The organism is Massilia paldalensis, assembly GCF_044901715.1.
Lineage (GTDB): Bacteria > Pseudomonadota > Gammaproteobacteria > Burkholderiales > Burkholderiaceae_D > Telluria > Telluria paldalensis.
Map to the genome: position 1 here is coordinate 1 of NZ_JBJCIU010000007.1, position 54539 is coordinate 54539.

Consider the following 54539-nt stretch of genomic DNA (forward strand, 5'->3'; position numbering starts at 1 on the left):
TACTCGCTCGCGGCCTCGCTGACCATGCGCACGGCGCGCTCGATGACTTCGGGGGAATACTTGGGTTGCTTCTTCATAGCTCCATTTTCTCAAACAATGGAGCCTCTACAAAATCCGGGGCGGTTCATTCCGCTGAGTTGCATATAAATTTGTTGGATTTCTCCGATGAGGCGCTACGACAGAGGTTACCAGTGTGGGAAGCCCTTTCGGAATTCTGGCTCGACACAGAGTTAACAGACATCCAACTCGACTGGATCGCTCGCTCAATCGCCGACTCTCCGTACTCTTTTTCAGAGATTCGCTCAATACATAACTTTGAAGTGGCCCCAGCCTTATGTGTGAACGCCGCGAGTCTCGCTGGCGAATGGGCAGGTTTTGAATCAGAGTGGCTAAAGTCAAGATGCATCAGATTCGCGCTTCGGCGCGCGTCGTACGGACATCGAATCAACGTATTTATACAACGTCCATTTTTTTGGTTCTTTACTGCTAGTTACTGGCGAGTTGTCTTACCTCGTGTGAAAAGATTAAGAAACGAAGTCTGCGAGTAGTCATCACAAATGCCCGCAAGGGGTCGATTGCGGTCATTCAATAGAAACAGCCTTCGGACAGGAGTGGACGATTGGCGTTCAATACCCAGGGATCTGATTTTGATCGAAACTCAAGAAGGAGTGTCTTCAAGATTCGGCGTCGCGGGCAGTCCGCCCGTTGCTGGCCAAAAGCTTGGGGTTGCGCTTGCAACAGTCGGGAAGTTACCAATTAATGGATTACGCATTTGCCTTGACGGAACGTGCGGGTGGTTCATCTGGTGTGGCAAAGATGCTTCTACCGCTCCCAACTTTTATCAGCCGCTTCACGTCGAACACATCGCCGGCTATTTGCCGTCAGTCATACCTTACTTGTCACTGCCGCCGGGCTACAGATTTCATATCGCTGAAGGATACGAAGACGTCTGGTTCGACTCGACGCTGTTAGGGGACAAGTGACCGTCCGATTCAAGCCCACGGCTGCTTTCCAGAACCTTCTCAAATGGGCCAGAAGCGGCCGTTGATACGTTTGCACACTTAAAATCGTTGATTGCGGATGAGTATCCCTATAAATATCGAAGGTAAGCTGCTAAATAGCGAACACACCGACCATAGCGTAATCGTACGGAGCGATGCTGAGGCGACCGGAGGGTTCTTGATTTACGAATGGTGGATGGGTTCGACAGGACCGAACGAGCACGGTGCATTCGACAACTGGGTCGAGGACGAAACTGAGCTTGCAGCGTACTTTGACGAAGCCGGTTGGCAGGTTGATTGGGACAATCCCGGCTAGTACGCAGAGAACATCGTTATGCTCGCCATGTCTGCTCTGGGTCGCTTGCCGCCGGTCGTGACAGTACGCGACTTTTCCTCAGCAGCATCTTGCTATGCTGTTCCGACCGGCCGGGTTCGGCCATGAGCGGTCCTTCGCACACCAATTTCTTATAGCTATGAAACTACTTAAAGGCGAGTTCGTTCAACTCGATGGGTTGCCTGCAGTTGTTGTTGGATTACCCGGTGATCCGGGCGTCCCAAATGACCATGTAGCCCTTTGGTTTGGACATGCGGGGGCCGTACGAAAGTCACAAGGCGGGACGGGCGACATTGTTCCTGAGGTGTGGACGGTGCCAACGGATCTATGTGAATCCCGGATGGCTCCTAAGTTTAACCACTGAGATACGGTTATTTTTATTGTCCGCTCCGGGTCGGTTCCGGACGGCCGTAACCGTTCGTGACTTTTCCGGCATCGCAAACTGCTATGCTGAGTTGAACGGCTGGGTTCGGCCAAATGCGATCATTGATGGCCCGTGTCATCACCCGAACGGCAACAGAACATATGCGCGCAAAGATTTATGACCGGCATGGCATTCAGATCTTCGAAGAGGACTGCCGGTTCTTCGTCCGCTACGATGCTGGCGCCCACATGATAGCCCCACGATTGGACGAGATCTCTCAAGAAGAGGCTGGCCGAGCGATGACCAGGCCTACAGCCGCAGAGCATGTCCTGCTTACATTGCAAAAGCGTTTGCAAGCAGCCGGTATTGATCCTTACAAGGCGAATATTTAGGCGAGCGTCCGCAATGGGTCGGAAGCCGCCGTTCGAGCACCGTACAGCCCGAGGCATATCCGTGGAACGGTCGAAAGGCAGATTAAAAAACGCTAGCTGGCACCCGCAGTCCAGCCGGTGCCGACGCAAGGAAAAACGATGTTCCGAAATTTCAAGATACTGCGCAGCCTTCCATTGTCGGCTGCGGCAGCCCTCGCTTTACTCACCGTCGCCGGTACGGCAAGCGCTGCATCGATGCAGGAGGTGGATGCCGCTTTCAGAAAGTATGGCTTCGAATACCGCAAGGCCGAACGTCCGTACGGCTTGCCGATCAAGGCCACGCTGTCCCGAGTGAACATTGGCGACAAGACCTATGAACTGGACCTGGCAAGCCCTCTCACCAGGCAGGGCGTGGATGGCGCGATCCACGATTATTTGTTGCGGCACGCGGCCGATGAACTGCACGTGATCAGCATGCTCGTGGGTGTACCGATGGGAACGATCAAAGTCGATCCGGACCAGGCATCCGTGGAGGAACTGCACTCGGCCCTGATCAAGCCCCCCTTTGCATCATGGCGCGCCCGGCTCGCGCCCTTCGAGGACAACGGCGTCACCATCCAGGCGCACTGCGACTTCCACTTCGTGCAACTGGAGGGAAAGTACTACCAGCTGTACTTCGAGGATGGCGGTTCGTACAAAACAAGCCACGAGCCGGGTTGCGACATGCGTCGTAGCGACTATCGCCATACCAATTGAGACCTCTCGCCTGCGGGATCGACGGCACGCGGGGGTATGCGCTCAGCGGCTGAGCGGATGCGCTGGTCGACTCAAGGCAGTCGAACTCGACAGCATCCCGGGCATCAAGCAGCCGCCACGAACGACTCATGCGATGGAAAACCCGCGCGCATCCATGCCATGTCGATGCCGAGCCGGTCGACCACTTCTCCCGGCAGCGTGTCGATCACCGTGGGGGCGTCGTCCGGCGTGTCGGCCAGAAGACTGGCCAGGTGCACGACGCCAGCCAGGCGGGAGAAACGCGGTGCATCCATCGGCATCGATGCGCCCTCGACGGCGGTCACGATCCGATCCGGGAAATTCCAGCGCCGCGCCAACTCGGCCGTGATCGCGCTCTCGGACAGCCCCAGCAAACGTCGTTCTCGCTCCCAGCGCGCGCCAGGCAGGTGCGGCAGCTGTTCGATCTCCGCGAACGCCGACGGCGCCACTTGGTAGATCAACAGTTCGCCCAGTCGCAGGATCATGCCGGCCAGCCAGGCGTCGTTGCCATCCACGTTGGCGCCCCTGGAAAGCCAGCGGGCGTAGCCTGCGCACGTCATGCTGCTGTTCCAGAATTCCTTCGTATCCAGACCGGGCAATTGTGGGAATGACTCAGCGAAGCAGGCAGCCAGCGCGAGCGTGCGGATGTGGGCGATCCCCGTCAATGCGATGGCCTCGTCGAGCGAGCTGATGGTGCGGCTGGCGCCAAAGCGTGCACTATTGGCCAAGCGCATCAGCTTGGCCGTCAGGGCCGGATCACGTGCGATGATCGAGGCAATCTGTTTGGTGGAGATGTCCTCGTCGCCAAGACTGGCAATCAAGGCATGCGCCACGTCGGAAATCGTCGGCAGACGGACATGTTCAAAGAAGCTGGCAAGGGTAATCATGGCTCTACGTGGTATATCGTCCGGCGGACAACGTCAATACAATCTAGTGTAATGCCACTGCGCAATATTTTCGTGTTTTTCCGGATTTATCGTTTATATGTTGTCGAACCGCAACATCGCCCGAGGAGCACGTCGTTTCCCCGATGCTGACCGGAAGCGCGCAGGAGTGCTCGCCGTCGATACCATCATCTCTCCCCTTTTCCTCGCCTTCTCAAAAATCCAGTTTACAAGATTTACTTGTCCACTATACTGGATATCATGGACATAAACCTTCTCATTGCCGCCCGCATCCGCGCCCTGCGCGACGAGCGCGGCCTGTCGCTCGCAGCGCTGGCCGAGCGCAGCGGCGTCAGCCGCTCGAACATCTCGCTGATCGAACGGGGCGAGAGCAGCGCCACCGCCACCGTGCTCGACAAATTGAGCGCCGCGCTGGGCGTTACCGTCGCCTCGCTGTTCGAGCGCGATGCCGACGTTCCCTCGCCCGTCGCCCGCGCCGCCGATCAGCCGGTATGGACCGATCCCGGTTCCGGCTACGTGCGGCGCAACCTGTCGCCCTCGGTGCCGGCGCCGATCCAGCTGGTCGAGGTCAGCTTCCCGCCGGGCCAGCGCATCGCCTACGAGACGTCGGCGCGCGACGTCGACGTGCAGCAGCAGGTCTGGGTCATCGAAGGCACGATGGAAGTCGGTGTCGGCGACGAGCGCTGGCTGCTCGCCGCCGGCGACTGCCTGGCGATGCGCCTGGACCGGCCGATCACCTACCACAACCCGACCGCCGCGCCGGCGCGCTACCTGGTGGCGCTGGCGTCGCCGTCCCATCCACCCGCAAGGAGATCGACATGAATGGCCATCCAACGCTACGCACGCTCGGCGCCGACGAGGCAATCGTCCGCATTGGGGAACTGGCGCGGGTGCTGGTCGATTGCGTCGAGGATGGCGCGTCGGTCAGCTTCATGCTGCCGATGGCGCCGGACAAGGCCGAGCGTTTCTGGCGCGGCGTGGCGGCCGGCGTCGCGCGCGGCGAGCGCACGCTGCTCGTCGCCGAGGTGGACGAACGCATCGCCGGCACCGTGCAGCTGGTCACGGACCTGCCGGAGAACCAGCCGCACCGGGGCGAGGTCGCGAAGCTGCTGGTCCATCCGTCCGCGCGCCGCCTGGGCCTGGGACGGCTGCTGATGCAAGCCGTCGAGGACGCGGCACGCAGCCAGGGCCGCAGCGTGCTGGTGCTCGACACGTCGAACGCGGCCGCCGAACGCCTGTACGAAAGCCTCGGCTGGCAGCGCGTGGGCGCGGTGCCGGACTATGCCTGCCTGCCGGACGGGCCGCTGTGCGCGACCACCTTCTTCTACAAGCGCGTCGAGCGCGCCGCGGCGGGCATCGCCGAATTCGCTTGACCGGCTGCGCCGCCCTGCTCGATCATCGTCGCTCCAAAACTCATCGGGAGACGAACATGAAGCGACTGATCCTGGCCGGCATGCTGGCCCTCGGCACCGTGCACGCGGCCCAGGCCGACGACGCCCTCAAGGCGGCCATCGCGAGCAAGGACCGCACGCTCGCCAACGTGGCGCGCGACGCGGCGCGCCATCCGTACGAGACGCTGACCTTCTTCGGCATCCGGCCCGACATGACCGTGGTCGAGCTGGCGCCGGGCGGCGGCTGGTACACGGAGATCCTGGCGCCCTACCTGCGCGACAAGGGCAAGCTGATCGTCGCCGGCGAATCGCCGTCCTCGACCGATGCGGGCGCGCGCCGCTATGCCGACAACCTGGGCAAGAAACTGGCCGCGAACCCGGCCATGTACGGCAAGGTGCAGCGCGCCGTGTTCGAGCCGCCGCGCGCCTACGACATCGCCCCGGCCAACAGCGTCGACATGGTGCTCACCTTCCGCAACCTGCACAACTGGATGGGCGAAGGCGACGAGGGCCTGAAGAAGACGCTGGCGGAGGTCTACAAGGTCGTCAAGCCGGGCGGCATCCTCGGCATCGAGGACCATCGCCTGCCGGCGTCGCGCAAGGCCGGTTCCACCGGCGGCTACGTGCACCAGGACTACGTGATCAAGATGGCCGAGAGCGTCGGCTTCAAGTTCGTCGACAAGTCCGAGGTCAATGCCAACCCGAAGGACACGGCCGATTACGCGAAGGGCGTCTGGTCGCTGCCGCCGACGCTGGCCAACAAGGACGTCGACCGCGACAAGTACCTGGCGATCGGCGAGAGCGACCGCATGACGCTCAAGTTCGTCAAGCCGAAGTAAGCACCTTCCATTTTTCCAATACCGGGCCGGCCGGCGATGGCATCATGGCGTTTTCACAGGAGAACGCCATGATCAAAGGATTGCGCACCGTGAAGTACCCCGTCGCCGACCTGGCCCGGGCCAAGGACTGGTTCGCCGAAGCGTTCGGTACGGCGCCGTACTTCGACCAGCCGTTCTACGTCGGTTTCAATATCGGCGGCTTCGAGCTGGGCCTCGTCCCGGACGGCACGCCCGGCACCGCCGGCTCCGTCGTCTACTGGGGCGTGGACGACGTCGCTGCGGAAGCCGAGCGCCTGGTCCGGCTGGGCGCCACCGAGCACGAACCCGTGCAGGACGTGGGCGACGGCATCCGCGTGGCCGAATTGAAGGACCCGTTCGGCAACGTCATCGGCCTGATCGAGAACCCGCATTTCGACGCCGCCGCCGTGCGCTAGGAGCCTGTCCGGGCAGGCGCCAAGCGGCGACATCTGCATTTCATTCCGCGAAACCTGCCGCCTGTCGCAATGCGGGGTGCGTTGCCGCGCGCGGGGCCGTACAGTACGGTATCGCCACCGTACGGAGCTTCGCCATGCTGGAACTGCAGAACGTCACCAAAACCTTCGGCAAGCAGGTCACGGCCGTCGACGACCTGTCGCTGCGCCTGGACGCGGGCGTCGTCGGGCTGATCGGCCACAATGGCGCCGGCAAGACGACGCTGATGCAGATGATCGCCACGCTGGCGCGGCCCACCTCCGGCCGCATCCTGTTCGATGGCAGCGACATCGTGGCGAAGCCGGAGGCGATCCGCGCGCGCCTGGGCTACCTGCCGCAGGACTTCGGCGTCTACCGCAACGTGTCGGCGCTGGAATTCATGCAGTACTTCGCGGCGCTCAAGGGCGTACGCGACCCGGCGCGCATCCGCCGCCTGCTGGAACTCGTCAACCTGCACGAGCAGGCGAACCGCATGGCCAGCACCTTCTCGGGCGGCATGCTGCGCCGCCTCGGCATCGCCCAGGCGCTGCTGAACGACCCGGACATCCTCGTCGTCGACGAGCCGACGGCCGGCCTGGACCCGGAAGAGCGGCTGCGCTTTCGCAACCTGCTGGCCGAACTGGGCTTCCATAAACTCGTCATCATCTCGACGCACATCGTGTCCGACGTCGAGACCATCGCCGGCCATCTTGCCATCATGAGGAGCGGCCGGCTGGTCGCCTTCGACACGCCGGATGACATCCTCGGCCGCGCGCGCGGCCAGGTCTGGACGGCCAGCGTCGACGCGGCCGAATACGACAGCCTGCGCGCCTCCACCCACGTGCTGCAGGCCCTGCGCCAGGGCAGCCGCTTCGCGCTGCGCATCGCCCATCCGGGACCTCCCTGCCTGGGCGCGCAGCCGGCCGAGCCGAGCCTGGAAGAAGCGCTGATGGCGCAGCGCTACGCGGTGAAGGAAGCGGCATGAATGCCTACCTGATCCGCACGTTGGCCCTGCTGGAAGCCAGGACGCGGCTGCGCCGGCTGTCGACGCTGGCGACGCTGCTGGCGATCGTCGCGCTCACCTGGCTGATGATCTCCGACCCGTCCACCGGCCGCACGCTGATCGCCATGGGCGGCGCGCGCGTGCGCTACACCAGTTCGGCGCTGGCGCTGGGCAGCGCCGCCCAGGCCTCGCTGCTGTTCGCGCTGGCCGGCTTCTACCTGCTGCGCGGACGCATGGCCGAGGACCTGCGCAGCGGCCTCGCGGGCGTCATCGGCGCCAGCCCGGCCGGCAATGCGTCCTTCCTGCTGGCGCGCTGGTGCGGCGGCGTGCTGTACCTGTTGGCGCTCGTGGCCGCCTTCATGGCCACGATCCTCGCCTGCCACCTGCTGCGCGGAGAAGGCCCGCTCGAACCGCTCGTCTACCTGCAGACCTATGCGCTGGTCATGGGGCCCATGATCCTGTTCGCCGCCAGCTGCGCGCTGCTGTTCGACAGCTGGGCGCCGCTGATGGGCAAGGCCGGCGACCTGCTGTACTTCGTCATCTGGATGAGCCAGGTCGGCATGATGGCCGGCGTGGTCGAAGGCGCGGGACCCACCGCCATCCCCGTCGACTTCACGGGCATGAGCGCCGTGATCGCCACGCTGGCCGCCTATGGCGACTTCCGCGACACGATGGTCGGCATCGCCAGCTTCGACCCGCACCTGGCCCCGCTGACGCTCCCGGCCTGGACGTGGACGGCCCGGGTAGCCGGCGTGCGCTGCGTCGCCGCCGTGCTGGCCCTGGTCCCGCTGCTGCTCGCGATGCGCCTGTTCCACCGCTTTTCGCCGGACCGCGTGAAGCCGGCCCGCGCCCGTGCGCGCCGCTCGCCGCTGGCGCTGCTCAACAGCTGGCTGCGTCCGCTGGCGCGGCTGGCGCAACCGCTGTTCGCCCTGTCCGCGCGCCTGCACGGCATGGCGGGACAGGTGCTGGCCGACGTCGCCCTGACCCTGGCGGGGGCGCCGGCCGCCATCGCCGCGCTGCTGGCGGCCCAGGTGCTCGCGCTGGCGCTCGATGCGCGCATGCTGCCGGGCCTTGCGGTCGCCTGCGTCGCCTTCTGGGGCATCCTCGCGAGCGAGCTGTCCACGCGCGACGGCGACGCCGCCCTGGACGGCATGGGTGCCGCCGTCGCGGGCGGCGCCGCGCGGCGCTACTGGCGCCAGCTGGCGGCCGCCCTGGTGCTGGGCCTGATGTTCACGGGGGTGGCCGCGCTGCGGCTGGCCGTTGCGGCACCGCTGCGCGCCGGCGCCCTGGTGGCAGGGATGTTCGCACTGGCGGCGCTGGCCACGCTGCTGGGACGCGCGAGCGGCACGGCGCGCACCTTCCTGGCGCTGTTCCTGTTCGGGCTGTACGTCAGCATCAGCGCCGCCGACGTGCCGGCGCTGGACGTGGTCGGCTTCCACGGCACGGCCACGCTCCCCTCCGTGCTGGCCTGGCTGGGCGTGGGCGGGCTCGCCGCCCTGGCCGGCTACCTGTGGAACCGCCACGCCCTGGCGCACGGCTGACCGGTTCGCCGCAGGCCGCGCACGGCTGGTCGCAGCATGCTGGACCCGCGCATGCGCGAGCGCTAGCGTGGGGACTTTCATCACACCGGGAGTCCTCATGCACGCCAGCCGCCTGTTCTCGACCTTCGCCCTCCTCGCCGCCTGCTGCCTCGCGCCGGCGCGCGCAGCCGACGATGCGCATGCCGCCGACCGCGCCGCGATCCAGCAGGTCGTGCAACAGTTCCAGGACGCCATCAAGGCCCACGACGGCAAGAAGCTGGGCTCCCTGTTCCTGCAGGACCACGACAGCTGGATCTCGGTTCTCGACGACCGCACCTGGAAGGCTGCCAAGGCACGCTTCCCGGATGCGGAGAAGTACCGGAGATCGAGTTGGAAAAGGTTCGCGGCCATGATCCAGGACGACAAGGGTGGGCCCGTCGAGGAGCGCTTCTACAACGTGCGCATCGAGACCAACGGCACGGTGGGCTCAGTCTACTTCGACTTCGACTTCCTCGACGACGGCAAGGTCACCAACCGCGGCGCCGAATCCTGGCAGATGGTGCATGCGGAGGACGGCTGGAAAATCAGCTCCATGCTGTTCTCCATCGATCGATAAGCCGCTAGAATTGCAGCGCCAACATCGTTCCGGACCCATCGCGTGAAACAAGCGACGCCCCTGCTCGTCCCCGTCCTCGCCGCCCTGCCGGTCTGCGCCTGCATGGCGATCCTGGGCCTGCCAGCGCTCGGCCACGGCCACGCGATCTGGTTCCGTGCCATGTACATCGCGGCCTGCATGGCGTGGATCGTGCTGCTGGCGGCGCTGCAAAGGACCATGTGGCGGCGCGACGTGCACTGGCTGCCCACGGGCCTCGTGCTGGTGAGCGCCAGCTACGCCATGTCGGTGCTGAACAACCTGCTGGGCCAGCGCCTGGAGATCGGGCTGGGCCTGATGGACCGCTACCACTGGGACGAGCTGACGCGGGGCCTGGACGGCTGCTGGCTGGCGCTGCTCGTGTTCTGCGCCGTGCATGCGCTGGCCGTCTACTACCTGTCGCTGCAGGGCGCCCAGCTGCGCCTGGCCCAGGCCCAGGCGGCCGCGCGCGACGCCGAGCTGCGCGCGCTGCGCCTGCAGGTCAATCCCCACTTCCTGTTCAATACGCTGAACGCCATTTCCGCCCTGGTCGCGGCCGAGGCGAACGGCGATGCCAACCGCATGATCGGGCGCGTGGCCGACTTCCTGCGCGCCACGCTGGCCCACGACGGCCGCCACGAACACGCGCTGGCCGAGGAACTGGCGCTCACCGAGGCCTACCTCGACATCGAAAAGGCGCGCCTGGGCACGCGCCTGCAGCTGACCATGAAGGCGGGCCCGGACCTGCTCGACGCCGCCGTGCCCTACCTGATGCTGCAGCCGCTGGTGGAGAACGCGATCCGCCACGGCATCGCACCGCTGGCCGCGCCGGGACGCCTCGACATCCGCATCGGTCGCGAGGGCGGCCGGCTGCTGGTCGACGTGAGCAACGACGGCCGTCGCGGCGCGGACGCGGACGGAGCGACTGGCGCGGGCGGCGGCATCGGCCTGGCCAACGTCGCCGAGCGCCTGCGCCACCTGTACGGGGACGACCAGCAGGTCGATGCCGGCTGGCGCGCCGACGGCCGCTTCGGGGTGCGCATCGCGCTGCCGCTGCAGCGCACCGGCCGCGCGGCGGCGAACGACGCCAGGGTGGCGGCATGAACGTAATGAGCAGAATGAACGTCAGGCTGCGCGTCGCAATCGTCGACGACGAGCCGCTGGCCCGCCTGGCCGTGCGCACGCGCCTGGCCAGGCATCCCGGCATCGAACTGGTGGCGGAATACGGCGACGGCGACACGGCTGCCGCCGGCCTCGCCGACGTCTGCCCCGACCTCGTGTTCATGGACGTCGAGATGCCCGGCCGCAGCGGCCTCGAGGTGCTGGCGAGCCTGCCGCGCCAGACCAGGCCGATGGCGATCCTGCTGACGGCTTACGACGGCTTCGCGCTGCAGGCCTTCGAGCTGGCCGCCATCGACTACCTGCTCAAGCCGATCGACGACGAGCGCCTGGACGAGGCGCTGGAGCGCGCGCTGGCCGCCTGGCCCTGGCGGCGCGCGCCGCTGCCCGCCCAGGCCCCCTGGACGCGCACCTTCAGCGTGCGCGCCGGCAGCCGCACCGTCCTCGTCGACGTCGCCGACGTCGAGCATATCGAGGCCGACGGCGACTACGCCACGCTGCACGTCCAGGGCAAGGAATACCTGGTGCGCGAACGCCTGCACGCGCTGGCGCTGCGCCTCGATCCGCAGCAGTTCCAGCGCGTGCACCGCTCCAGCATCGTGCGCCTGGACATGGTGGCCGAGCTGCGCGCGCTGACCAACCGCGACGCCGTGCTGCGCCTGCGCGACGGCACGCTGCTGCGCGCCAGCCGCACCTACATGCCGGCGCTTGCCGACGCGCTGGCACGGCGCGCCCGCGCCGCCGATACCGATACCGACACCGTTTCCCTCCTGGCCCCGAAAGTCGCCTGATGCCCCCTTCCACCATCCGCCTGCAGGGCCTGGATACCCTGCGCGCCTGCGCCATCGTGCTCGTGCTGATGTCCCACTATGCCGGCTTCGTCAGCCACGCGCCGACCTTCGGCATCCTCGGCGAGGTGGGCTGGTCCGGCGTCGACCTGTTCTTCGTGCTGAGCGGCTACCTGATCGGCAACCAGCTGCTCGCGCCCGTCGCGCGCGGCGAAACCTGGTCGACCGGGAGCTTCTTCGCGCGCCGCCTGCTGCGCACGCTGCCCAACTACTACGCCATGCTGGCGATCTACCTGCTGCTGCCGCACGGCCCGATCGCCGGCTCCGGCATGCCGCCGCTGTGGCAGATGCTGACCTTCACGCAGAACATGGGACTGGCCTACGGACAGACCTTCACCCACTCCTGGTCGCTGTGCATCGAGGAACAGTTCTACGTCGTGCTGCCGCTGGCCGTGCTGGCACTGGCACGCGTGCGCCGGCCGGCGCGCCTGGCCTGGTGCGTGCTGCTCGGCGCGGCAGCGCTGGGCGTGGCGGCCCGTGCCGCCGCCATGCTGCACGGCGGCCACGACGCATTCGCGGCCGAGGTCTACTACTCGACCCTGTGCCGCTTCGGCGGACTGCTGCCCGGCGTCGCCATCGCCATGCTGAAGAACTTCCATCCCGCCCTCTTCGCGCGGCTGCAAGCGCATGCGAACGCCATCTTCGCGGCCGGCCTGGCGACGACGGCGTCCGTGCTGTACGCCATCGCCGAGGAAAACATCAGTCCTTTCGCCGCGACGACGTTCGGCTTTCCGCTGGTGGCGGCCGGCTTCGGCCTGCTGGTACTGTCCGCGCTCGGCCCGCGCTGCATCCTGAACCGGGTGCGCGTTCCCGGCGCCGCCAGCCTCGCGCTCTGGTCCTACGCCGTCTACCTGGCGCACAAGCCGATCTTCATGGCGATCCGCCCGCAGGCCGGGCGCCTGGGCATCGATACCGGCGCGCCATGGTGGATCGCCGCCATCATGGCAGCGGGCATCGGGGGCGGCTGGCTGCTCTACCGGGTGGTGGAAACCCCGTTCATGCGCCTGCGCGAACGCTGGTATCCGGCCCGGCCGGCGCCTGCCGTGGCGGCCGCCCAGGCGCCGGGCGGCACGGCCGTGCAACCCTGAAACCTCGGCACGGCGTGGCCGCTTTCACTTAGAATCGAGGTTTTGGGCTCTCCGACGGAGCAGTTTTGCATCACCCGAACGTCCTTCCCTCTTCCGGCGCGCCGATCCGCGTCCTGGTCGCCGACGACCACCCCCTCATGCTCGACGGGATCGCGACCGCCCTCGAACGCCAGGGCGGCTTCGAGATCGTGACGCGCCTCCACGATGGCGAGGCGGCCATCGAGGCATGGGAGCGCGCACGCCCCGACGTCGGTTTGATCGACCTGCAGATGCCCATCAAGGACGGCATCGAGACGATCCGCACGATCCGTTCGCTCGACCCCGGCGCGCGCCTGGTCGTGCTGACGACCTACCGGGGCGACGCCCGCATCGCGATGGCGCTCAAGGCCGGCGCCCGCGCCTACCTCGGCAAGAACGCCGGCGGCGACGAGCTGGCCCGCACCGTGCGCGACGTGCACGAGGGCCGCTACGTGCTGCCGCAGGCACTGCGCCAGGAAGTGACGCGCCATTACGCGGGCGACGCACTGTCGCCGCGCGAACTGGACGTGCTGCGCCTGGCCGCGCGCGGCCGCTCGAACCGCGAGATCGCCGCGCTGCTGGGCATCGGCGAAGCCACGGTCAAGACCCACATGAGCACCATGCTCGTCAAGCTTGGCGCCAGCGACCGCACCCATGCGGTCACGCTGGCGGCGCAGCGCGGGTTCATCGACTTCTGAACGTGCCCCCCGGACCGGCGACCATGAAGGTTTTCCTGACCTCCCTCCGCCAAGCGCTGCACGGGCTGGCCGGCCTGCTGGCCGCCGCCGCGATGCAGGCCGCGGCGGCCGGCCCCGCGCTGTCGAACTACCAGCACACGCGCTGGACGCAGGAAAACGGCGGCCCGCCCCAGGTGAGCGCCATGGTGCAGACGAGCGACGGCTGGCTGTGGCTGAACACCATCGACGGCCTGTACCGCTTCGACGGCCTGCGTTTCGAACGCTACGCGCTGCCCGGCGGGACGGCGCCGAAGCGCATCTTCAATATCGAGGCGCACGGCCGCGACCTCTATCTCACCTATCTGGGACGTGGCCTCGCGGTACTGCACCCGGACGGGCGCCTTGAGGAACTCTCGGCCGGCGCAGGCAGCCCGGAACGGCCTATTTTCGCCGTTGCCGTCGACGCCGAGGGCAGCATCTGGACCGCCGGCGTCGAGGGACTCCACCGTTTGCACAAGGGACGCTGGACCCTCGTACAGGAAGGACCAGAATGGCGCACGTCGGAATTCGGTAGCCTGCTGCGCGACGGCGACGGTACGATCTGGGCCGCGAACGCCTACGGCACGTGGCGCCTGGACCGGACGCGTGGGCGCTTCGACAAGTTGTCCGGGCGTGGAGGACGGCTCGCGCTGGCGCCTGACGGGGGCGTATGGCTGCTGGGAGACCGGGCGGAATACGCCCTGCGACTGGGAGGATCGGCCAGCGCCGGCGCGACCGCGGCCGATGTCGATGCGGGCTACGCGCATAATACGGGCCTGTTCGATGCCGACGGCACGCTATGGTCGCTCGAGTGCCCGGAACGGCTGTGCCTCGTGCCGGATGCGGCCAAGCGCTCGGCGCTGGCGCCCCGGCGCGACGCCAGCGTGCGCATGCCACCCTCCTTCCCCTTGTCCGGCAACGATGCCGCGCTCGTCATGCGCGACCGCGAGGGCGACCTGTGGATCTCGACCGAGGCGGGCCTGGACCGCTTCCGCGCAAAGCGCGTGCTGCCGTCCGGCTTGGCCAAATCGGGCGACCGCTACACGATCGCCGCCGACGACACGGGCCAGGTCTGGGCAGCGGAGAAAGGCACGGGTACGCTGTGGCGCCTGGCGCCGGGCCAGGCGCCCCGCGCAGAACCGGGCGCGTGGGCCAACGTGGTGGCGAACAGTCCCGACGACACCCTGCTCGTCGCGGGCAAGCGCAGCATCCAGCGCCGCTCGCGCACCGGCCGCGAGGACATCTCGCTGCCGCCCGGGCCGGACGGCAAACCGACCGACATGCACGTCATAGGCATCCTCGACGACGGCAAGATCATGTGGGTGGCGGCGCCGGAAGCGGGCCTGATCGGCTGGAATGGCAAGGCGTGGCTGCCGCGCAGCGCCTTCAACCTGCCGCGCGACATTTACCTGGCGGTGCGCGACGAAGACGGACGCCTGTGGCTGGCGACGTCGGAGGGCAAACTGGTGCGCTACCAGGACGGCCGGCTGACGAGCTACGACATGCGCATGCTGGGGATGGGGTCCGGCATCTTTCCCGGCGAACCGCTGGTCGTCTCCGGCGACAAAGGCTCGGCGGTGTTCGAGAACGGCACGTTACGCCTTCTGCGCGCCGCCGATCCAGACGTCCTGCGCAATGTTTCGGGTCTGGTCGTGGGTGCCGATGGCGACCGCTGGCTGAACGGCACCGCCGGCCTGGTCCACGTGCAAGCCGCCGACTGGCAGCGCGCGATGCGCGATCCCACTACTTCCTTGCGCTACGAATTGTTCGACGCGCCCGAAGGCTTCCCCGGGCAGTCCACGGTGGGCACGCGCATGCCCACGGCACTCACCGCCGATGGCCGTCACCTGTGGTTCGTGGCAGGAGGCGGCGTCGTTACCGTCGACACGGCGAGCCTGCGCCGCAACACGGTGGCGCCGCAGCCGCTCATCCTCGACCTGGCCACCGACCAGCAACGCTTCGACGCCGCCGCGCCGCTGCGCCTGCCGCCGGGATCGAACAACTTCCGCATCCGCTACACGGCGCCGGCGCTGCGCGCGCCGGAGCGCCTGCAGTTCCAGTACCGCCTGGACGGCGTCGACGCCCTCTGGCAGGACGCCGGCACGCGGCGCATGACGGCCTATACGAACGTGGCGCCGGGCGACTACGTGTTCCGCGTGCGCGCCGTGAACGAGGACGGCGTCGCCAGCGCGCAGGATGCGGCCTTGCGCCTGACCGTGGAACCGACGCTGGCGCAAAGCCTGCCTTTCCGGATCGCCTGCGGCGTCCTGCTGGCGGCGCTGGCGTATGCGCTGCACCGCTACCGCGTGCGCCAGCTGACGCGCCGGCTGACGGAGCGCCTGCAGGTGCGCAACGACGAGCGCGAACGCATCGCCCGCACGCTGCACGACACCATCCTGCAGGCCGTGCAGGTGCTGATGCTCAGGCTCGACGGCCTGGCCGCGTCGCTGCCGGACGGCGACCGCGCGCGCGACGAGCTGCGTCGCGCGCTGGGCGACGCGGCCGGCGCGATCGACGCGGGCCGCGACCAGGTGCACGCGCTGCGCGGCGGCGCGCCGCGCCTGGAAGACGCGATCGAGGATTGCGCCGCCACGCTGCGCGGCATCCATCCGGGCGTCGCCTTCGCCTTGCGCATCGAGGGACGCGAGCGGCGGCTGGACGACGCGGTGGCCGACGAGGCGGCACACATCGTGTGCGAGGCGCTGCGCAACGCCTTTGCCCACGCCGGCGCGCGCCGCATCGAGGTGGTGCTCGGCTATGGCCGGCGCGCGTTCGATGCCAGCGTGCGCGACGACGGCCGCGGCCTCGATGCCGAGGTGGCCCGTACCGGCTACCGCAGCGGCCACTGGGGCCTGATCGGCATGCGCGAACGGGCCGAACGCATCGGCGCGCGGCTGGCGCTGGAGAGCCGGCCGGGCGGCGGCACCGCCGTCGTGCTGGCCGTGCCGGCCGCGCGTGCCTACGCCGGGGCCTGAAGCTCCCTATCCCCTGGCAGGGGACTTTTTGTGCACGCGCCGTGGCCGGACCGGTTGGAACCTGGGTGCCATTTTCGTCCATGAACATGGATAGTCATTCTACAAAATGCGGATTTCAACACCCATGTGGAAGGACTAGACTTCCTCCATCGATCAACGACGGAGGACACCATGAACAAATTCGCAGGAAAAATCGCACTCGTCACCGGCGGCTCGTCGGGCATCGGCCTGGCCACCGCCAAGCTGTTCGCGCAGGAAGGCGCACGGGTCTTCATCACCGGCCGCCGCCAGGCGGAGCTGGACGCGGCCGTCGAGGCCATCGGCCATGGCGCCATCGGGGTGCGCGCCGACTCGGCCAGCAACGCCGACCTGGACCGCCTGGTCGACACCATCCGCGAGCGCGCCGGCCGCATCGACGCGCTGTACGTGAACGCGGGCGGCGGCGGCATGCAGCCCCTCGGGCAAATCACCGAAGAGCAGTTCACCGACACCTTCGACCGCAACGTGAAAGGCCTGCTGTTCACCGTGCAGAAAGCGCTGCCGCTGCTGTCCGACGGCGCCGCCGTCGTGCTGACCGGTTCGACGGTGGGCATCATGGGCACGGCCGCGTTCAGCGTCTACAGCGCCAGCAAGGCCGCCGTGCGCAACCTGGCGCGCAGCTGGATCCTGGACCTGAAGGAGCGCAAGATCCGCGTCAACGTTGTCAGTCCCGGCCCCGTGCACACGCCGGGCCTGGTCGACCTGGCCGGCGACGACAAGGCCGCCCAACAGGGCCTGCTCGACTACCTGGCCAGCCAGGTACCGCTGGGGCGCGTGGCGCAGCCGGAAGAAATCGCCAAGGCCGTGCTGTTCCTGGCATCCGACGACGCCAGCTTCATCAACGGCGCCGAGCTGTTCGTCGACGGCGGCATGGCCCAAGTCTAATCTAACAGGAGCGAAACCATGACCGACAACGAACGCATCATCCGCCATCTCTACGAAGTCGCCGAAGTGCAGGACAGCGCCGCCTTCGTGAAGCTGTTCGCCGACGACGGCTACTTCTACGACGTCTCCGCGGGCGCGAAATACTATGGCCAGGACATCGGCAAGACGGTCGACATCTATGCGACCGCCTTCCCGGACATGCACCGCGAGCTGGGCAACTTCTACGTGACGGACGACACCATCATCGTCGAGCTATCGCTGAACGGCACGCACAAAGGCCCGCTGGTGATCCCGGCCGGGACGATCGCCCCGACCAACCAGCGCATCCAGGCACCCTGCTGCGACGTGTTCAAGCTGAAGGACGGCAAAGTCGAATTCTTCCACTGCTACACGGCGGCGACGATCCTGTTTGCCCAGCTGGGCATCCTGGGCAATATCGGGGCGGTGCTGCAGCCGCACGACGGGGCAGGGAACGCATCATGACTGCACACGACAAGACCCAGGCGACGGAATACGTCGTCAGCGCCTACTACCGCGTCCATCCGGAAGACCGCCAGACCTTCATCGACGCCGTCATCCCCGACATGACGGCGGCCGCAAAGATGCATGGTTGCGTGTACTACGCCTTCGCCCAGGACCTGACGGACCCGGACCTGTTCCACCTGACCGAAGGCTGGGCCGACGAAGCATCCTACGAGGCGCACGAGAACGCGCCGACCTTCCTGACGGCCTTGCGTACCGTCGTGGAGAATGTGCGCATCCTGGACCGCCAGGGCGTGCGCTACCAGGTGGCGAAGATCGTACTGGACGACCCGCGCGGACGCGTGGCCGACTAGCAGCGCGCGCCGTCGCCCTGTGCAGGCGTGATGGTGCCATTGGCACTGTCACCCTGATTGTTCATGCATCGTAGCTGCGCCGGCAAGATTGGGCGCCTGCCTGCGCAGGGGCGACGTGGCTTCAGATCCCCCCGCCCTTCTGCTTGACGATCGGATCCTTCGTATGGGTCCAGCCGCTCAGCAGCGAATACCCCACCGCCAGCAGCGTCGGCCCGATGAACAGGCCGACGAAGCCGAAGGCGATCACGCCGCCCAGCACGCCCAGCAAGGTCAGAAGGAACGGCAGGCTGGAGCCGCGGCTGATCAGGACGGGACGCACGATGTTGTCGACGCCGCTGATGGCGAAGAAGCCCCACACCAGCATGAAGATGCCCCATCCCGTTTCTCCCTGGGAGAACAGCCAGACGGACGCGCCGCCCCAGATGACGGGCGGACCGACGGGGATCAGGGACGACACGAACACCAGCACCGAGAGCAGCAGCACGGCCGGCACGCCGGCCAGGGCGAAGCCGACGGCCGCCACCAGCGCCTGGGCCAGCGCCGTGCCGAGCAGGCCGTACATCACGCCGCGCACGGTCTGGCTGACGATGTCCATCACCGGCGCCGCTTCCTCGTCCATGATGCGCCGCATGGCCGCGCCGATGGCCGTCATCAGGGTGTCGCCGTCGCGGTAGAAGAAAAAGCTGACGAAGGCCGCGAGGCTCATCTGCACGACGCCGGTGCCGAGCATGATGCCGCCCGCCAGCAGCCAGCGGCGCGCCGGTTCGACCATGCGCTGCGCGAGTTCCAGCATCTGCTCGCGGCTGGCGACGAGCTGGCGCAGGTAGAGGTCGACCTGTTCGCCGACGAGGGGAATGTCGCGGATCCACGCCGGCGGCAGCAGTTCGCCGTGCGCCAGCGCGTACCGGAGCTGGTCGAAGGCGTTGCCGATGTTGTCGGCCAGGTTCCAGGCGACGAGGGCCAGCGGGATGATGACGAGCAGCGTCAGGGACAACGTCATGGTCAGCGCCGCGATGGTGCGGCGGCCGCGCATGTGGCGCAGCAGGCGCTGGTACAGGGGCCAGGAGGAGATGACGACGGCGGCGGCGAACAGGATCGCGGCCAGGAAGGGCCGCAGCACGTACAGGCAGCCGAGGCCCAGCAGGATGACGGCGGCGTAGCGGGTATAGTTTTTACCGAGTCGCCGCTCCATGCCACCTCCGCCGTCGTGTTATCGAGGCCTCAGGATAACAGCTGTCGGATGTCGTGGACGATGGCGTCGGCGCCCTGGCCGTGGCGGATGAACAGGCGCAGCCTGCCCTCGCGGTCGAACACGTAGCTGCCGGCCGTGTGGTCGATGGTATAGCTGCCCGGTTCGGTGCCCGGCACCTTCGAGTAGAACACCTTGAATTCCTTGGCGACGCGGGCGGTCTGCTCGGGCGAGCCGCGCAGGCCGACGAAGCGCTTGTCGAAGGCCGGCGCATAGGAGGCCAGCAGTTCCTGGGTGTCGCGCTCCGGGTCCAGCGTGATGAAGGCGACCTGCACCTGGTCCGCCTGCGGTCCCAGCTTCTGCATCACGGTGGCCATTTCCGCCATCGTGGTCGGGCACACGTCCGGGCACTGCGTATAGCCGAAGAACACGACGACGACCTTGCCCTTGTAGTCGGCCAGCGTGCGCGGCTTGCCCGTGTGGTCGGTCAGCGAGAAGTCCTTGGCGTAGTCCAGGCCCGTGACGTCGGTGTTCTGGAAGCTGGCCTGCTTGCCCGGCAGCTTGTCGCAGGCGGCGAGCGAAGCGGTCAGCAGCATGGCGGCGACGAGGGCGGGCAGCAGTCTTTTCATGGGCTCAGAAATTCAGGTAGTGCTTCACATAATGGTCGACCAGCAGCGCCGCGAACAGCAGCGCCAGGTAGACGATGGACCAGGCGAAGGCCTTGCGCGCGACCTGGTCGCTGTAGTGCTTGTGGATCAGCCAGCCGTAGCGCAGGAACACGGCGTTCAATGCGACGGCGGCGGCCAGGTAGACGACGCCGCTCATGCCCACGGCGTACGGGAACAGCGTGCAGGCGGCCAGCGCGATCGAGTACAGCCAGACCTGCAGGCCCGTGTACTGCATCCCGTGCGTCACGGGCAGCATCGGCAGGCCGGAACGGACGTAGTCGTCGCGCCGGTACATGGCCAGCGCCCAGAAGTGCGGCGGGGTCCAGACGAAGATTATCAAGACGAGCAGCCAGGCTTCCATCGGCACCGTGCCGGCGACGGCGGCCCAGCCCAGGGCCGGCGGCATCGCGCCGGACAGCCCGCCGATGACGATGTTCTGCGGCGTGTTCGGCTTGAGCAGCACCGTGTAGATCAGCGCATAGCCGACGAAGGTGACGAAGGTCAGCCACATCGTCAGGGGATTGACCATCGTGTACAGCACGCCCATGCCGGCGCCGCCGATGGCGCCGGAAAAGACCAGCGTCTGCATCGTGGACAGCTCGCCCATGGCGGTGGCGCGGCGCGCGGTGCGGGCCATGCGCGCGTCGATCTCGGCTTCGATCAGGCAGTTGACGGCGAACGCGGCGCCGGCCAGCAGCCAGATGCCGAGCGTGCCCCAGAACAAGACGTGCCAGCCGGGGAAGCCGTCGGTGGCGAGGAACATGCCGATGACGGCGCAGAACACGGCCAGCTGGGTGACGCGCGGCTTGGTGAGCGCCCAGTATTGCGCGATCCGGTTGGGCGGTTTGTGGGTGGCGGTGTGGGTGATCATGGATGGCTCGCGGGTGCCGGGGAGCGCCGTGCGCCCTGCGGGACCGGGTCGAGTTGGTACTGTACCTTGTAGTTTAACATGGTCACCAGCAGGACGAGGGCGGCCGCCCCGGCGTTGTGCAATACCGCCAGCGCCAGCGGGAAGCTGAAGAACACGGTGGCGATGCCCGTCAGGGCCTGGGCCGCCAGCACCAGCACGAGGTTGCGCGCCGTCGCATGCAGGCCCGGCACGCGCCACGCGCGCCACGCCGTATAGCCCAGCACCAGCACGACGACGGCGGCGAAGTTGCGGTGCACCCAGTGGATCGCCGTCAGCGCGGAAAACGGCAGGTAGTGGCCGGCCGCCGTCTTGCCCAGTTCGCGCCACAGCGTGAAGCCGTGTTCGAAGTCCATCTCGGGGAAGACTTGCCCGTTACACAAGGGGAAGTCGCTGCACGCGAGCGTCGCATAGTTGGTGCTCACCCACCCGCCCAGCGCCAGCTGCAGCAGCAGGACGGCGCCCGACAGCCAGGCCAGCGGGCGCAGGCGGCGCAGCACGGCCGTATCGCCCAGCGGCGGCCGCGGTTTCAGCAGGTTGTCTTCGCGCCCGCCCAGCCAGACGACCAGGGCCAGCAGCGTCACGCCGAACAGCAGGTGCAGCGTGACGATCACGGGCTGCAGCTTCAGGGTCACGGTCCAGGCGCCGAACGCGCCCTGCACGCACACCCACAGGAACAGCACGGTGGGCAGCAGCGGGTGGAAGGCGCGCGCGCCGGTGCGGCGCCACTGGATCCAGGACGTGATCATGAGGGCCATGATCAGGACGCCGATGCCCATTGCCAGGTAGCGGTGGATCATCTCGATCCAGGCCTTGGCCACGGTGACGGGGCCGGTGGGCATCAGTTCCTCGGCGGCGGCGATGTGCTCGTGCGCCAGGAACGGGTTGGCCAGGCCGTAGCAGCCCGGCCAGTCCGGGCAGCCCAGGCCCGAGTCGGTCAGGCGGGTGAAGCCGCCGAACACGATCAGGTCGAAGGTGAAGAAGGCGATGATCCAGACCAGCTTGCGGTACTTGAACGGGTCGGCCGACATCCAGACCATCGAGAGGGGAATGCAGGCCACGAGCAGGCCGTGGATCAACAGTTGTGCGAGGTGCGATGCTTGCATATGAATCAGGGTTCAGCCGATGGACGAGGCCTTCAGCAGTTTGTAGATGTCCTTGTAGACCTTGCGCGGTTCCGGGTCCTTTGGAAAGCGCATCATGAGGTGGCCCAGCGGGTCGATCATGTAGAGATGGTCGCCGGCCGTGGTCCCGGCGTCCGCAGGAAGCCATTGTCGCACCGCCGCCGGATCGGCGCGCAGCATGTGGGTGCCGTCGTATTCGCGGATGACGATCGTGTCCAGCGGCTCGCGGTCCGTGATCAGCCAGACGCGCTCGATGCGGTCCATCTCCTTGCCCTGCATCAGGCGCAGCTGGCGCATGGCGAACAGCTGCTTCTGGCAGGCGTCGGCGCAGGCCGCCGGCGCCGCCATCAGCAGCACCCACTTGCCCTTGAAGCTGGCAAGCGGCTGCCGGCGGCCGTCGAGCGTGGTCGTGGCCAGGCCGGCCGGGACCGGATGGGCGCGCTGGTCGACCAGGGCGCCGTAGTTGTTGCGCTGCTCGGGCTTGATCACGTAGTAGGTGAAATAGGACGCGATCAGCGGCGACGCGCACACGAGCAGCACCAGCCACAGCATGCGGCGGCCGCGTCGCTTTGCTTTCTCGCCGCCCTGCTCCGGTGCGACGATCGATGCCTCAACCGGCAGTTTGTCTTCCACGTCGAAATCCTGTCATCACAAAAAACACGCACGCCATCGCCGCCAGCGCATACCACTGGAAGGCATAGCCGCGGTGGCGGTCCACGTCCAGCGCGGGGGCGGGCCAGTCACGTACCAGGCCGTCCGGTGCATACGCAGGATTCCCCGTCTGCTCGACGAGGAACGGCAGCAGGGCCAGGCCGCTTGCGCGGGCGACGTCGGCCACTTCCAGGTTCTGCACGATGGCATGCGGCGCCAGCGCCGGCGGCGTCCCGATCTGCATCACGCGCGCCGGACGCGGCACGGCGATGCCTTCGATGGTCTGCTCCCCTTCCGGCACGGGCAGCGCCGGGATGCGGTCGTGCGCGCCCGGGTCGCGGGGAAACCAGCCGCGCGCCACCAGCACATGGCGATCGCCCGCAGCCGTTATTTTAAACGGCATCAGCAAAACGAACCCGCTGCGGCCCTTGAGGGGCCGGTTGTCGAGGTAGATGGGCCAGCCGCGCACGAAGCGGCCGGTGGCGACGACGCGGCGGTATGCGGTGGCGGCCGGATCGATGGCCTCCCGGCCCAGCCGCAGCGGCGGCGCGGCGGCGCGCTGCACGAGGCGCACCTGCAGCGCCGTCTTTTCCTCGGCGCGCCGGGCCTGCCAGTTGCCGAGGACGATGCCCAGGACCACCAGCGCCGCCGTCGCCATGAAGGGAATGATGCTAAAACGGAAGCGCAATCGCATTACAATGGGATCCTGATCGTTGCATTTTCCTCACGCTTCCTTTGCCAGGGTCCGCCATGAAAATCGTCGTCGCCATCGCCTTCGTCCTCATCCTCGGCAGCCTGGCGTCGGCCTTGTTCTTCCTGATGCGCGACAAGGGACGCAGCAACCGCACCGTGCAGGCGCTGGCGCTGCGGGTCGGCTTGTCGATCACGCTGTTCCTGCTGGTACTGTTTTCGTACAAGATGGGGTGGATACAGCCGACGGGGTTGCACTAGCAACCCCGTCGCCCCTGCGAAGGCAGGGGCCCGATATTGCGTGAGCGGCCGCGCAAGCGACATTGGGTCCCTGCCTTCGCAGGGACGACGGTCTTGACGCCGCGATGCTTGTCAAAGCCAGTACACCACCACGTACAACCCCAGCCACACCACGTCCACGAAGTGCCAGTACCACGCCGCCCCTTCGAAGGCGAAATGGTGCTCGGGCGTGAAGTGCCCTTTCAGCACCCGGTACAGCACCACGGACAGCATGATCGCCCCCATCGTCACGTGGAAGCCGTGGAAGCCCGTCAGCATGAAGAAGGTCGAGCCGTAGATGCCCGAGGTCAGCTTGAGATTCAGTTCCGAATAGGCGTGGTGGTATTCGTAGGCCTGGAATCCCATGAAGACGGCGCCCAGCAGGATTGTCAGGAACAGCCAGAACGCCGTCTTCGACCGGTGGCCGGCGCGCAGCGCGTGGTGGGCGATGGTCAGCGTCACGCCCGAGGTCAGCAGCAGCGCCGTGTTGATGGTCGGGATCGGGAACGGCCCCATCGTATTGAACTGCTCGACGGTGCCGGCCGGCCCCGCATTGCCCCAGTGGCCGGCGAAGTCGGGCCAGATCACCTTGTGGTCGAGGTCCGCCAGCCAGGGCATCGAGATCGCGCGGGCATAGAACAGCGCGCCGAAGAAGGCGCCGAAGAACATCACTTCCGAGAAGATGAACCAGCTCATCGACCAGCGGTAGGACGCGTCGATGCGCGGGCCGTACACGCCCGATTCCGATTCGCGGATGGCGTCGCCGAACCAGCCATACAGCACGACCAGCATCGCCACGATGCCGGCCAGGCACACGCCCATGCCCCAGCCGGCGCCGTTGACCCAGCCGGAGGCGCCCGCCATGGTGACCAGCATCGAGATGCCGGCGGCCAGCGGCCAGCGCGACGGCCCGGGAATGAAGTAATACGGTGCGGTGTGTGGCGTAGCCATTCTCTTTGTCTCCTCTCTTCGTTCAACCATGCGTGACGGCGAACCGCACCAGCAACAGCAGTACGCCAATGAAGATCGCGACGCCGAGCAACGCCCCGGCGATGACGTACAGCGGGTTCAGGCTGGCCGCGTCGCGCTCGTAGTCCTTCCCCTTGCGGATCCCGAAGAAGGACCAGAACACGGCCTTCATCGTGGCGCCGAACGAGGCCGGGCGATCCTGGGGCCGTTCGTGCTGCTCCATCAGATCCCCTTGGCGGCAACGGCGCCGCCGATCTCGAAGAAGGTGTACGACAGCGTGATGTTCTTCACCTCGCGCGGCAGCGCCGGGTCGATGAAGAACACGACGGGCATCTGGCGCGCCTCGTTCGGTTTCAGTACCTGCTCCTGGAAGCAGAAGCATTCCACCTTCTTGAAATGCGGCATGGCCGATTGCGGCGCATAGCTGGGAATCGCCTGCGCCTTCACCGTCCTGGCCTGGGTGTTCACGACTTCGTAGACCACGGTCGCCATCTCGCCCGGATGCACGTCGATGCTGCGCTGGGTCGGGCGGAAGCGCCACGGTCCCTGGGCGTTGCCGTCCAGTTCGATGGTGACGGTGCGGGCCAGGTCGACCTGCGTATTGGCGGGGCGCTCCACCGTGCCGTCCTTCTGCGTCAGCACGTTGATGCCCAGGACTTCGCAGACCTGGCGGTAGACGGGCACCAGCGCATAGCCGAAGCCGAACATCACGCAGGCCACGACCACCAGCTTGGCCAGCGTGACGCGGTTCAGCCGCAGGCGGCCGCTCTGTTCGACACGGGGCGCGTCGGCGTGCATGTCAGCTCATCCAGAGGCGCTTGACGAACAGCGCCACGAAGAAGAACAGCGCCAGCGCACCGACCCACAGGGCCGTGCGCAGGTTGTTCGGTTTGTGCGGTGCCATGACATCCCCTCACTTCACCAGCGGCGGATTCTCGAAGGTGTGGAACGGCGCCGGGCTCGGCACGGTCCACTCCAGTCCTTCCGCCCCTTCCCACGGCTTGGCCTCGGCCTGGACGCCGCCGCGAATGGTCGGCAGCACGACGAAGAACAGGAAGTACACCTGGGACAGACCGAAGCCGAAGGCGCCGATCGACACGATCATGTTGAAGTCGGTGAACTGCACGGCATAGTCGGCGTAGCGGCGCGGCATGCCGGCCAGGCCCAGGAAGTGCATCGGGAAGAAGGTGACGTTGAAGGTGATGAGCGACAGCCAGAAGTGGATCTTGCCGCGCAGTTCCGGGTACATATGGCCCGTCCACTTCGGTCCCCAGTAGTAGAAGCCGGCGAACAGCGCGAACAGCGAACCTGCCACCAGCACGTAGTGGAAGTGGGCGACGACGTAATAGGTGTCCTGCACCTGGATGTCGATCGGGGTCACGGCCAGGATCAGGCCCGTGAAGCCGCCCATCGTGAACACGAAGATGAAGCCGACGGCGAACAGCATCGGGGTCTCGAAGGTCATCGAGCCCTTCCACATCGTCGCGACCCAGTTGAACACCTTCACGCCGGTGGGCACGGCGATCAGCATCGTGGCGTACATGAAGAACAGCTGGCTCGTCACGGGCATGCCGGTGGTGAACATGTGGTGGGCCCAGACGATGAAGGACAGGATCGCGATGGAGGCCGTCGCGTACACCATCGAGGCATAGCCGAACAGGGGTTTGCGGGCGAAGGCCGGGATGATCTGCGAGATGATGCCGAAGGCCGGCAGGATCATGATGTAGACCTCGGGGTGGCCGAAGAACCAGAAGATGTGCTGGTACATGACGGGGTCGCCGCCGCCGGCCGCGTTGAAGAACGAGGTGCCGAAGTGGCGGTCGGTGAGGGTCATCGTGATGGCGCCGGCCAGCACCGGCATCACGGCGATCAGGAGGTAGGCCGTGATCAGCCAGGTCCAGCAGAACATCGGCATCTTCATGAGCGTCAGGCCCGGCGCGCGCATGTTCAGGATGGTGACGATGATGTTGATCGAACCCATGATCGACGAGGCGCCCATGATGTGCAGCGCGAAGATGGCCATGTCCATGCCCGGTCCCATCTGCGTGGACAGGGGCGCGTACAGCGTCCACCCCGCCGCGGTGGCGCCGCCCGGCACGAAGAAGGAGCCGGCCAGCAGGAGCGCGGCCGGCGGCAGCAGCCAGAACGAGAAGTTGTTCATGCGCGCGAACGCCATGTCGGACGCGCCGATCTGCAGCGGGATCATCCAGTTGGCGAAGCCGACGAAGGCCGGCATGATCGCGCCGAACACCATCACCACGCCGTGCATCGTGGTCAGCTGATTGAAGAACTCGGGACGGAAGAACTGCAGGCCGGGCTGGAACAGCTCGGTGCGGATCATCAGCGCCAGCACGCCGCCCGAGAGCAGCATGGTGAAGGCGAACCACAGGTACAGCGTGCCGATGTCCTTGTGGTTGGTGGCGAACAGCCAGCGGCGCCACCCGTGCGGGTGGTCGTGGGCGTGGTCGTCGTGGGCGTGGCCGTGTTCGTGAGCCTGGTCGATGGTGCTGGAAGTCATGGCGGTTTCCTGTTCGAGCTGGACTGCTTCGTGGGCCGCCGATGCGGCTGTCGGCCCCGTCTCCGTGAATCCGTTGTACTTGGGTTCCCGCCTGCGCGGGAACGACGTTACGTTATCTCGTGGCTGCTTATTTTCCGCGCGCGGCGAGGACGTCGGCCGGTTGTACGATATTCTCCTCGGCCTTGTTCGTCCAGTTGTTGCGTGTGTAGGTGATCACCGAGGCGATGTCGGTGTCCGACAGCTGCGGCCACGGCGGCATCGCGCTCGGGTACTTGCCGCTGTGCTTGCCGTGCAGGAGGACGGCGATCTGTTCCGCCTTCGGCCCCGTCACGACGGGCGAGCCGACCAGCGAGGCGAAGGCGTTCGGCACGCCCTGGCCGCTGGCCTGGTGGCAGGCCACGCAATTGGTCGTGTAGACCTTCTCGCCCCTGGTCTTGAGTTCGTCGATGGTCCAGACCTTGTTCGGGTCGTCGGCCAGCGCCGCCATCTTCTTCTTCTCGCCGGCGACCCAGGTCGAGTACTCCTCGGCCGAGACGACCTTCACGACGATTGGCATGAAGGCGTGCTCCTTGCCGCACAGCTCGACGCAGTTGCCGCGGTAGGTACCGATCTGCTCGGCGCGGAACCAGGTGTCGCGCACGAAGCCGGGAATCGCATCCTGCTTGACGGCGAAGGCGGGGATGGTCCAGGAGTGGATCACGTCGTTGGCCGTCAGCACCAGGCGCACCTTCTTGTTGACGGGGACGACAACGGGATTGTCGACTTCGAGGAGGTAGTTCTCGGTACGGGCGACGGTCGGCGCGATGCCGGGCTCGCCGACCTGGGTGCGCGGGGTGGCCAGGTTCGACAGGAAGGAAATGCCCTCTCCCTCCCCCTTCAGGTAGTCGTAGCCCCATTTCCACTGCATGCCCGTGACCTTGATGGTGAGGTCGGGATTCGACGTGTCCTTCATCGCCACCACGGCGTGGGTGGCGGGCAGCGCCATGCCGATCACGATCAGGAACGGGACGACGGTCCAGGCGATTTCGACGGCGGTGGATTCGTGGAAGGTGGCGGGCTTGTGGCCCAGGGATTTGCGGTGCTTGAACACCGAGTAGAACATGACCCCGAACACGCCGATGAAGATGACCAGGCAGACGATCATCATCCAGTTATGCAGGCTGTAGATGTAGGCGCCGATGCCCGTGACGGGCGCCTGCATGTTCAGCTGGTGCTCCAGCGGCCGTCCGGTGACGACGGGATCCGCCGCCAGCACCGGCACCGCGACCGAGGACGCGAGCACTGCCACCGACGCTTTCAATCGCTTTGCATAAGTCATGTTGTCCCCAACCACCCAAAAAAAGTGAATTTTCTTAAACGGTCGGCAATTCCATGAACGAACTGCTGCCGCTCCGAAATCCTTATCTCCTTCGCCATCCGGTTCTCACGTGCGACCGGGGGCTGGCGACGGCTTTTTTGCTGACTTGATGTTGCTGCAATAGGTTGACTGCAAGCTGCTGGAGCTGCCTATTTTTTGTGCTTTTTTACGACTCCGCGTGAAAAAAGTGTCATTGATTATACTGAAATGGCTAATTTTTATTCAAGGAAAATCTCCGCGGCATCACGGCGCTTTTGGGGGGGTACGCGGCTGGAAGCGTACGATGGCCTCTCCCGCCGCCGTTGTCTTGGGCGCGGGCCGGAACGCGTGGCCGTAGATCACCTCGAAGGTCAGGCCGAGCTTGCCGTCCGGACGGCGCTGCGCTTCCAGCGCGTCCAGCATCCGCTGCCAGGCCGCCCGTCCGGCCAGGCCGCGGCCGCGCGTGTCGAGCGGATTGCCGCCGAAGGCGCGCACGTCGGCCAGCAGCGCCGCCGCCGTGTCGTAGGTGACGGTGATCTGTTCCATGTCCATGACGGGCGTAGTGAAACCGACCTCGACCAGCTGGTCGCCGAAATCGTGCATGTCGACGAAGGGCAGCGTGTGCGGCGCCGCATCCATCGCCGCGAACGCGCTGCGCAGCTCGCGGAAGGTGTCTGGCCCGAAGGTCGAGAACATCAGCAGGCCCTCCACGCGCAGCGCGCGGCGCCATTCGGCGAACACGCGGTCCGGCTGCGGATGCCAGTGCAGCGCCAGGTTCGACCAGACCAGGTCGAGCGAATTCGTCGCGAACGGCAGCTGGCCGAAGTCGCCGCAGACGAAGTCGATGCCGGCCTTGGCCGGCAGCAGGCGGCTGAGCAGCGAACGGGGCGCCTGGGTGGCGCGCGCCGCTTCCGCCAGCACGGCCGGCGCCGAGTCGAGCCCCAGCACCTGGGCCGCCGGATACATCTTCTGCAGCTGGGCGATGTCGGCGCCGCTGCCGCAGCCGGCGTCGAGCACCTGGCGCGGCGCCGTCTTCACGAGCGCGAGCCGGTCGAACATGCGGCTGGCGACCTCGCGGCGCAGGAAGTCCGAGCGGGCGGTCCGGGCCGGATCGTTAAACATCTGGCGCACGCGCATCAGGTCGATGGGCGCGCTCAATTTGGAAGAGGCTTGGGGCGAAACCATGGTCAACTGCTGTCAAATGGGATAATGGCGGCAGTGTACATGGTTGTCAGTAATTAAGCCGACGGGCCGACCAATGAGCCAGCCGATGAGCGACCGATCGTCCCTGCCCGCCTCCGTGCACCGGCGCCGCTGGCCGCGGGCGCTGCTGAACGCGCTGCTGCCGTCGGTGTGCGCCTTGTGCGGAGGCGGCTGCGACGGGGTCGTGTGCGCGGGATGCCAGGCGGCGTACGTGTTGCCGCGGGTACGCTGCGCGCGCTGTGCGAATCCGCTGCCGGAACCGGACGCGGAAAACAAGCGCCTCATCGTCGTTCCCGGCATTGCCGGAAACGACTCCCGGCGCGGGCCGGGATCGAATCCGGCGTTGCCGGTGGCGCATGCAGCATTGGGTCCTGGCCTGCGCCGGGACGACGTGGTGTGTGGGGCGTGTTTGTCGGACGCCCCCGCCTTCGACGCCACCGTGGCCGCCGCCGACTATGCGCCCCCGCTCGACCAGCTCGTGCTGCAGCTGAAATTCGGCGCCCGCCTCGCGCTCGCGCCGTGGTTCGCGCGCATGCTGAGGGATGCCGTGCTGGCCCGTCCGGACCTGGCCCTGCCGGACCTGCTGTGTCCCGTGCCGCTGGGCGCGGGCCGGCTGGCCGAGCGCGGCTTCAACCAGGCGCTGGAAATCGCGCGTCCGCTGGCCGGCGCGCTCGGGGTAGCATTGCATCCGCGGCTGGCGGCGCGCACGCTGGAAACGGTCGCGCAGTCCGGCGTCGCGCCGGCCCAGCGCGGACGCAACGTGCGCGGCGCGTTCGCCGTGACGGACCCGGACCTTGTGGCGGGCCGGCACGTCGCGCTCGTCGACGACGTCATGACGAGCGGCCATACGCTGGGCGAACTGGCGGCGACGCTCAAGCGCTTCGGCGCGGCGCGCGTGACGAACCTGGTCGTCGCCCGCACGCCACCTCATTTGTAGGGTGGGCATCCCATGCCCGCCATCACGCGGCATCAAAGGAGAATGTTTTGTTTCACGTAGTCCTGGTCGAACCAGAAATCCCGCCCAACACGGGCAACGTCATCCGCCTGTGCGCCAACACGGGCGCCCAGCTGCACCTGATCGAACCGCTCGGCTTTCCGCTCGACGATGCGAAGATGCGCCGCGCCGGCCTCGATTACCACGATTACGCGACCATGAAGGTGCACAAGAACTGGGAGGCGTTCCTGGCCGACGCCAAGCCGGACACGCGCCGCATGTTCGCGATGACGACGCACGGCTCGGCCCCGTTCGCCGACGTCGCCTTCCAGCCGGGCGACGTGTTCGTGTTCGGCGCCGAATCGCGCGGGCTCGACCCGGCGCTGCGCGAATCGTTCCCGCCGGCGCAGCGCATCCGCCTGCCGATGATGCCGGGGAACCGCAGCCTGAACCTGTCGAACACGGTCGCCGTGGTCGTCTACGAAGCGTGGCGCCAGAACGGCTACGCGGGCGGCGGCTGACGCCCGCTCATTGGCACTCGCGCTGCATCATCAGGAGGTGCTGCTCGCGCTCTTCCGGCAGCATGCCCGGCATGGCCTCGGCCAGGATGCTCTGGCGTTCTTCCGGCGTGCGCGCACGCTCGAGCCGCTGGTTGAGCGTGCACATCGGGTGGTGGTCGCCCATGGCGGCTGGCTCCCCGTCGCCGGACGCCGTCGCCGATCCGGCCGTGCCGCTCGATCCGGCACTGGCGCCGGCGCCGCGGTGCGGCGGCGGATGCTGTTGCGCGGGCGCGCTCGCCTGCCATGACTGGCAGGCAGCCAGGGCGGCGGCAAGGAATGCGGCGAACGGCACGGGCAGCAGCTTCATGCGGCATCCTTTCGCCCCTGTTCGACGGGGCGCCCCCGTTCGACCTTGCTTGCGCCGCGCGGTTCCGCGGCGCTCAGCCGCCGAACTGGCGGATCTTGGCGACCAGCCTGGTGGTCGAGCGGTCGTGCTCGAAATCGATCGCGACGGCCTTGCCGCCCTGGGCGATCACTTCCTTCCCTTCCGGGATCTGGTCCATGACGTAGTCGCCGCCCTTGGCGTAGATGCCGGGGCGCGCTTCGCGCACCACTTCCAACGCCGTGTCCTCGTCGAACTCGACGACCAGGCTCACCGACTCCAGCGCGGCCAGCACGGCCATGCGGTCCGCCAGCGTGTTCAGCGGGCGGTCGTCGCCCTTGCCCAGGCGTTTCACGGACGCGTCCGTGTTGACGGCGACGACGAGCGAGGCGCCCAGTGCGCGCGCCTGCGCGAGGTAGGTGACGTGGCCGCGGTGCAGGATGTCGAACACGCCGTTGGTCAGCACGACGGGTTGCGGGAGTTGGGCGATGCGGGCCGGGAGGTCGGCGCGGGTGGTGATTTTTTGTTCGAAAGTGGGCATGGTTGGTGTCGTGGCGGCTCGCGCGGCGTGGCTTCGGCGCGCTGAAATTGGGTCCCTGCCTTCGCAGGGACGACGGTGGCTTTTATACGGTCAACTTGCTTTCGGTGCGTCGTCGTCCGATTCGTCCATCAGCATCGACAGCTCGGCCGGCTTGGCGGCGCCTTCGCCGGGTGCCTGGCGTTCGCCCGACAGCTTGATCTGCAGGCGCAGGCCGTTGGCGGAATCGGCGTTGCGGATCGCCTCGTCGTAGCTGATGAAGCCCGCGTTGTAGAGGTCGTACAGAGCCTGGTCGAACGTGCACATGCCGAGTTCGCGCGACTTCTGCATGATCTCCTTGATGCTGTGGAAGTTCCCTTTCAGGATCATCTCGCCGATGGTCGGCGTGTTCAGCAGGATCTCGATGGCCGCCTTGCGGCCCTTGCCGTCCTCGGTGCGCACCAGGCGCTGCGAGACGATGGCGCGCAGGTTCGAGGACAGGTCCATCAGCAGCTGCGGGCGGCGCTCCTCGGGGAAGAAGTTGACGATGCGGTCCATCGTCTGGTTGGCATTGTTCGCGTGCAGCGTGCCCAGGCACAGGTGGCCCGTCTCGGCGAACGCGATCGCGTGTTCCATCGTCTCCGTGTCGCGGATCTCGCCGATCAGGATCACGTCCGGCGCCTGGCGCAGCGTGTTCTTCAGCGCGTTGTGCCAGGACAGCGTGTCGACGCCGACCTCGCGGTGCGTGACGAGGCAATGCTTGTTCTTGTGGACGTATTCGACCGGGTCCTCGACCGTGATGATGTGGCCGGCGGAATGGCTGTTGCGGTAGTCGATCATCGCCGCCAGCGTGGTCGACTTGCCGGAGCCGGTGCCGCCCACAACCAGCACGAGGCCGCGCTTAGTCATCACGACGTCCTTCAATACCTCGGGCAGGTCGAGCTTCTCGAAGGTCGGGATCTCGGAGGCGATCGTGCGCACCACCATGCCCACGCTCTGCTGCTGCACGAAGACGTTGACGCGGAAGCGGCACACGCCCGGCAGCGAGATGGCGAAATTGCATTCCATCTCGGTCTCGAACTCGGTGCGCTGGCGTTCGTTCATCAGGGCCAGCGCCAAGGCGCGCGTGACCTCGCCCGTGAGGCGCTGGTTACTCAATGGCTTCATCGCGCCCTGGTGCTTCATGCTGGGCGGGAAGTCGGCCGAGATGAACAGGTCGGAGCCGCCCTGCTGGTGCATGACGGCCAGCAGCTTGTGCATGTAAGCCTGGGCTTGTTCCGGGCCGAAGGTCGAGGACATCGTGGATTCTCTGTTAACACATGGCAATATTGCCAGGCCAGTCCATTATATCGGCAGCTTTGACGGTAAAATAGTATGCATCTGCCTAAATCTGCGGCAAACGTGTTCATCGAGACACGGCTCGCATCCCTGATTCGACCATGACCCTGACCGAACTGAAGTACATCGTCGCCGTCGCCCGCGCACGCCATTTCGGGCACGCGGCGGAGGCCTGTTTCGTTGCCCAGCCCACGCTGTCCGTCGCTATCAAGAAGCTGGAGGACGAGCTGGGCGTGACCCTGTTCGAGCGCGGCGGCTCGGAAGTCTCCGTGACGCCGCTGGGCGCCCAGATCGTGGCCCAGGCCGAGCGCGTGCTGGAACAGACGGCCGCCATCAAGGAGCTGGCCAAGCAGAACAAGGACCCGCTGTCCGGCCCCCTGCGCCTGGGCGTCATCTATACCGTCGGCCCCTACCTGCTGCCGCCGCTCGTGAAGAACCTGATCGAGAACGTGCCGCAGATGCCGCTCGTGCTGCAGGAGAATTTCACGGTCAAGCTGCTGGACCTGCTGCGCCAGGGCGAGCTGGACGCCGCCATCATGGCCCTGCCGCTGCCGGAACACGGCATGGCCGTGCAGGCCCTGTACGACGAGCCCTTCGTCGTGGCCATGCCCAAGGACCACGCCTGGGCCAAGCGCAAGGACATCTCGGCCGAGGACCTCAAGAGCGAAACCATGCTGCTGCTGGGCACGGGCCACTGCTTCCGCGACCAGGTGCTGGAAGTGTGCCCGGAAATGGCACGCTTCTCGTCGAACCCCGGCAACGGCATGCAGCGCACCTTCGAAGGCTCGTCGCTCGAGACGATCCGCCACATGGTCGCGAGCGGCATCGGCCTGACGGTCCTGCCGCGCGCCTCGGTGCCGGACATGAAGGACCCGAACGGCATGCTGACCTTCGTCCCCTTCCAGGAACCGGCGCCGTCGCGCCGCGTGGTGATCGTCTGGCGCAAGAGCTTCACGCGGCGCGCGGCCATCGATGCGGTGGTCAATGCGGTAGCGGAGTGCCATCTGCCCGGGGTGGAGATGGTGCAGCTGCAAGCTGCGGCCTGAGTAAACCCCCGTCGCCCCTGCGCAGGCAGGGGCCTAATTTGCCGTCGTGGCCGTGCTGGCGAAATTGGGCCCCTGCCTGCGCAGGGGCGACGTATCGGCTGAGTTACGCCCGGCACACGCTACAATTCGGATTTGCAGATTCTCAATCCGAATTCCTCCATGAACAAGCTGGCGCTGTACTTCCGCCTCGTCCGGGCCGACAAGCCCATCGGCATCCTGCTGCTGTTGTGGCCCACGCTGTGGGCCTTGTGGATGGCGTCAGGCGGCCATCCCGATCCCCTGATCCTCGCCATCTTCGTGCTCGGCACGGCGCTGATGCGCTCGGCCGGCTGCGCGATCAACGACTACGCCGACCGCGACTTCGACCGCCACGTCAAGCGCACCGTCGACCGCCCGCTCACCAGCGGCAAGATCAAGGGCTGGGAAGCGCTGATGGTGGCGGCCGTGCTGGCCATCGTCTCCTTCCTGCTGATCCTGCCGCTGAACGCGCTGACCAAGCAGCTGTCCGTGGTGGCCGTGATCGTCGCCGGCAGCTACCCCTACTTCAAGCGCTTCTTCGCGATTCCCCAGGCCTACCTCGGCATCGCGTTCGGCTTCGGCATCCCGATGGCCTTCGCGGCCGTGCAAGGCCACGTTCCCGCAGTCGCCTGGTGGCTGCTGGTGGCGAACGTGTTCTGGTCGGTCGCCTACGACACGGAATATGCGATGGTCGACCGCGACGACGACCTCAAGATCGGCATCCGCACGTCCGCCATCACGTTCGGTCGCTACGACGTGGCCGCCATCATGCTGTGCTACGCGGCGGCGCTGGGCATCGACCTCGCCTGCGGCTGGATGCTGGGCCTGCGCTGGTGGTTCGTGGCCGGCGTGGCCGTGGCGGCGGCGATGGCGCTCTACCACTACACGCTGATCCGCGGCCGTGACCGCATGCTGTGCTTCAAGGCCTTCCGCCATAACAATTGGTTGGGTGCCGCACTATTCTTCGGTGTCGCGCTAGACTATGCTTTAGGATAATATTGTCCAATAAACCATAGCCAACAGAGAGGCCCACCCATGATGGAAAAAATCCCGACCCAGACCGGCGCGCGCGACCAGCTGCTGTCCGACCTGAAGAACGTCGTCCAGGACGCCGAAGCCTGGCTGCGCCACAGCGGCCACCTGACGGGCGAGGAGTTCAAGGCGGCCAAGGCCAAGTTCGAGCGTACCCTGGTCTCCGCCAAGGAAAACATCATCCACCTGGAAGAAGCCGTGGTCGAGAAGACCAAGGTCGCCGCCAAGGCCACCGACGAATACGTCAAGGAAAATCCGTGGAAAGCGGTCGGCCTGGGCACCGCGATCGGTGTCGTGCTCGGCATGCTGATCGCCCGTAAATAATGGCGATCTTCGCGGCCGCAGGCCGCGCCGCCTCGACGCTGGCCACCATGGTCGGCACGCGCCTCGAACTGGCCGCGGTCGAGTTCCAGGAAGACGCGCGCCGCATGCTGGGCCACGTCGCCCTGGCCATCCTCGCCGTGTTCCTGCTGGCCGCCGGCTTCATGCTGGGCGCCTTCTTCGTGATCCTGCTGTTCTGGGATACGTACCCGCTGCAGGCCACGGCCGGCATGGCGATCCTGTTCGTCGTCATCGCCCTGCTGATGCTGCTGAAGGTGCGCTCGTCCCTGAACGCGAAGCCGCCGCTGCTGGCAGCCACGCTGGCCGAACTGCGCAAGGACGTCGACTACGTGCGCCAGGCCGCGGCCATCCGCGATGCCGAGGCGCATGCCGAAGCCAACGCCGCAGTCAATGCCGCCTCCGTGCCGGGAGCCGCCCATGAATAAGCCATCGCTCGCCGAACGCCGCCTGGAACTGATCTCCCGCTGCGCCGAGGAGCGCGCCGAACTGGCCGATGCCGTGCTGGCGCTGCGCCCGTCGAACGCCCTTGGCCATCCGGTGGCCGGCTTCGTCGTCGGCCACAAGAAGGCGGTGCTGGCCTCGGCCGCCGCCATGCTGGGCGTGATGCTCGCGCGCCGCAAGACCATCGCCGCGCTCGCCGGCACCGTCATGACGGGCATGAGCATGGCGCGCAACGTGCTGGGTGTCGTGCGGCAGTTCCGGCGCTAGACGCAAACGCGCGGTCCCAAACGACGTCGTCCCTGCGCAGGCAGGGACCCAGTTTCAAGTAGCGTCAGCGCTACATTGGGTCCCTGCCTGCGCAGGGACGACGGTCTTAAAGCCAACGCTTCAGTTGGCCTTACCCAATTCCTCGCCCAACTCCTTCCCCCGCGCCGCCGCCGCCTTCATGGCCGCGACGATCGCCTCCTTGACGCCCGCCCCTTCCATGCTCGTGATGGCGGCATGCGTCGTCCCGCCCTTCGACGTGACGCGCTGGCGCAGCACTTCCACGCTGTCGTCGGACTGCGCCGCCAGCTGGGCCGCGCCCGTGAACGTGGCGAGCGCCAGCGCCTTGCCCTGCTCGGCCGACAGGCCCATCTCGACGGCCGCCTGCTGCATCGCCTCGAGGAAGTAGAACACGTAGGCCGGGCCGCTGCCCGACACCGCCGTCACCGGATCGATCAGGCTTTCCTCGTCCAGCCACACGGTCTGGCCGACGGCGCGCATGACGCTGTCGGCGGCTTCCTTCTGGGCCGCGCTCACGCCGGCCATCGCGACCATGCCCGTGATGCCCTGGCCGATCAGCGCCGGCGTGTTCGGCATCGTGCGCACGATGGCGCCGTAGCCGTTCAGCCAGCGCGACAGGTCGGCGCCGCGGATGCCGGCGGCGATCGACAGCAGCAGCGGGCGGTTGCCGAGCTGCGACTGCAAGTGGAGCGCGACGTCGCGCATCTGCTGCGGCTTCACCGCGAGCACGATCACGTCGCTCGCCGCGACCCCGGCGCCGATGTCCGGCGCCGTCGTCACGCCATAGCCCGCGCGCAAGCGCTCCAGCGCTTCCGGGTCCGGATCGACCACGTGGATGTCCTGTGCCTGCGCGACGGCGCCGACGAGGCCCGCGATGAGGGCGGTGGCCATGTTGCCGCCGCCGATGAAACTGATCTTCATGCTGCTCCTGTTCGCTGATGTCATTCCGCTGATGTCATTCGTAATGGCGCGCGCCGAAGATGGCGCTGCCCACGCGCACGATGGTCGCGCCTTCCATGATGGCCGCGCCCATGTCGCCCGACATGCCCATCGACAGCGTGTCGACGGGAATGCCGGCGGCCGCGAGTTCACCGGCCAGCGCGCGCAGGCGCGCGAACGGCGCGCGCTGCAGCGCCGGGTCGGCCTGCGGCTCCGGGATCGCCATCAGGCCGCGCAGGCGCAGGTTGGGCAGCGCGACCACGTCCCGCGCCAGCGCGAGGAGTTCGTCGGCACGCACGCCGCTCTTGCTCGCCTCGCCGCTGATATTCACCTGCAGGCAGATATCGAGCGGGCCGCGCTCGGGCGGGCGCTGTTCCGACAGGCGCTGGGCGATCTTGAGGCGGTCGACCGTGTGCACCCAGTCGAAGTTCGCGGCGATGGGGCGCGTCTTGTTGCTCTGGATCGGACCGATGAAATGCCATTCGAGCACCAGGTCCGGTCGCGCTTTTGCGACAGCGGCGATCTTGTCGACGCCTTCCTGCACATAGTTTTCGCCGAAGGCGCGCTGGCCCGTGGCGAGCGCCTCGAGTACCGCTTCCGCTGGGAAGGTCTTCGAGACGGCCAGCAGCCGCACCGTCGAACGCGCCCTGCCGGCGGCCTGGCAGGCGGCCTCGATTGTCGCTTCGACAGCTTGCAAGTTGGCGGCGATTGTGGACATAATGGTTTTCTGTAGGAAATATTTTTCGGTTACACGCACTCTCGCCGGACAGGCCACGCAAGGGCACAAGGATTATAGGCTAATGGACATTTCGGAACTCCTCGCTTTCTCGGTCAAGAACAAGGCCTCGGACCTGCACCTGTCGGCCGGCCTGCCGCCGATGATCCGCGTGCATGGCGACGTGCGCCGCATCAACCTGCCGCCGCTGGAGCACAAGGACGTGCACGGCATGATCTATGACATCATGAACGACGGCCAGCGCAAGCAGTACGAGGAGATGCTGGAGTGCGACTTCTCGTTCGCGATCCCCGGCCTGGCCCGCTTCCGCGTCAACGCCTACAACCAGGAACGGGGCGCGTCCGCCGTCATGCGCACGATCCCGTCCAAGATCCTGTCGCTGGAAGAACTGAACGCGCCGAAGATCTTCGGCGAGCTGGCGCTCAAGCCGCGCGGCCTCGTGCTGGTGACGGGCCCCACCGGCTCCGGCAAGTCGACGACGCTGGCCGCGATGGTCAACCACCTGAACGAGAACGAGTACGGCCACATCCTCACCATCGAGGACCCGATCGAGTTCGTGCACGAATCGAAGAAGTGCCTGATCAACCAGCGCGAGGTGGGCCCGCACACGCTGTCGTTCAACAACGCGCTGCGCTCGGCCCTGCGCGAGGACCCGGACGCGATCCTGGTCGGCGAGCTGCGCGACCTGGAGACGATCCGCCTGGCGCTGTCCGCGGCCGAGACGGGCCACCTGGTGTTCGGCACGCTGCACACCTCGTCCGCCGCCAAGACCATCGACCGCATCGTCGACGTGTTCCCGGCCGAGGAAAAGGAAATGGTGCGCGCGATGCTGTCGGAGTCGCTGCAGGCCGTGATCTCGCAGACGCTGCTCAAGACCAAGGACGGCTCCGGCCGCGTGGCCGCCCACGAGATCATGATCGGCACCCCGGCGATCCGCAACCTGATCCGCGAAGCGAAGATCGCGCAGATGTATTCGGCGATCCAGACCGGCTCCAACGTGGGCATGCAGACGCTGGACCAGAACCTGACGGACCTCGTGCGCCGCAACGTGATCTCCTCGGCGGCCGCACGCGCCGCCGCCAAGATCCCCGAGAACTTCCCGGGTTAAGGACTGCCATGGAACGCGACCAGGCCGCCAAATTCATGTTCGACCTGCTGCGCCTGATGGTGGCGAAGGGCGGCTCGGACCTGTTCATCACGTCCGGCTTCCCGCCCGCGATCAAGATCGACGGCCGCATGACGCCCGTGTCGAGCCAGGCGCTGTCCGCCTCGCACACTGCCGACCTGGCGCGCGCCATCATGAACGACAAGCAGGCGGCCGGCTTCGAGCTGACCAAGGAAGCCAACTTCGCCATCAGCCCCGGCGACCTGGGACGCTTCCGCGTCTCCGCCTTCATGCAGATGGGCGCCGTGGGCATGGTGCTGCGCGTGATCACCACCACGATCCCGAAGTTCGAGGACCTGGAATTGCCGGACGTGCTGAAGGACGTCGTCATGACCAAGCGCGGCCTCGTCATCATGGTCGGCGCCACGGGCTCGGGCAAGTCGACGACGCTGGCCGCGATGGTCGGCTACCGCAACGACAACAGCTACGGCCACATCATCACGATCGAGGACCCCGTCGAATTCGTGCACCCGCACCGCAACTGCGTGATCACGCAGCGCGAGGTGGGCGTCGACACGGACAGCTTCGAGGCCGCGCTGAAGAACTCCCTGCGCCAGGCGCCGGACGTGATCCAGATCGGCGAGATCCGCGACCGCGAGACGATGGAACACGCGATCGCCTTCGCCGAGACGGGCCACCTGTGCCTGGCCACGCTTCACGCCAACAGCGCCAACCAGGCGCTGGACCGCATCATCAACTTCTTCCCGGAAGAGCGGCGCCAGCAGCTGTTGATGGACCTGTCGCTGAACCTGAAGGGCCTCGTGTCGCAGCGCCTGATCCCCAGGAAGGAAGCCAAGGGCCGCGTCGTCGCCATCGAGATCCTGCTGAACTCCCCGCTCATCTCCGACCTGATCTTCAAGGGCGAAGTCCACGAGATCAAGGAGATCATGAAGAAGTCGCGCGAACTCGGCATGCAGACCTTCGACCAGGCGCTGTTCGACCTGTACGAGGCGGACAAGATCAGCTACGAGGACGCGCTGCGCAACGCCGACTCCGTCAACGACCTGCGCCTGAACATCAAGCTCAACAGCAAGCACGCGAAGAACCGCGATTTCTCGGCCGGCACCGAGCACCTGGGTATCGTTTGATGGGATGGCGGGAGGGGTCAGAGCCCGGTGTTGCTTTCGAAGGGCTCTGACCCCGGTGTTCAGCCGCGAACCTTTGCCGTACACTCTTGCCTTTGAATCAACTCGAAGCAGGAGACGACGATGAACGTATTCGATTTCCAGGCCACCTCCCTCGACCGCAAGCCGGTGGACCTGGCCCAGTACCGCGGCAAGGTGCTGCTGGTCGTGAACACGGCCAGCAAATGCGGCTTCACGCCGCAATACGAGGGCCTGGAAAAGGTCTACCGCGAACTGCACGCGCGCGGCCTGGAAATCCTGGGCTTCCCCTGCAACCAGTTCGGCCACCAGGAACCGGGCGACGAAGCCCAGATCGGCGCCTTCTGCGAAAAGAACTACGGGGTGAGCTTCCCCATGTTCGCCAAGGTCGACGTCAACGGCGACGCCGCGCATCCGCTGTGGAAGCACCTGAAGGAAAGCGCCCCGGGCGTGCTCGGCACCGAGGCCATCAAGTGGAACTTCACCAAGTTTCTCGTCGGGCGCGACGGGCGCGTGCTGCACCGCTATGCGCCGACCACGAAGCCGGAAGAGATCGCGGACGATATCGAGAAGGCGCTGTAATCACAGCGGCTCGCCCAGCAGGTCGCGCAGGTACAGAAACGTCGTTCCCCCTTCCCTGCGCACGGTCCCCGTCCAGTGCGAAGCGGGATTCCGGGCGCACAGCCACTCGCGCTGCAAGGCCGACAGGGCCTTGAAGCGCACCGGGAAGCCGGACTTGCCGGCCTCGGACTCCAGCATTCCCGTCAAGTCGGACGAACGCGCGTCGCACGTGGTCAGGCGCATGTCTCCCCAGGCCGACACTTCCCTGTCCTCGTAGGCCCCGGCATGGGCCGCGAGATAGTCCGTATCCACATAGCGGTACTCTTCCGCCACCGCATCCAGCTTGCACGCGGCGCCGATCCGCCCCAGCTGCGCGATGCGCTCGTCCATGCGGTCCGCGGCGCAGCGGGCGACGGCCTGCGGATCGTCGTCGGACAGGAGATTGGAGCAGGCGTTACGGTCGCGCAGCCAGAACTTCTGGGTCTGGCGCAGTTGTTCGCGCTCGGACTCCGGACATTGTGCGAGGCGCTGCGCGAAGGCGGCAGCCATCTTGCGGTCGGCCGCGACGAGGGCGGGACTGGCGCACATCGCCTTTTCCACCGGCGTCGCGGCGGCCGCGCAGTGCATCGGGGCCGACGCCGCCGGTCCTGCCAGGCAGGCCAGCGCGCCGGCGAGAAAGATCGAAGAAAGACGTAACGGTGCCGATGCGATGCCGCCCATGGCTGCCCTCCCGGTAGCTGAAACCCGTGATGGTGCCATGGAACGGACAACGCAACACTATCGAATCGTCACCGCCATGCTCATTTCTTCGGCACGATCCGGATCGCCTGCCCGCCGCCCGGCGCCAGCTTCAGCTGCAGGGTGTCCTTGGCCGTCACGGTCTTCGTCTCGACGACGAGGTCGAAGCGGTGCGCGTTGCGGTAGTCGGCGGCATCGCCGTCGCGGTAGATCTCGGCCACGTACTGTTTATCCTTGTCGAGGAAGGACAGCGGCAGCGGCAGCGTGCGTGCGTTGCCGTCGGTGACGGCGCCCACGTACCAGCCGTCGGACTTGCGGTCCTTGCGCGCCATCGTCACGTACTCGCCCACGGCACCGTTGATCACGCGCGTGTCGGCCCAGTCGGTCGGCACGTCCTTGATGAACTTGAACGCCTTCGGGTACTTGGCGTAGTTTTCCGGGATGTCGGCCGCCATCACGATGGGCGAATAGATCACGACGAAGTTGGCGAGCTGCTTGGCCTGCGTCGAATTGAACACCTTGTTGTCCGCGCCGACGAGGCTCAGGACGCCTGGCGTGTAGTCCATCGGGCCGCTCAGCATGCGCGTGAACACCAGCTTGGCCTCGTGGTCGACGGGGTTCGGCGGATTGCCCCAGGCGTTGTATTCGACGCCGCGCGCGCCTTCGCGCGACAGCCAGTTCGGATACGTCCTGCGCAGGCCAGTGTCCTTGATGGGCTCGTGCGTGTCGACGGCGATCTTGTAGCGCGCCGCCTCCGTCACGGCCTTCAGGAAATGGCGCACGCCTTCCTGCGAATCGTAGTTGCCGTAGTGTGGCCTGCCGTCTGCACCAGGGAACAGCATCGTGCCCGCCTCGTGCACATAGCCCGACTTGACGCTGTCCACGCCGTACTTCGCATACAGTTTATACGCTGCGTCCATCTGCTTTTCGTAGGCAACCAGGTTGCCGCCCGTCTCGTGGTGGCCGATCAGGCGCACGCCCTTCTGCTGCGCATACGCGGACAAGGCCGGCAGGTCGAAGTCCGGATACGGCTTCGTGAAGCTGAAGTCGGCGCCGCCGTGGCCCCAGTCGCTTTCCCAGCCCTGGTTCCAGCCTTCGACCAGCACGCCGCGGAAACCGTTCTGGGCGGCGAAGTCGATGTATTTCTTCGTGTTGTCGGTGGTGGCGCCGTGCTTCGGTCCCGCGTTCCAGGTCGTCTGCTGCAGGTGCATGCCCCACCACACGCCGACGAACTTCGACGGCTTGACCCACGAGACGTCGCCCAGCTTGTTCGGCTCGTTCAGGTTGAGTTCCAGGTCCGACATGTACAGGCCGGCCGCGTCGTCGGCGATGCGCATCGTGCGCCATGGCGTCGTGAAGGCGCCGTGACGCACGACGGCGGGGCCGGTGGACGACGGCACCAGCTGGGCGCGCAGCTTCTGTCCTTCGACCTTGCGCAGCCACATCGACGCGTAGTCGACCAGCGCCGCTTCGTGGAAGGCGATATGGGTGCCGTCGTCCAGGCGCACGGTCAGCGGCGTATTGGCGGTACCGATTTCCTTCAGCGGGGCCTTCTGCACCAGCTCTTCCAGGCCGGGCAGTTCGCCGGCCGGGATCCACCAGGCCGTGGCCGGCTGGGCGACGACGAATTCGGTCAGCTCGTCGGTGATCTCGACGTCCTTCAGTTGCGGCTGCGACGGGAATTCGTAGCGGAAGCCGACGCCGTCGTCGTAGATGCGGAAGACGACGACGAGGCCGCGCTTGTCGCGGTTCTTCTGCTCGACCTCGACGCGCAGCTCGCGGTAGTGGTTGCGCACGTAGCGGCGCTCGCCCCACGGTTGTTCCCAGGTGTCGTCATGCTCGCTGGTGCGGCTGTCGCGCACGCTGAAGCCGCCGTCCAGTTTGTGGGCATTCGCGAGGTTGAAGCCCAGGCGCGACAGCCCGATGACTTCCTTGCCCTTGCGCTTGACGTCGTAACCGAGTTTGCCCATCGGGTCGAGTTGCACTTCCACGGCCAGGGCGCCGTTCGGGGACGTCGCGCTGGCGACCACCTGTTGTGCCCAGGCGGCGGAAGCTGCCATGTAACTTGTAAACACCGCAGCCACGGCAAGCAGTCGGATACGCATCTGTCTCACTCCTGTTTTGCCGGATTGCTGGAGATCCGGCCATGTTATGGGAGTGTAATATTACTACAGCGAACTCATCATGCGACGCGCTTCAGGCAACCTGCAGACCCAGCGTACGTACCAGCTCGGCGGCCTGGCGCGGCGAGATGGTCGCTCCCAGGAACTGCTTCGCGTTGGACAGCTTCAGGCCGCCGAGATCCGCCCCGCGCAGGTCGGCGCCGTCGAACCGCGTGTCCTTGATGTGGGCATCGCGCAGACTGGCATTCTCGAACACGGCGTCGCGGAAGTCGCAGCCGGACACATCCGCCTCCGAGAAATCCAGGCCGGTCAACGTCGCCTTGCGGAAGGACATGCGGCGCAAGTCGGCGCCGACGAGCAGGCAATCCTCGAACGTGAGGCCCAGCTGGCCGACTTCCTCGAATTGGGATCCCGTCAGCTTGCAGCCGCGGTAGGTCGCGGAAGCGAGCTTGGCGCGGCGCCAGCTGGCGTTGTTCAGGTCGCAGGCGTCGAAGCGGGCATCGACCAGGTCGGCCGATTCGAAATCGGCATGGCCGCCGCGGCAGCGCTGCCAGCGCGTGCGGCCCAGTTTCGCCGCATAGAACGACGCTTCGGCGAGCGCGCAGTTGCGGAAGCTGCAGTCCTGCAGGTCCAGGCGCGACAGGTCGGTGCCAGACAGGTCGCACTCCTCGAATACGATCAGTCGGTCGTCGGCCAGCAGTTGTTCGATGCGTGGACGCGAGACGGTTTCGCCGGTGAGGGTCGTGGTGGATTTACTCATGAAGCAGAAATGATCAGGTGACTTGACCGTCGCCCCCGCGAAGGCGGGGGTCCAATTTTGTCGAGGCCGTGGTAGCGCATGCAGAAATTGGGCGCCTGCCTTCGCAGGGCGACGGCGTATTGGCGACGGGGAGCGGGCTAGCGGGTCTCGACCCGCGCCGACGAGTGAATCGTGCACCCGCGGTGCACGTTCTCGAGGAAGCGAATGGCCTCCTCCAGCCTGCAGGAACGGGGCAGCAGCCGGCCCAGCGACTCGTCGTCGACCAGCTTGTCCACGCCGTAGGCGATCGCACGCGAAATCTCGCGCGCCTCGCGGCCGTCGCTGTTGTACAGCGCATCGTAGACCCCGACCTCTTCCCACAAGGGCACGTAGCCGGGGCTGATGCTGTCCTGGAACGCGACCGACGGCGCCGCATCCTCGTCCTGGGAAATCAGCCGAAACACGAAACTCACGGAAGCCTCCAATTGCAAAAATCCGGGCGCCGATGCTACCACGGTGCCGGTTTTCGCGCCGGTGCCGTCCTCAGGCCGGTACGCCCGCCATTGCCCTGTCCACCAGCTCGATCCAGTGCGACACGGGCGTCGCCGTTCCCGACTGCAGATGCCCGATGCACCCGACATTGGCCGACACGATTTCCCTCGCCCCCGTCGCTTCCAGGTTGGCCAGTTTGCGGTCGCGCAGCTGCTGCGCCAGTTCCGGATGCAGCACGGAATACGTGCCGGCCGAGCCGCAGCAGAGGTGGCTTTCCGCGCACAGCACGACGTCGACGCCGGCCGCGCGCAGCACGCCCTCGACCTTGCCGCGGATGCGCTGCCCGTGCTGCAGCGTGCACGGCGGGTGGAAGGCGACGCGCTCGTGGATGCGGCCGGCCAGGCGCGCGGCGATCTCGCCTTCGAAATCGCACACGATCTCGGACAGGTCCTTCGTCAGCGCGGCGATGCGCGCGGCCTTGTCCGCATAGGCCGGGTCGCGGGCCAGTAGGTGGCCGTAGTCCTTGACCGTGACGCCGCAGCCGGACGCCGTCATCACGATCGCCTCGATGCCCTGCTCCACGTACGGCCACCAGGCATCGACGTTGCGGCGCATGTCGGCCAGGCCGCCGTCCTGGTCGTTCATGTGGAAGCGCACGGCGCCGCAGCAGCCGGCACGCGGCGCCACCAGCAATTGCACGCCCAGCGCATCGAGCACGCGCGCCGTGGCGGCGTTCACGTTCGGTGCCATCGCCGGCTGCACGCAACCTTCCAGTACCAGCATCTTGCGCGGATGCGCGCGCGTGGGCCAGTGGCCGGCGGCGGGCGCCGGCTGCAGCTTGCCGCGCAAGGTTGCCGGCAGCACGGGCCGCGCCAGCTGACCGGCGCGGAACGCGGGCTTGAACAGGCTGGTGCGCGGCAGGAATTCCTTCAGCGTCGCGCGCTTGATGCGTTCGCCCGCGGGACGGGGCACGCGCGCCTCGACCACCTTGCGGCCGATGTCCACCAGGCGCCCGTAGCGCACGCCCGAAGGACACGTCGTTTCGCAATTGCGGCAGGTAAGGCAACGGTCCAGGTGCAGCTGGGTCTTGCGCGTGGGCGCCGCCCCTTCCAGCACCTGCTTGATCAGGTAGATCCTGCCGCGCGGCCCATCCAGCTCGTCGCCCAGCAGTTGGTAGGTCGGGCAGGTGGCGGTGCAGAAGCCGCAGTGCACGCAGGCGCGCAGGATCGCGTCCGCCTCGATGCCGTCGGGCGTGTTCTTGATGAAGTCGGCGAGATTGGTTTGCATGTCAGGCCATCCTTGCGCGATCGAAGATGCCGGCCGGGTCGAACCCGGCCTTCAGGCGTTCGTGGATGCGGGCGACGGCGGGCGCCAGCGGCTGGAACACGCCCACGGCCTTGTCGCCGCCGCGGAACAGCGTCGCATGGCCGCCCGCGGCAACGGCCGCGCTGCGGATCCGCCCTGCCGTGGCGGCGTCGCCCGGTGCGCGCAGCCAGCGCTGCGCCCCGCCCCACTCGATCAACTGGGGACCGAGGTCGAGCGCGGCGGCGGTGGACGGCAGCGACAGGCGCCACACGGGCAGGTCGCCGTCGAAGAAGGCGTGGCGCTGCTCGCGCAGGCTGGCCCAGAACGGCGCGCAATCCGGCACAACCTCGCCACCCAGCGTGCGCCGCGCATCGTCGACGGCGGCGCGCGCGCCGGACAGGCGCAGCGCCAGCCTGCCCTCGTGCCAGCAGCTGGCCGATATCGGCAAGGGCCGGCCGCCCCATTCGTTCAGCATGCGGAGAGCCCGGGCCTCGTCCATGGCGAAGCGCAGCGTGGTCTCGGCCACCGTGCGCGGCAAGACCTTTACCGACACTTCCAGCAGCACGCCCAGCGTGCCGAGCGAGCCCGCCAGCAGGCGCGCGACGTCGTAGCCGGCCACGTTCTTCATCACGCGGCCGCCGAAGTTCAATACGTCGCCCTTGCCATCCAGCAGCTGCGCGCCCAGCACGAAATCGCGCACGGCGCCCGCATTGGCGCGGCGCGGGCCGGACAGGCCGCTGGCCACGGCGCCGCCGATGGTCGCGTGCGCGCCGAAGTGCGGGGGCTCGAAGGCGAGCATCTGGCCGCGCTCGGCGAGCGCCGCCTCGACCTCGGCCAGGGGCGTGCCGCAGCGCGCCGTGATCACCAGTTCGGTGGGTTCGTAGTCGACGATGCCCGCATGCGCGCGCGTGTCGAGGATCTCGCCGTCGAGCGGGCCGCCGTACCAGTCCTTGCTGCCGCCGCCGCGGATGCGCAGCAGGCGGCGCTCCCGCACCGCCGCGAGCACCTGCTCCCGGAAGTGTTCAACCATGGTGTCTCCATCATTTTTATCTGTTCAGAAGCGCGGCAGGTGCGCGAACGGCAGCGCCCCGCCGTGGACGTGCATGCGTCCCAGTTCCGCGCAGCGGTGCGGCGTCGGAATCGCCTTGTTCGGGTTCAGCAGCATGGGCGGGTCGAAGGCGCGCTTGACGGCGAAGAAGGCTTCCAGTTCCTTGTGCGAGAACTGCACGCACATGGAGTCGATCTTTTCCACGCCCACACCATGTTCTCCGGTGATGGTGCCGCCCACTTCCACGCACAGCGCCAGGATGGCGGCGCCGAAGGCTTCCGCGCGGTCGAATTCGCCCGGCTGGTTGGCGTCGAACAGGATCAGGGGGTGCATATTGCCGTCGCCGGCGTGGAACACGTTGGCGCAGCGCAGGCCGTAGGTCGTCTCCATCTGCGCGATGCGCTCCAGCACGTGGGCCAGGTGCTTGCGCGGGATGGTGCCGTCCATGCAGTAGTAGTCCGGCGAGATGCGGCCGGCGGCCGGAAAGGCGTTCTTGCGGCCGGACCAGAAGCGCTGGCGCTCGCCCTCGTCCTGGGACACGGTGATGGCGCTGGCGCCAGCCGCGCGCAGCACGGTCGCCATGCGCTCGATTTCCTCGGCCACTTCCAGCGCCGTGCCGTCGGCCTCGCACAGCAGGATCGCCGCCGCCTCGAGGTCGTAACCGGCCTTCACGAACGGTTCCACCATGCGCGAGGACGTGCGGTCCATCATCTCCAGGCCGGCCGGGATGATGCCCGCCGCGATCACGCTGGCCACGGCGTCGCCGCCGGCCGCGACGTCGTCGAACGAGGCCATGATGACCTGGGCCAGCGCCGGCTTGGGCACCAGCCTGACGGTGACCTCGGTGACGATGCCGAGCATGCCTTCGGAGCCGATGAACACGGCCAGCAGGTCCAGGCCCGGCGCATCGAGCGCTTCGCCGCCCAGCTCGACGACGTCGCCGTCGATGGTGCACACGCGCACGCGCAGCACGTTGTGCACGGTGAGGCCGTATTTCAGGCAGTGCACGCCGCCTGAATTCTCGGCGACGTTGCCGCCGATCGTGCAGGCGATCTGGGACGAGGGATCGGGGGCGTAGTACAGGTCGAACGGCGCGGCCGCCTCGGAGATCGCGAGGTTGCGCACGCCCGGCTGCACGGTGGCCGTGCGGGCATACGGTTCCACGCGCACGATGCGGTTCAGGCGCGCGGTGGAGATCACGACGCCATCGGCCAGCGGCTGGGCGCCGCCGGACAGGCCCGTACCGGCGCCGCGCGGCACGATCGGCACCTGCAGCTCGCGGCATACGCGCAGGATCGCCAGCACCTGCGCCTCGCTGTCCGGCAGCGTGACGATCATCGGCATCTGGCGATAGGCGGCCAGGCCGTCGCATTCGTAGGGACGGGTGTCTTCCGGATCGAGCAGGATGGCCCGTTCGGGCAGCACGGCGCTCAAGGCATGGGCCACCTGGCGGCGGCGCGCGGGATCGACTGAAATCGAGGGAACCATGCGCCGATTGTAAGCACAATTGCATCGATTTGGCGTATCCTCCGCCTATCTTTTTTCGTAAGGCAGGTACAACCATGGGTAATCGACTCTCGAAGATCTCGACCCGCACGGGCGACGACGGCACCACCGGCCTGGGCGACGGCAGCCGCACCGGCAAGGACAGCCTGCGCATCCACGCCCTCGGCGACGTCGACGAGCTCAATTCCTTCGTCGGCCTGCTGCTGTGTGAGGACATGCCGGCGGCCATGCGCGAACAACTCGTCTCGATCCAGCACGACCTGTTCGACCTCGGTGGCGAGCTCTGCATTCCCGGCTACCAGATGATCAAGGACGACCACGTCGCGCGCCTGGACGGCCTCGTCGAGCACTACAACGCCGACCTGCCGGTGCTGAAGGAATTCATCCTGCCGGCCGGTTCGCGCGCCGCCTCGCTCGCCCACGTGTGCCGCACCGTGTGCCGGCGCGCCGAGCGCAGCATCGTCGCCCTCTCCGCCGGCGAGACGATCAACCCGCAGCCGCGCCAGTACGTGAACCGCCTGTCCGACCTGATGTTCGTGCTGGCGCGCGTGCTGAACCGCTTCGCGGGCGGCAGCGACGTGCTGTGGCAGCACGAGCGCAAGCGCGGCTGATGGGAGGGACGGACAGCGACGTCTTCGACGTCCGTTTCTACCGCGGCAGCCAGAACTGGCCCTCGAACCCCTTCCTGTTCCAGGGGCCGGGCCAGCTCGTCATCGAGCCCGACTTCCTCGTCCTGCGCGGCAGCAGCCACCGCTCGTTCCGTTTCCCGGCGCGCGCCGAGCAGCGCGTGCGCATGGTCGACGTCGTCAACGTGCGCACCGAAGGGCCGGACGTGCTGTTCGACATGCTCACGGTGGACGGCATGCGGGAAGTGGGCTTCAGCGCGGCCGATGCGGACACGGCGAAGGCCATCGCCAAGCGGCTGCCGGCACGCTGGACGCCGGAATTCGAGGTCGCCTACCAGGAGCGCGCCGTCTTCCACGACCGCATCGACTACTGGAGCCCGTCCACGCCCGTGATCTGGGGCCTGCTGGCGGCGAACATCGGCATCTTCTTCCTGATGTGGCTGCAGCGCCACGGTCCCGGCGCATTCAGCATGCGCACGGTGATGGGCTGGGGCTCGCAGGTGGACGCGATGCTGCGTTCGTTCCAGCTGGTCGAGTGGGGGTCGAACGTGGGCCGCCTGACGCTGCACGGCCAGCCCTGGCGCCTGTTCACGTCGATGTTCCTGCACGGCGGCCTGCTGCACCTGGCGTTCAACATGTTCGCGCTGTGGCAGGTCGGCCGCCTGGTCGAACGGATCTTCGGCAGCCTGCGCTTCGCCTGCCTCTACCTGCTGGCCGGCCTGGCGGGCAGCATGGCCAGCGTGCTGTGGAACCCGCACACCAACAGCGTGGGCGCCTCGGGCGCCATCTTCGGCATCATCGGCGGCCTGCTCGCCTTCATCCGGCGCGAGAACAGCGGCGTGCCGCCGACCGTCGTGGCCGACCTGCGCGGCTCGATCCTGCCCTTCCTGCTGTTCAACCTGACGGCGGGCTTCCTGTATCCGCACACGGACAACGCGGCCCACCTGGGCGGCCTGGCCGGCGGCTGGCTGGCGGGGCACCTGCTGGCGCGCTCGCTGCACGTGCCCGGACAGGCCCGCGCGTGACACGCAGGACGGGCACCATGTGCCACCCTACTTCTTCGCCAGCAGGCGGTACAGGACATCGAGGTCGACCGGCTTGACGAGGTAATGGTCGAAGCCGGCGTCCAGCGCACGCTGGCGGTCGCTGTCCTGGCCGTACCCGGTGATGGCGACCAGCATGGCGTCCTGCGTCGCGGGCTGGGCGCGCAGGCGCCGCGCCAGCTCGATGCCGTCCATGCCCGGCAGGCCGATGTCGAGCAGGCACACCGCGGGACGGTCGGCGCGCGCATGCTCCAGCGCGCGGTACGGGTCGTGCTCGATGCTGACCTCGTGGCCGGACGCTTCCAGCAGCATGGCCAGCGTGGCGGCCGCATCGACGTTGTCGTCGACCACCATGATGCGCGTGCCGCCGCCGTGCGCCGCGGCGCCGTCCGTGCCCGGCCCGCCCGTGTCCTGCGGCGCCGCCGGCAGGCACGGCAGGGTCACCGTGAAGCGGCTGCCCTTGCCGATGCCCGCGCTGTCGCACGCCACCCGGCCGCCATGCAGCTCGACCAGGCTACGGACCAGCGCCAGGCCCAGGCCCAGGCCGCCCGAGGTGCGGTCCGACGTGCGCTCGGCCTGCGCGAACAGGTCGAAGGCGCGCGCCACCAGCTCCGGCGCCATGCCGATGCCGTTGTCGCGCACCGCGATCGCCACCTCGCCGTCGTTCACGGCGGCGTAGAGGGCGATGTCACCGCCTTCCTGCGTGTACTTGGCGGCGTTGTTGAGGATGTTCGCGATGACCTGCACCAGGCGCTTGCCGTCGCCCTGCAGGAAGGCGGCCTGCTGCGGCACCTGCACCGACAGGCGCTGGCGCCGCGCCTGCACCAGCGGCGTCGCCTGCTCGACCGCGTCGGCGATGACGTCGCGCACGTCGAGCGTGTCGCATTCCAGCTCCACCAGGCCGCGCGTGACGCGCGACACGTCCAGCAGGTCGTCGATCAGGCCCGTCATGTGGGCCACCTGGCGGCCGACGATGCGGCTGGTCTTGCGCACCATCGCTTCGTCGAGCTGGGCGCGCTGCAGCAGCTGCGCCGCCGCGCCGATCGGCGCCAACGGGTTGCGCAGCTCGTGCGCGAGCATCGCCAGGAATTCGTCCTTGCGGCGGTCCGACTCCTTCAGCTTTTCCTCGGCCAGCTTGCGTTCCGTGATGTCGCTGGCGGTGCCGATCCACTCCTTGATCTCGCCGTCCTTGTCCAGCATGGGCACGGCGCGCGACAGCGTCCAGCCATGGCCGCCGTCGATGCGGCGCACGCGGTGCTCGAGCTCGAACATCGCTTTCTCGCGGATCGCCCTGGCGATGGCGGCGTGCAGCGCACCCTGGTCCTCGGCCGGGATGTAGTCGTCCAGCCAGAAATGGTTGGGGTCGAGGGTGTCGCGCAGGAAGCCGCGCCCTTCGAGCGCGCGCAGCTGGCTCCAGTCGGGGCTCATGCGGTAGATGACGTCGGTCGTGGCTTCCGTCAGCGCGCGCAAGCGGCCTTCGCTCTCGCGCAGCGCCCCGGTCGAGCGCACCTGCTCCGTGACGTCCTTGTTGGTGTGCAGGATGCATTCGATGCGGCCGTCGCTGCCGACGATCGGCGTGCTGGTCGCATCCCAGAAGCGCTCCTCGAAGACGACCTCGCCGCTGGGCAGCGTCACGGGAATGGGATAGCGGCAGGCCGGCAGCGTATGCGTCTCGCCGGTCGCGAGGACGTGCGCGAGCGAACGCCGCAGATCGGTTTCGCCCGTGTCCTCGGCATCGTCGGGATTGCCCGGGAAGGCCACGAACAGGCTGGTGCCGACCAGCTCCTCGCGGGTGCGGGCCGACGCCTTCAGGAAGGTGTCGTTGACCGCGAGGATGATCGCTTCCGGCGTCGGCGACAACAGGTAGTTGCCGCTCGGGGAGCTGTTGAAGACCGACTCGAACAGGGCTGGCGAGAGCATCGTTGGCGTCGACGTCCGGAAGGTTGCGCCTGGGTTTGCGTCAGGTATTGTTCACCACCAGCCGTGCACCCTTGATGCCGAAGCGCTCGCGGATCGACTTGGCGATGCCCGCCGCGTCCAGGCCCACGGAGGCCAGCAGCAGCGCCGGGTCGCCATGGTCGATGAAGCGGTCCGGCAGGCCCAAGATCAGCAGGGGCTTGGCGATGCCTTCCGCGGCCAGCGCCTCGGCCACGGCCGAACCGGCGCCGCCCATCGTGCAGCCCTCTTCCACCGTGACCAGGTAGTCGTGCTCCTGCGCCAGGCGCTTGACCAGTTCCACGTCCAGCGGCTTCACGAAACGCATGTCGGCCACGGTGGCGTCCAGCTCGCCGGCGGCGGCCAGGCTCGGCGCCACCATCGAACCGAAGGCGAGGATCGCGACGCCCTTGCCTTCGCGCTTGACGACGCCCTTGCCGATGTCCACGGTGTTCAGCGCCGTCTCCAGGGCCGCGCCGACGCCGGCGCCGCGCGGGTAGCGCACGGCGGCCGGGCCCGGGTAGTGGAAGGCCGTGGTCAGCATGGTGCGGCACTCGTTCTCGTCCGACGGCGCCATCACGACCATGTTCGGGATGCAGCGCAGGTAGGCCAGGTCGTAGTTGCCCGCATGGGTGGCGCCGTCGGCACCCACGATGCCGGCGCGGTCCAGCGCGAAGGTCACGTCCAGGTTCTGCAGGGCCACGTCGTGGATCAGCTGGTCGTAGCCGCGCTGCAGGAAAGTCGAATAGATCGCCACGACCGGCTTCATGCCCTCGGTGGCGAGGCCGGCGCCGAAGGTCACCGAGTGCTGCTCGGCGATGCCGACGTCGAAGTAGCGCTCCGGGTATTCCTGGTGGAAGCGCACCATGCCGGAACCCTCGCGCATCGCCGGCGTGATGCCGACCAGGCGCTTGTCGGCGGCGGCCATGTCGCACAGCCAGTTGCCGAACACCTCGGTGTAGGTGATCTTGGACGCCTTGGCCGGCTTGATGCCTTCGCTCGGGTTGAACTTGCCGGTGCCGTGGTACAGGATCGGCTCGGCCTCGGCCAGCTTGTAGCCCTGGCCCTTCTTGGTGACCACGTGCAGGAATTGCGGGCCCTTGAGCTTCTTGATGTTTTCCAGTGTCGGGATCAGCGAATCGAGGTCGTGGCCGTCGATCGGGCCGATGTAGTTGAAGCCGAATTCCTCGAACATCGTGGCCGGGACCACCATGCCCTTCGCGTGTTCTTCCAGCTTCTTCGCCAGTTCCAGCATCGGGGCCGGCAGCATCGACTTGCCGACGTTCTTGGCGGCCGCGTAGAACTGGCCCGACATCAGGCGCGCCAGGTAGCGGTTCAGCGCTCCCACTGGCGGCGAAATGGACATGTCGTTGTCGTTCAGGACCACGAGCAGGTCGCAATCCTCCTCGACGCCCGCATTGTTCAGGGCCTCGAAGGCCATGCCGGCGGTCATGGAGCCGTCGCCGATGACGGCGATGGCCTTGCGTTTCTCGCCCTTGATCCGGGCCGCCTGCGCCATGCCCAGCGCCGCCGAGATCGAGGTCGACGAGTGCGCGGTGCCGAAGGTGTCGTACTCGCTCTCGTCGCGCTTGGGGAAGCCCGACAGGCCGTTGTGCTGGCGCAGCGTGGGCATGCGCTCGCGCCGGCCCGTGAGGATCTTGTGCGAGTAGGTCTGGTGGCCGACGTCCCAGACGATGCGGTCGTACGGGGTGTCGAACACGTAGTGCAGCGCGATCGTCAGCTCGACGGTGCCGAGGTTGGACGACAGGTGGCCGCCGGTCTTGGATACCGAGTCGAGCAGGTAGCTGCGCAATTCGTGGGCCAGCGGGGTGAGCTGGGTACGCGGCAGCTTGCGCAGGTCGGCGGGGTCGTTGATGGTCTCTAGCAGGTTCATTTATGCCTTCCGCTGCACGATCAGGTCGGCCAGTTCGCGCAGCCGCAGTGCTTGTTCTCCGAACGGGGCCAGCGCTTCGTGCGCTTGCCGCCGCAGTTGTTCCGCCAGTG

Annotated in this window: 60 protein-coding genes (1 of these 60 running past the window's edge); 32 read left to right on the forward strand and 28 right to left on the reverse strand. The window is 67.1% G+C overall.

Going from position 1 to position 54539, the window contains the following annotated elements:
* The first annotated feature begins 191 nt into the window (after positions 1-191).
* The 4 genes from ACI1V7_RS28370 to ACI1V7_RS25300 all read left to right on the forward strand — a co-directional run bounded on the left by ACI1V7_RS28370 (position 192) and on the right by ACI1V7_RS25300 (position 2826).
* Positions 192-548: a DUF7079 family protein gene (locus ACI1V7_RS28370; RefSeq protein ID WP_425593030.1), complete on the forward strand. Its 357-nt coding sequence runs from the start codon at positions 192-194 to the stop codon at positions 546-548.
* A 9-nt stretch (positions 549-557) separates the two neighbouring features.
* Entirely contained in the window at positions 558-983 is a 426-nt protein-coding gene (locus ACI1V7_RS28375) for an immunity protein Imm33 domain-containing protein (protein WP_425593029.1), read from the forward strand.
* Between the two features lie 841 nt (positions 984-1824).
* The gene (locus tag ACI1V7_RS25295) at positions 1825-2091 is read left to right on the forward strand and encodes a hypothetical protein (protein ID WP_404534825.1); all 267 of its coding nucleotides are present in this window, start codon (positions 1825-1827) and stop codon (positions 2089-2091) included.
* A 138-nt stretch (positions 2092-2229) separates the two neighbouring features.
* A complete protein-coding gene (locus ACI1V7_RS25300) occupies positions 2230-2826 on the forward strand; it encodes a hypothetical protein (protein WP_404534826.1) in 597 nt (198 codons plus the stop codon).
* Positions 2827-2930: 104 nt separating this feature from the next.
* On the opposite strand, the gene ACI1V7_RS25305 is transcribed toward ACI1V7_RS25300, so the two are convergent.
* Positions 2931-3731, reverse strand: a complete 801-nt coding sequence (locus ACI1V7_RS25305) for an HDOD domain-containing protein (protein ID WP_404534827.1) — start codon at positions 3729-3731, stop codon at positions 2931-2933.
* Between the two features lie 258 nt (positions 3732-3989).
* Here ACI1V7_RS25305 and ACI1V7_RS25310 point away from each other — a divergent pair, with 258 nt between their 5' ends.
* From ACI1V7_RS25310 to ACI1V7_RS25380, 15 genes are all read left to right on the forward strand, one after another.
* Positions 3990-4571, forward strand: coding sequence for a helix-turn-helix domain-containing protein (locus ACI1V7_RS25310; RefSeq protein ID WP_404534828.1), 582 nt, complete (start codon positions 3990-3992; stop codon positions 4569-4571).
* The gene (locus ACI1V7_RS25315) at positions 4568-5122 is read left to right on the forward strand and encodes a GNAT family N-acetyltransferase (protein ID WP_404534829.1); all 555 of its coding nucleotides are present in this window, start codon (positions 4568-4570) and stop codon (positions 5120-5122) included. Before ACI1V7_RS25310 ends, ACI1V7_RS25315 begins: the two co-directional genes overlap by 4 nt.
* A gap of 56 nt (positions 5123-5178) precedes the next feature.
* Positions 5179-5979 (forward strand): class I SAM-dependent methyltransferase, encoded by an 801-nt coding sequence (locus tag ACI1V7_RS25320; protein WP_404534830.1) that lies wholly within the window; start codon positions 5179-5181, stop codon positions 5977-5979.
* Positions 5980-6047: 68 nt separating this feature from the next.
* Complete coding sequence (locus ACI1V7_RS25325; protein WP_404534831.1) at positions 6048-6413, forward strand: VOC family protein; 366 nt, start codon at positions 6048-6050, stop codon at positions 6411-6413.
* Positions 6414-6547: 134 nt separating this feature from the next.
* Complete coding sequence (locus ACI1V7_RS25330; RefSeq protein WP_404534832.1) at positions 6548-7414, forward strand: ATP-binding cassette domain-containing protein; 867 nt, start codon at positions 6548-6550, stop codon at positions 7412-7414.
* A complete protein-coding gene (locus ACI1V7_RS25335; RefSeq protein WP_404534833.1) occupies positions 7411-8973 on the forward strand; it encodes a hypothetical protein in 1563 nt (520 codons plus the stop codon). The genes ACI1V7_RS25330 and ACI1V7_RS25335 overlap by 4 nt, the downstream gene beginning before the upstream one ends.
* 97 nt (positions 8974-9070) lie before the next feature.
* Positions 9071-9568 (forward strand): nuclear transport factor 2 family protein, encoded by a 498-nt coding sequence (locus tag ACI1V7_RS25340; RefSeq protein ID WP_404534834.1) that lies wholly within the window; start codon positions 9071-9073, stop codon positions 9566-9568.
* A gap of 42 nt (positions 9569-9610) precedes the next feature.
* Positions 9611-10687 (forward strand): sensor histidine kinase, encoded by a 1077-nt coding sequence (locus ACI1V7_RS25345; RefSeq protein WP_404534836.1) that lies wholly within the window; start codon positions 9611-9613, stop codon positions 10685-10687.
* 5 nt (positions 10688-10692) lie between these two features.
* Positions 10693-11493: a LytR/AlgR family response regulator transcription factor gene (locus ACI1V7_RS25350; protein WP_404534838.1), complete on the forward strand. Its 801-nt coding sequence runs from the start codon at positions 10693-10695 to the stop codon at positions 11491-11493.
* The gene (locus ACI1V7_RS25355; RefSeq protein WP_404534840.1) at positions 11493-12638 is read left to right on the forward strand and encodes an acyltransferase family protein; all 1146 of its coding nucleotides are present in this window, start codon (positions 11493-11495) and stop codon (positions 12636-12638) included. The genes ACI1V7_RS25350 and ACI1V7_RS25355 overlap by 1 nt, the downstream gene beginning before the upstream one ends.
* A gap of 65 nt (positions 12639-12703) precedes the next feature.
* The gene (locus ACI1V7_RS25360; protein ID WP_404534842.1) at positions 12704-13354 is read left to right on the forward strand and encodes a response regulator; all 651 of its coding nucleotides are present in this window, start codon (positions 12704-12706) and stop codon (positions 13352-13354) included.
* A 23-nt stretch (positions 13355-13377) separates the two neighbouring features.
* Positions 13378-16347, forward strand: coding sequence for a sensor histidine kinase (locus ACI1V7_RS25365; protein WP_404534844.1), 2970 nt, complete (start codon positions 13378-13380; stop codon positions 16345-16347).
* Positions 16348-16518: 171 nt separating this feature from the next.
* Positions 16519-17271 carry an SDR family oxidoreductase gene (locus ACI1V7_RS25370; protein ID WP_404534846.1) on the forward strand — a complete coding sequence of 251 codons (753 nt, stop codon included), beginning with the start codon at positions 16519-16521 and terminating at the stop codon, positions 17269-17271.
* A gap of 18 nt (positions 17272-17289) precedes the next feature.
* A complete protein-coding gene (locus ACI1V7_RS25375; protein WP_404534848.1) occupies positions 17290-17754 on the forward strand; it encodes a nuclear transport factor 2 family protein in 465 nt (154 codons plus the stop codon).
* Positions 17751-18107, forward strand: coding sequence for a putative quinol monooxygenase (locus tag ACI1V7_RS25380; RefSeq protein WP_404534850.1), 357 nt, complete (start codon positions 17751-17753; stop codon positions 18105-18107). Before ACI1V7_RS25375 ends, ACI1V7_RS25380 begins: the two co-directional genes overlap by 4 nt.
* 121 nt (positions 18108-18228) lie before the next feature.
* Here the strand turns inward: ACI1V7_RS25380 and ACI1V7_RS25385 are convergent, their stop codons facing one another.
* Genes ACI1V7_RS25385 through ACI1V7_RS25410 form a run of 6 tightly spaced genes read right to left on the reverse strand, consistent with a single transcriptional unit; the run spans position 18229 to position 23340 of the window.
* Positions 18229-19299: an AI-2E family transporter gene (locus ACI1V7_RS25385; protein ID WP_404534853.1), complete on the reverse strand. Its 1071-nt coding sequence runs from the start codon at positions 19297-19299 to the stop codon at positions 18229-18231.
* A gap of 29 nt (positions 19300-19328) precedes the next feature.
* Complete coding sequence (locus ACI1V7_RS25390; protein WP_404534856.1) at positions 19329-19925, reverse strand: SCO family protein; 597 nt, start codon at positions 19923-19925, stop codon at positions 19329-19331.
* A gap of 4 nt (positions 19926-19929) precedes the next feature.
* Complete coding sequence (cyoE, locus tag ACI1V7_RS25395) at positions 19930-20835, reverse strand: heme o synthase (protein WP_404534858.1); 906 nt, start codon at positions 20833-20835, stop codon at positions 19930-19932.
* The gene (locus tag ACI1V7_RS25400; RefSeq protein WP_404534860.1) at positions 20832-21977 is read right to left on the reverse strand and encodes a COX15/CtaA family protein; all 1146 of its coding nucleotides are present in this window, start codon (positions 21975-21977) and stop codon (positions 20832-20834) included. Before ACI1V7_RS25400 ends, cyoE begins: the two co-directional genes overlap by 4 nt.
* A gap of 12 nt (positions 21978-21989) precedes the next feature.
* Positions 21990-22547 carry an SCO family protein gene (locus tag ACI1V7_RS25405; protein WP_404535018.1) on the reverse strand — a complete coding sequence of 186 codons (558 nt, stop codon included), beginning with the start codon at positions 22545-22547 and terminating at the stop codon, positions 21990-21992.
* Positions 22548-22605: 58 nt separating this feature from the next.
* A complete protein-coding gene (locus ACI1V7_RS25410; protein WP_404534862.1) occupies positions 22606-23340 on the reverse strand; it encodes an SURF1 family protein in 735 nt (244 codons plus the stop codon).
* Positions 23341-23396: 56 nt separating this feature from the next.
* Between ACI1V7_RS25410 and ACI1V7_RS25415 the strand changes: the two genes are divergently transcribed.
* Positions 23397-23597 (forward strand): twin transmembrane helix small protein, encoded by a 201-nt coding sequence (locus tag ACI1V7_RS25415; protein ID WP_290412519.1) that lies wholly within the window; start codon positions 23397-23399, stop codon positions 23595-23597.
* Positions 23598-23708: 111 nt separating this feature from the next.
* Here ACI1V7_RS25415 and ACI1V7_RS25420 read toward each other — a convergent pair whose 3' ends face one another.
* The 6 genes from ACI1V7_RS25420 to ACI1V7_RS25445 all read right to left on the reverse strand — a co-directional run bounded on the left by ACI1V7_RS25420 (position 23709) and on the right by ACI1V7_RS25445 (position 29623).
* Entirely contained in the window at positions 23709-24566 is an 858-nt protein-coding gene (locus ACI1V7_RS25420; RefSeq protein ID WP_404534864.1) for a cytochrome c oxidase subunit 3, read from the reverse strand.
* A 22-nt stretch (positions 24567-24588) separates the two neighbouring features.
* Entirely contained in the window at positions 24589-24807 is a 219-nt protein-coding gene (locus ACI1V7_RS25425; protein ID WP_404534866.1) for a DUF2970 domain-containing protein, read from the reverse strand.
* Positions 24807-25382 carry a cytochrome c oxidase assembly protein gene (locus tag ACI1V7_RS25430; protein ID WP_404534869.1) on the reverse strand — a complete coding sequence of 192 codons (576 nt, stop codon included), beginning with the start codon at positions 25380-25382 and terminating at the stop codon, positions 24807-24809. Before ACI1V7_RS25430 ends, ACI1V7_RS25425 begins: the two co-directional genes overlap by 1 nt.
* Before the next feature lie 115 nt (positions 25383-25497).
* Complete coding sequence (gene ctaD, locus ACI1V7_RS25435) at positions 25498-27102, reverse strand: cytochrome c oxidase subunit I (RefSeq protein ID WP_404534872.1); 1605 nt, start codon at positions 27100-27102, stop codon at positions 25498-25500.
* A 127-nt stretch (positions 27103-27229) separates the two neighbouring features.
* Entirely contained in the window at positions 27230-28420 is a 1191-nt protein-coding gene (gene coxB, locus ACI1V7_RS25440) for a cytochrome c oxidase subunit II (RefSeq protein WP_404534874.1), read from the reverse strand.
* Between the two features lie 282 nt (positions 28421-28702).
* On the reverse strand, positions 28703-29623 hold the full coding sequence (locus ACI1V7_RS25445) for a methyltransferase domain-containing protein (RefSeq protein WP_404534877.1): 921 nt from the start codon (positions 29621-29623) through the stop codon (positions 28703-28705).
* A gap of 85 nt (positions 29624-29708) precedes the next feature.
* On the opposite strand from ACI1V7_RS25445, the gene ACI1V7_RS25450 reads away from it, so the two are divergent.
* Both ACI1V7_RS25450 and trmL read left to right on the forward strand, forming a co-directional pair.
* Complete coding sequence (locus tag ACI1V7_RS25450; protein ID WP_404534879.1) at positions 29709-30578, forward strand: ComFC family protein; 870 nt, start codon at positions 29709-29711, stop codon at positions 30576-30578.
* A 47-nt stretch (positions 30579-30625) separates the two neighbouring features.
* Positions 30626-31096 carry a tRNA (uridine(34)/cytosine(34)/5-carboxymethylaminomethyluridine(34)-2'-O)-methyltransferase TrmL gene (trmL, locus tag ACI1V7_RS25455; RefSeq protein ID WP_404534881.1) on the forward strand — a complete coding sequence of 157 codons (471 nt, stop codon included), beginning with the start codon at positions 30626-30628 and terminating at the stop codon, positions 31094-31096.
* Positions 31097-31103: 7 nt separating this feature from the next.
* Here the strand turns inward: trmL and ACI1V7_RS25460 are convergent, their stop codons facing one another.
* The 3 genes from ACI1V7_RS25460 to ACI1V7_RS25470 form a co-directional block, all read right to left on the reverse strand.
* Positions 31104-31442, reverse strand: a complete 339-nt coding sequence (locus ACI1V7_RS25460; protein WP_404534884.1) for a hypothetical protein — start codon at positions 31440-31442, stop codon at positions 31104-31106.
* Between the two features lie 73 nt (positions 31443-31515).
* Positions 31516-31998 carry a D-glycero-beta-D-manno-heptose 1-phosphate adenylyltransferase gene (rfaE2, locus tag ACI1V7_RS25465; protein ID WP_404534886.1) on the reverse strand — a complete coding sequence of 161 codons (483 nt, stop codon included), beginning with the start codon at positions 31996-31998 and terminating at the stop codon, positions 31516-31518.
* A 90-nt stretch (positions 31999-32088) separates the two neighbouring features.
* Positions 32089-33273, reverse strand: coding sequence for a PilT/PilU family type 4a pilus ATPase (locus tag ACI1V7_RS25470; RefSeq protein ID WP_404534888.1), 1185 nt, complete (start codon positions 33271-33273; stop codon positions 32089-32091).
* A 140-nt stretch (positions 33274-33413) separates the two neighbouring features.
* Between ACI1V7_RS25470 and ACI1V7_RS25475 the strand changes: the two genes are divergently transcribed.
* From ACI1V7_RS25475 to ACI1V7_RS25495, 5 genes are all read left to right on the forward strand, one after another.
* Positions 33414-34358, forward strand: a complete 945-nt coding sequence (locus tag ACI1V7_RS25475; RefSeq protein ID WP_404534890.1) for a hydrogen peroxide-inducible genes activator — start codon at positions 33414-33416, stop codon at positions 34356-34358.
* Positions 34359-34517: 159 nt separating this feature from the next.
* Positions 34518-35372, forward strand: coding sequence for a 4-hydroxybenzoate octaprenyltransferase (gene ubiA / locus ACI1V7_RS25480; RefSeq protein WP_404534892.1), 855 nt, complete (start codon positions 34518-34520; stop codon positions 35370-35372).
* A 39-nt stretch (positions 35373-35411) separates the two neighbouring features.
* Positions 35412-35732, forward strand: a complete 321-nt coding sequence (locus tag ACI1V7_RS25485) for an ElaB/YgaM/YqjD family protein (protein WP_314540612.1) — start codon at positions 35412-35414, stop codon at positions 35730-35732.
* On the forward strand, positions 35732-36175 hold the full coding sequence (locus tag ACI1V7_RS25490; protein WP_404534895.1) for a phage holin family protein: 444 nt from the start codon (positions 35732-35734) through the stop codon (positions 36173-36175). The genes ACI1V7_RS25485 and ACI1V7_RS25490 overlap by 1 nt, the downstream gene beginning before the upstream one ends.
* Entirely contained in the window at positions 36168-36458 is a 291-nt protein-coding gene (locus tag ACI1V7_RS25495; protein WP_404534897.1) for a hypothetical protein, read from the forward strand. The genes ACI1V7_RS25490 and ACI1V7_RS25495 overlap by 8 nt, the downstream gene beginning before the upstream one ends.
* A 120-nt stretch (positions 36459-36578) precedes the next feature.
* Here ACI1V7_RS25495 and proC read toward each other — a convergent pair whose 3' ends face one another.
* Positions 36579-37397 (reverse strand): pyrroline-5-carboxylate reductase, encoded by an 819-nt coding sequence (gene proC / locus ACI1V7_RS25500; protein ID WP_404534899.1) that lies wholly within the window; start codon positions 37395-37397, stop codon positions 36579-36581.
* A gap of 34 nt (positions 37398-37431) precedes the next feature.
* Positions 37432-38133, reverse strand: coding sequence for a YggS family pyridoxal phosphate-dependent enzyme (locus ACI1V7_RS25505; protein ID WP_404534901.1), 702 nt, complete (start codon positions 38131-38133; stop codon positions 37432-37434).
* An 82-nt stretch (positions 38134-38215) separates the two neighbouring features.
* Between ACI1V7_RS25505 and ACI1V7_RS25510 the strand changes: the two genes are divergently transcribed.
* From ACI1V7_RS25510 to ACI1V7_RS25520, 3 genes are all read left to right on the forward strand, one after another.
* Positions 38216-39259: a type IV pilus twitching motility protein PilT gene (locus ACI1V7_RS25510; protein ID WP_404534903.1), complete on the forward strand. Its 1044-nt coding sequence runs from the start codon at positions 38216-38218 to the stop codon at positions 39257-39259.
* A gap of 8 nt (positions 39260-39267) precedes the next feature.
* Positions 39268-40404 (forward strand): PilT/PilU family type 4a pilus ATPase, encoded by a 1137-nt coding sequence (locus ACI1V7_RS25515; RefSeq protein WP_404534906.1) that lies wholly within the window; start codon positions 39268-39270, stop codon positions 40402-40404.
* A gap of 120 nt (positions 40405-40524) precedes the next feature.
* Positions 40525-41001, forward strand: a complete 477-nt coding sequence (locus ACI1V7_RS25520) for a glutathione peroxidase (RefSeq protein ID WP_404534908.1) — start codon at positions 40525-40527, stop codon at positions 40999-41001.
* Here the strand turns inward: ACI1V7_RS25520 and ACI1V7_RS25525 are convergent, their stop codons facing one another.
* The 7 genes from ACI1V7_RS25525 to ACI1V7_RS25555 all read right to left on the reverse strand — a co-directional run bounded on the left by ACI1V7_RS25525 (position 41002) and on the right by ACI1V7_RS25555 (position 48913).
* Complete coding sequence (locus tag ACI1V7_RS25525; RefSeq protein ID WP_404534910.1) at positions 41002-41700, reverse strand: lysozyme inhibitor LprI family protein; 699 nt, start codon at positions 41698-41700, stop codon at positions 41002-41004.
* Positions 41701-41780: 80 nt separating this feature from the next.
* Positions 41781-43778, reverse strand: a complete 1998-nt coding sequence (locus ACI1V7_RS25530) for a glycoside hydrolase family 97 protein (RefSeq protein WP_404534912.1) — start codon at positions 43776-43778, stop codon at positions 41781-41783.
* A 136-nt stretch (positions 43779-43914) separates the two neighbouring features.
* On the reverse strand, positions 43915-44601 hold the full coding sequence (locus ACI1V7_RS25535) for a pentapeptide repeat-containing protein (RefSeq protein ID WP_404534915.1): 687 nt from the start codon (positions 44599-44601) through the stop codon (positions 43915-43917).
* A 137-nt stretch (positions 44602-44738) separates the two neighbouring features.
* Positions 44739-45053: a hypothetical protein gene (locus tag ACI1V7_RS25540; protein ID WP_290412496.1), complete on the reverse strand. Its 315-nt coding sequence runs from the start codon at positions 45051-45053 to the stop codon at positions 44739-44741.
* A gap of 70 nt (positions 45054-45123) precedes the next feature.
* Positions 45124-46359: a glycolate oxidase subunit GlcF gene (gene glcF, locus ACI1V7_RS25545; RefSeq protein WP_404534919.1), complete on the reverse strand. Its 1236-nt coding sequence runs from the start codon at positions 46357-46359 to the stop codon at positions 45124-45126.
* Between the two features lies 1 nt (position 46360).
* Complete coding sequence (glcE, locus tag ACI1V7_RS25550) at positions 46361-47407, reverse strand: glycolate oxidase subunit GlcE (RefSeq protein ID WP_404534921.1); 1047 nt, start codon at positions 47405-47407, stop codon at positions 46361-46363.
* 24 nt (positions 47408-47431) lie between these two features.
* A complete protein-coding gene (locus tag ACI1V7_RS25555) occupies positions 47432-48913 on the reverse strand; it encodes an FAD-linked oxidase C-terminal domain-containing protein (protein ID WP_404534923.1) in 1482 nt (493 codons plus the stop codon).
* Positions 48914-48987: 74 nt separating this feature from the next.
* Here ACI1V7_RS25555 and ACI1V7_RS25560 point away from each other — a divergent pair, with 74 nt between their 5' ends.
* Both ACI1V7_RS25560 and ACI1V7_RS25565 read left to right on the forward strand, forming a co-directional pair.
* On the forward strand, positions 48988-49542 hold the full coding sequence (locus ACI1V7_RS25560; protein WP_404534925.1) for a cob(I)yrinic acid a,c-diamide adenosyltransferase: 555 nt from the start codon (positions 48988-48990) through the stop codon (positions 49540-49542).
* Complete coding sequence (locus tag ACI1V7_RS25565; protein WP_404534927.1) at positions 49542-50582, forward strand: rhomboid family intramembrane serine protease; 1041 nt, start codon at positions 49542-49544, stop codon at positions 50580-50582. Before ACI1V7_RS25560 ends, ACI1V7_RS25565 begins: the two co-directional genes overlap by 1 nt.
* A 27-nt stretch (positions 50583-50609) precedes the next feature.
* On the opposite strand, the gene ACI1V7_RS25570 is transcribed toward ACI1V7_RS25565, so the two are convergent.
* The 3 genes in view from ACI1V7_RS25570 to ACI1V7_RS25580 are tightly spaced (at most 40 nt apart) and all read right to left on the reverse strand, a layout consistent with a single transcriptional unit that may run on beyond the window.
* The gene (locus ACI1V7_RS25570) at positions 50610-52520 is read right to left on the reverse strand and encodes a PAS domain-containing hybrid sensor histidine kinase/response regulator (RefSeq protein ID WP_404534929.1); all 1911 of its coding nucleotides are present in this window, start codon (positions 52518-52520) and stop codon (positions 50610-50612) included.
* 40 nt (positions 52521-52560) lie between these two features.
* Positions 52561-54429 carry a 1-deoxy-D-xylulose-5-phosphate synthase gene (dxs, locus tag ACI1V7_RS25575; RefSeq protein WP_404534932.1) on the reverse strand — a complete coding sequence of 623 codons (1869 nt, stop codon included), beginning with the start codon at positions 54427-54429 and terminating at the stop codon, positions 52561-52563.
* On the reverse strand, positions 54430-54539 hold the 3' portion of the coding sequence (locus ACI1V7_RS25580) for a polyprenyl synthetase family protein (protein WP_404534934.1). 787 nt of this gene lie beyond the right edge of the window; the window shows 110 of its 897 coding nt (coding positions 788-897); its start codon lies off the right edge, out of view — the gene reads right to left on this strand; it ends in the stop codon at positions 54430-54432.

Bases quoted from the DNA above. Each gene is read 5' to 3' on its own strand.
- ACI1V7_RS28375 (WP_425593029.1), top strand. From the start codon at position 558: ATGCCCGCAAGGGGTCGATTGCGGTCATTCAATAGAAACAGCCTTCGG.
- ACI1V7_RS25295 (WP_404534825.1), top strand. From the start codon at position 1,825: ATGGCCCGTGTCATCACCCGAACGGCAACAGAACATATGCGCGCAAAG.
- ACI1V7_RS25300 (WP_404534826.1), top strand. From the start codon at position 2,230: ATGTTCCGAAATTTCAAGATACTGCGCAGCCTTCCATTGTCGGCTGCG.
- ACI1V7_RS25305 (WP_404534827.1), bottom strand. From the start codon at position 3,731: ATGATTACCCTTGCCAGCTTCTTTGAACATGTCCGTCTGCCGACGATT.
- ACI1V7_RS25310 (WP_404534828.1), top strand. From the start codon at position 3,990: ATGGACATAAACCTTCTCATTGCCGCCCGCATCCGCGCCCTGCGCGAC.
- ACI1V7_RS25315 (WP_404534829.1), top strand. From the start codon at position 4,568: ATGAATGGCCATCCAACGCTACGCACGCTCGGCGCCGACGAGGCAATC.
- ACI1V7_RS25320 (WP_404534830.1), top strand. From the start codon at position 5,179: ATGAAGCGACTGATCCTGGCCGGCATGCTGGCCCTCGGCACCGTGCAC.
- ACI1V7_RS25325 (WP_404534831.1), top strand. From the start codon at position 6,048: ATGATCAAAGGATTGCGCACCGTGAAGTACCCCGTCGCCGACCTGGCC.
- ACI1V7_RS25330 (WP_404534832.1), top strand. From the start codon at position 6,548: ATGCTGGAACTGCAGAACGTCACCAAAACCTTCGGCAAGCAGGTCACG.
- ACI1V7_RS25335 (WP_404534833.1), top strand. From the start codon at position 7,411: ATGAATGCCTACCTGATCCGCACGTTGGCCCTGCTGGAAGCCAGGACG.
- ACI1V7_RS25340 (WP_404534834.1), top strand. From the start codon at position 9,071: ATGCACGCCAGCCGCCTGTTCTCGACCTTCGCCCTCCTCGCCGCCTGC.
- ACI1V7_RS25350 (WP_404534838.1), top strand. From the start codon at position 10,693: ATGAGCAGAATGAACGTCAGGCTGCGCGTCGCAATCGTCGACGACGAG.
- ACI1V7_RS25355 (WP_404534840.1), top strand. From the start codon at position 11,493: ATGCCCCCTTCCACCATCCGCCTGCAGGGCCTGGATACCCTGCGCGCC.
- ACI1V7_RS25365 (WP_404534844.1), top strand. From the start codon at position 13,378: ATGAAGGTTTTCCTGACCTCCCTCCGCCAAGCGCTGCACGGGCTGGCC.
- ACI1V7_RS25370 (WP_404534846.1), top strand. From the start codon at position 16,519: ATGAACAAATTCGCAGGAAAAATCGCACTCGTCACCGGCGGCTCGTCG.
- ACI1V7_RS25375 (WP_404534848.1), top strand. From the start codon at position 17,290: ATGACCGACAACGAACGCATCATCCGCCATCTCTACGAAGTCGCCGAA.
- ACI1V7_RS25380 (WP_404534850.1), top strand. From the start codon at position 17,751: ATGACTGCACACGACAAGACCCAGGCGACGGAATACGTCGTCAGCGCC.
- ACI1V7_RS25385 (WP_404534853.1), bottom strand. From the start codon at position 19,299: ATGGAGCGGCGACTCGGTAAAAACTATACCCGCTACGCCGCCGTCATC.
- ACI1V7_RS25390 (WP_404534856.1), bottom strand. From the start codon at position 19,925: ATGAAAAGACTGCTGCCCGCCCTCGTCGCCGCCATGCTGCTGACCGCT.
- cyoE (WP_404534858.1), bottom strand. From the start codon at position 20,835: ATGATCACCCACACCGCCACCCACAAACCGCCCAACCGGATCGCGCAA.
- ACI1V7_RS25400 (WP_404534860.1), bottom strand. From the start codon at position 21,977: ATGCAAGCATCGCACCTCGCACAACTGTTGATCCACGGCCTGCTCGTG.
- ACI1V7_RS25405 (WP_404535018.1), bottom strand. From the start codon at position 22,547: ATGCTGTGGCTGGTGCTGCTCGTGTGCGCGTCGCCGCTGATCGCGTCC.
- ACI1V7_RS25410 (WP_404534862.1), bottom strand. From the start codon at position 23,340: ATGCGATTGCGCTTCCGTTTTAGCATCATTCCCTTCATGGCGACGGCG.
- ACI1V7_RS25415 (WP_290412519.1), top strand. From the start codon at position 23,397: ATGAAAATCGTCGTCGCCATCGCCTTCGTCCTCATCCTCGGCAGCCTG.
- ACI1V7_RS25420 (WP_404534864.1), bottom strand. From the start codon at position 24,566: ATGGCTACGCCACACACCGCACCGTATTACTTCATTCCCGGGCCGTCG.
- ACI1V7_RS25425 (WP_404534866.1), bottom strand. From the start codon at position 24,807: ATGGAGCAGCACGAACGGCCCCAGGATCGCCCGGCCTCGTTCGGCGCC.
- ACI1V7_RS25430 (WP_404534869.1), bottom strand. From the start codon at position 25,382: ATGCACGCCGACGCGCCCCGTGTCGAACAGAGCGGCCGCCTGCGGCTG.
- ctaD (WP_404534872.1), bottom strand. From the start codon at position 27,102: ATGACTTCCAGCACCATCGACCAGGCTCACGAACACGGCCACGCCCAC.
- coxB (WP_404534874.1), bottom strand. From the start codon at position 28,420: ATGACTTATGCAAAGCGATTGAAAGCGTCGGTGGCAGTGCTCGCGTCC.
- ACI1V7_RS25445 (WP_404534877.1), bottom strand. From the start codon at position 29,623: ATGGTTTCGCCCCAAGCCTCTTCCAAATTGAGCGCGCCCATCGACCTG.
- ACI1V7_RS25450 (WP_404534879.1), top strand. From the start codon at position 29,709: ATGAGCGACCGATCGTCCCTGCCCGCCTCCGTGCACCGGCGCCGCTGG.
- ACI1V7_RS25460 (WP_404534884.1), bottom strand. From the start codon at position 31,442: ATGAAGCTGCTGCCCGTGCCGTTCGCCGCATTCCTTGCCGCCGCCCTG.
- rfaE2 (WP_404534886.1), bottom strand. From the start codon at position 31,998: ATGCCCACTTTCGAACAAAAAATCACCACCCGCGCCGACCTCCCGGCC.
- ACI1V7_RS25470 (WP_404534888.1), bottom strand. From the start codon at position 33,273: ATGTCCTCGACCTTCGGCCCGGAACAAGCCCAGGCTTACATGCACAAG.
- ACI1V7_RS25475 (WP_404534890.1), top strand. From the start codon at position 33,414: ATGACCCTGACCGAACTGAAGTACATCGTCGCCGTCGCCCGCGCACGC.
- ubiA (WP_404534892.1), top strand. From the start codon at position 34,518: ATGAACAAGCTGGCGCTGTACTTCCGCCTCGTCCGGGCCGACAAGCCC.
- ACI1V7_RS25485 (WP_314540612.1), top strand. From the start codon at position 35,412: ATGATGGAAAAAATCCCGACCCAGACCGGCGCGCGCGACCAGCTGCTG.
- ACI1V7_RS25490 (WP_404534895.1), top strand. From the start codon at position 35,732: ATGGCGATCTTCGCGGCCGCAGGCCGCGCCGCCTCGACGCTGGCCACC.
- ACI1V7_RS25495 (WP_404534897.1), top strand. From the start codon at position 36,168: ATGAATAAGCCATCGCTCGCCGAACGCCGCCTGGAACTGATCTCCCGC.
- proC (WP_404534899.1), bottom strand. From the start codon at position 37,397: ATGAAGATCAGTTTCATCGGCGGCGGCAACATGGCCACCGCCCTCATC.
- ACI1V7_RS25505 (WP_404534901.1), bottom strand. From the start codon at position 38,133: ATGTCCACAATCGCCGCCAACTTGCAAGCTGTCGAAGCGACAATCGAG.
- ACI1V7_RS25510 (WP_404534903.1), top strand. From the start codon at position 38,216: ATGGACATTTCGGAACTCCTCGCTTTCTCGGTCAAGAACAAGGCCTCG.
- ACI1V7_RS25515 (WP_404534906.1), top strand. From the start codon at position 39,268: ATGGAACGCGACCAGGCCGCCAAATTCATGTTCGACCTGCTGCGCCTG.
- ACI1V7_RS25520 (WP_404534908.1), top strand. From the start codon at position 40,525: ATGAACGTATTCGATTTCCAGGCCACCTCCCTCGACCGCAAGCCGGTG.
- ACI1V7_RS25525 (WP_404534910.1), bottom strand. From the start codon at position 41,700: ATGGGCGGCATCGCATCGGCACCGTTACGTCTTTCTTCGATCTTTCTC.
- ACI1V7_RS25530 (WP_404534912.1), bottom strand. From the start codon at position 43,778: ATGGCAGCTTCCGCCGCCTGGGCACAACAGGTGGTCGCCAGCGCGACG.
- ACI1V7_RS25535 (WP_404534915.1), bottom strand. From the start codon at position 44,601: ATGAGTAAATCCACCACGACCCTCACCGGCGAAACCGTCTCGCGTCCA.
- glcF (WP_404534919.1), bottom strand. From the start codon at position 46,359: ATGCAAACCAATCTCGCCGACTTCATCAAGAACACGCCCGACGGCATC.
- glcE (WP_404534921.1), bottom strand. From the start codon at position 47,407: ATGGTTGAACACTTCCGGGAGCAGGTGCTCGCGGCGGTGCGGGAGCGC.
- ACI1V7_RS25555 (WP_404534923.1), bottom strand. From the start codon at position 48,913: ATGGTTCCCTCGATTTCAGTCGATCCCGCGCGCCGCCGCCAGGTGGCC.
- ACI1V7_RS25560 (WP_404534925.1), top strand. From the start codon at position 48,988: ATGGGTAATCGACTCTCGAAGATCTCGACCCGCACGGGCGACGACGGC.
- ACI1V7_RS25565 (WP_404534927.1), top strand. From the start codon at position 49,542: ATGGGAGGGACGGACAGCGACGTCTTCGACGTCCGTTTCTACCGCGGC.
- ACI1V7_RS25570 (WP_404534929.1), bottom strand. From the start codon at position 52,520: ATGCTCTCGCCAGCCCTGTTCGAGTCGGTCTTCAACAGCTCCCCGAGC.
- dxs (WP_404534932.1), bottom strand. From the start codon at position 54,429: ATGAACCTGCTAGAGACCATCAACGACCCCGCCGACCTGCGCAAGCTG.